This is a genomic window from Lacihabitans soyangensis (genome assembly GCF_024343775.1).
GTDB lineage: Bacteria > Bacteroidota > Bacteroidia > Cytophagales > Spirosomataceae > Leadbetterella > Leadbetterella soyangensis.
On sequence record NZ_RJUF01000193.1, the window covers coordinates 1 to 57,671 of the forward strand.

52 protein-coding genes and 1 pseudogene (1 of these 53 running past the window's edge) are annotated in these 57,671 nt (G+C 37.1%); 25 read left to right on the forward strand and 28 right to left on the reverse strand.

What is annotated here, in order from left to right; genetic code table 11:
- From EGI31_RS22890 to EGI31_RS22920, 7 genes and pseudogenes are all read left to right on the forward strand, one after another.
- A pseudogene (locus EGI31_RS22890) lies at positions 1-226 on the forward strand (transposase); the annotation flags it as partial.
- A gap of 35 nt (positions 227-261) precedes the next feature.
- Positions 262-1,095, forward strand: coding sequence for an IS3 family transposase (locus EGI31_RS22895; protein WP_255037445.1), 834 nt, complete (start codon positions 262-264; stop codon positions 1,093-1,095).
- Positions 1,096-1,154: 59 nt separating this feature from the next.
- The gene (locus tag EGI31_RS22900; RefSeq protein WP_255039576.1) at positions 1,155-1,340 is read left to right on the forward strand and encodes a DUF84 family protein; all 186 of its coding nucleotides are present in this window, start codon (positions 1,155-1,157) and stop codon (positions 1,338-1,340) included.
- Positions 1,340-2,329, forward strand: coding sequence for a methylmalonyl Co-A mutase-associated GTPase MeaB (gene meaB, locus EGI31_RS22905; RefSeq protein WP_255039515.1), 990 nt, complete (start codon positions 1,340-1,342; stop codon positions 2,327-2,329). The genes EGI31_RS22900 and meaB overlap by 1 nt, the downstream gene beginning before the upstream one ends.
- A gap of 84 nt (positions 2,330-2,413) precedes the next feature.
- Positions 2,414-4,789, forward strand: coding sequence for an efflux RND transporter permease subunit (locus tag EGI31_RS22910; RefSeq protein WP_255039516.1), 2,376 nt, complete (start codon positions 2,414-2,416; stop codon positions 4,787-4,789).
- Positions 4,782-5,384, forward strand: coding sequence for a MiaE family protein (locus EGI31_RS22915; RefSeq protein WP_255039517.1), 603 nt, complete (start codon positions 4,782-4,784; stop codon positions 5,382-5,384). Before EGI31_RS22910 ends, EGI31_RS22915 begins: the two co-directional genes overlap by 8 nt.
- Positions 5,385-5,574: 190 nt before the next feature.
- Entirely contained in the window at positions 5,575-6,612 is a 1,038-nt protein-coding gene (locus tag EGI31_RS22920) for a TolB-like translocation protein (protein ID WP_255039518.1), read from the forward strand.
- A gap of 82 nt (positions 6,613-6,694) precedes the next feature.
- Here EGI31_RS22920 and sov read toward each other — a convergent pair whose 3' ends face one another.
- The 5 genes from sov to EGI31_RS22945 all read right to left on the reverse strand — a co-directional run bounded on the left by sov (position 6,695) and on the right by EGI31_RS22945 (position 16,443).
- Positions 6,695-14,125 (reverse strand): T9SS outer membrane translocon Sov/SprA, encoded by a 7,431-nt coding sequence (gene sov, locus EGI31_RS22925; RefSeq protein WP_255039519.1) that lies wholly within the window; start codon positions 14,123-14,125, stop codon positions 6,695-6,697.
- A 91-nt stretch (positions 14,126-14,216) separates the two neighbouring features.
- Positions 14,217-14,810, reverse strand: a complete 594-nt coding sequence (gene ruvA / locus EGI31_RS22930; protein ID WP_255039520.1) for a Holliday junction branch migration protein RuvA — start codon at positions 14,808-14,810, stop codon at positions 14,217-14,219.
- 169 nt (positions 14,811-14,979) lie between these two features.
- Positions 14,980-15,288 carry a helix-turn-helix domain-containing protein gene (locus EGI31_RS22935; RefSeq protein WP_255039521.1) on the reverse strand — a complete coding sequence of 103 codons (309 nt, stop codon included), beginning with the start codon at positions 15,286-15,288 and terminating at the stop codon, positions 14,980-14,982.
- Positions 15,269-15,604 (reverse strand): type II toxin-antitoxin system RelE/ParE family toxin, encoded by a 336-nt coding sequence (locus EGI31_RS22940; protein ID WP_255039522.1) that lies wholly within the window; start codon positions 15,602-15,604, stop codon positions 15,269-15,271. Before EGI31_RS22940 ends, EGI31_RS22935 begins: the two co-directional genes overlap by 20 nt.
- Before the next feature lie 140 nt (positions 15,605-15,744).
- On the reverse strand, positions 15,745-16,443 hold the full coding sequence (locus EGI31_RS22945) for a thioredoxin domain-containing protein (protein WP_255039523.1): 699 nt from the start codon (positions 16,441-16,443) through the stop codon (positions 15,745-15,747).
- A 208-nt stretch (positions 16,444-16,651) separates the two neighbouring features.
- Here EGI31_RS22945 and eno point away from each other — a divergent pair, with 208 nt between their 5' ends.
- The 4 genes from eno (at position 16,652) to EGI31_RS22965 (ending at position 19,458) form a co-directional block, all read left to right on the forward strand.
- A complete protein-coding gene (gene eno / locus EGI31_RS22950) occupies positions 16,652-17,929 on the forward strand; it encodes a phosphopyruvate hydratase (protein WP_255039524.1) in 1,278 nt (425 codons plus the stop codon).
- A 166-nt stretch (positions 17,930-18,095) separates the two neighbouring features.
- The gene (locus EGI31_RS22955) at positions 18,096-18,419 is read left to right on the forward strand and encodes an FtsB family cell division protein (protein WP_255039525.1); all 324 of its coding nucleotides are present in this window, start codon (positions 18,096-18,098) and stop codon (positions 18,417-18,419) included.
- A 6-nt stretch (positions 18,420-18,425) separates the two neighbouring features.
- Positions 18,426-18,935 carry a low molecular weight protein-tyrosine-phosphatase gene (locus EGI31_RS22960; RefSeq protein WP_255039526.1) on the forward strand — a complete coding sequence of 170 codons (510 nt, stop codon included), beginning with the start codon at positions 18,426-18,428 and terminating at the stop codon, positions 18,933-18,935.
- Positions 18,907-19,458, forward strand: coding sequence for a HEAT-like fold family protein (locus EGI31_RS22965; RefSeq protein WP_255039527.1), 552 nt, complete (start codon positions 18,907-18,909; stop codon positions 19,456-19,458). The genes EGI31_RS22960 and EGI31_RS22965 overlap by 29 nt, the downstream gene beginning before the upstream one ends.
- Here EGI31_RS22965 and EGI31_RS22970 read toward each other — a convergent pair.
- The gene (locus tag EGI31_RS22970; protein WP_255039528.1) at positions 19,436-19,867 is read right to left on the reverse strand and encodes a MarR family winged helix-turn-helix transcriptional regulator; all 432 of its coding nucleotides are present in this window, start codon (positions 19,865-19,867) and stop codon (positions 19,436-19,438) included. The genes EGI31_RS22965 and EGI31_RS22970 overlap by 23 nt on opposite strands.
- 133 nt (positions 19,868-20,000) lie before the next feature.
- Between EGI31_RS22970 and EGI31_RS22975 the strand changes: the two genes are divergently transcribed.
- Complete coding sequence (locus EGI31_RS22975; protein ID WP_255039529.1) at positions 20,001-21,329, forward strand: neutral/alkaline non-lysosomal ceramidase N-terminal domain-containing protein; 1,329 nt, start codon at positions 20,001-20,003, stop codon at positions 21,327-21,329.
- Between the two features lie 340 nt (positions 21,330-21,669).
- Here the strand turns inward: EGI31_RS22975 and EGI31_RS22980 are convergent, their stop codons facing one another.
- From EGI31_RS22980 to hisS, 8 genes are all read right to left on the reverse strand, one after another.
- Positions 21,670-23,961, reverse strand: a complete 2,292-nt coding sequence (locus tag EGI31_RS22980) for an NADP-dependent malic enzyme (RefSeq protein WP_255039530.1) — start codon at positions 23,959-23,961, stop codon at positions 21,670-21,672.
- 209 nt (positions 23,962-24,170) lie between these two features.
- Entirely contained in the window at positions 24,171-25,223 is a 1,053-nt protein-coding gene (locus EGI31_RS22985) for an SMP-30/gluconolactonase/LRE family protein (RefSeq protein WP_255039531.1), read from the reverse strand.
- A 5-nt stretch (positions 25,224-25,228) separates the two neighbouring features.
- On the reverse strand, positions 25,229-26,470 hold the full coding sequence (gene dctA / locus EGI31_RS22990) for a C4-dicarboxylate transporter DctA (RefSeq protein ID WP_262925402.1): 1,242 nt from the start codon (positions 26,468-26,470) through the stop codon (positions 25,229-25,231).
- Between the two features lie 96 nt (positions 26,471-26,566).
- On the reverse strand, positions 26,567-27,538 hold the full coding sequence (locus EGI31_RS22995) for a sugar phosphate isomerase/epimerase family protein (RefSeq protein WP_255039532.1): 972 nt from the start codon (positions 27,536-27,538) through the stop codon (positions 26,567-26,569).
- Between the two features lie 242 nt (positions 27,539-27,780).
- Positions 27,781-28,698, reverse strand: a complete 918-nt coding sequence (locus EGI31_RS23000) for a YihY/virulence factor BrkB family protein (RefSeq protein ID WP_255039533.1) — start codon at positions 28,696-28,698, stop codon at positions 27,781-27,783.
- A gap of 2 nt (positions 28,699-28,700) precedes the next feature.
- On the reverse strand, positions 28,701-29,108 hold the full coding sequence (locus EGI31_RS23005) for an acyl-CoA thioesterase (protein ID WP_255039534.1): 408 nt from the start codon (positions 29,106-29,108) through the stop codon (positions 28,701-28,703).
- Positions 29,109-29,114: 6 nt separating this feature from the next.
- Complete coding sequence (mltG, locus tag EGI31_RS23010) at positions 29,115-30,152, reverse strand: endolytic transglycosylase MltG (RefSeq protein WP_255039535.1); 1,038 nt, start codon at positions 30,150-30,152, stop codon at positions 29,115-29,117.
- Positions 30,145-31,512 (reverse strand): histidine--tRNA ligase, encoded by a 1,368-nt coding sequence (hisS, locus tag EGI31_RS23015; protein ID WP_255039536.1) that lies wholly within the window; start codon positions 31,510-31,512, stop codon positions 30,145-30,147. The genes mltG and hisS overlap by 8 nt, the downstream gene beginning before the upstream one ends.
- A 209-nt stretch (positions 31,513-31,721) precedes the next feature.
- Here hisS and EGI31_RS23020 point away from each other — a divergent pair, with 209 nt between their 5' ends.
- Entirely contained in the window at positions 31,722-31,865 is a 144-nt protein-coding gene (locus EGI31_RS23020) for a hypothetical protein (RefSeq protein WP_255039537.1), read from the forward strand.
- A 9-nt stretch (positions 31,866-31,874) separates the two neighbouring features.
- Here the strand turns inward: EGI31_RS23020 and EGI31_RS23025 are convergent, their stop codons facing one another.
- Positions 31,875-32,234: a hypothetical protein gene (locus EGI31_RS23025; protein WP_255039538.1), complete on the reverse strand. Its 360-nt coding sequence runs from the start codon at positions 32,232-32,234 to the stop codon at positions 31,875-31,877.
- 129 nt (positions 32,235-32,363) lie between these two features.
- Here EGI31_RS23025 and EGI31_RS23030 point away from each other — a divergent pair, with 129 nt between their 5' ends.
- The 3 genes from EGI31_RS23030 to EGI31_RS23040 are packed head-to-tail and all read left to right on the forward strand — an operon-like array spanning position 32,364 to position 35,010.
- On the forward strand, positions 32,364-33,101 hold the full coding sequence (locus EGI31_RS23030; RefSeq protein ID WP_255039539.1) for an SDR family NAD(P)-dependent oxidoreductase: 738 nt from the start codon (positions 32,364-32,366) through the stop codon (positions 33,099-33,101).
- Positions 33,102-33,104: 3 nt separating this feature from the next.
- Positions 33,105-33,872, forward strand: a complete 768-nt coding sequence (locus EGI31_RS23035; protein WP_255039540.1) for a glucose 1-dehydrogenase — start codon at positions 33,105-33,107, stop codon at positions 33,870-33,872.
- A gap of 7 nt (positions 33,873-33,879) precedes the next feature.
- Positions 33,880-35,010 (forward strand): MalY/PatB family protein, encoded by a 1,131-nt coding sequence (locus EGI31_RS23040; RefSeq protein WP_255039541.1) that lies wholly within the window; start codon positions 33,880-33,882, stop codon positions 35,008-35,010.
- Here EGI31_RS23040 and EGI31_RS23045 read toward each other — a convergent pair.
- From EGI31_RS23045 to EGI31_RS23060, 4 genes are all read right to left on the reverse strand, one after another.
- Positions 35,000-35,911, reverse strand: a complete 912-nt coding sequence (locus tag EGI31_RS23045) for a glycosyltransferase family 2 protein (protein WP_255039542.1) — start codon at positions 35,909-35,911, stop codon at positions 35,000-35,002. The two genes, EGI31_RS23040 and EGI31_RS23045, sit on opposite strands and share 11 nt — an antisense overlap.
- A 1-nt stretch (position 35,912) precedes the next feature.
- Positions 35,913-37,001, reverse strand: a complete 1,089-nt coding sequence (locus EGI31_RS23050) for a DegT/DnrJ/EryC1/StrS family aminotransferase (RefSeq protein WP_255039543.1) — start codon at positions 36,999-37,001, stop codon at positions 35,913-35,915.
- 3 nt (positions 37,002-37,004) lie between these two features.
- Positions 37,005-37,418, reverse strand: a complete 414-nt coding sequence (locus EGI31_RS23055; protein WP_255039544.1) for a sugar 3,4-ketoisomerase — start codon at positions 37,416-37,418, stop codon at positions 37,005-37,007.
- 290 nt (positions 37,419-37,708) lie between these two features.
- The gene (locus tag EGI31_RS23060; RefSeq protein ID WP_255039545.1) at positions 37,709-39,181 is read right to left on the reverse strand and encodes a type III PLP-dependent enzyme domain-containing protein; all 1,473 of its coding nucleotides are present in this window, start codon (positions 39,179-39,181) and stop codon (positions 37,709-37,711) included.
- A gap of 152 nt (positions 39,182-39,333) precedes the next feature.
- On the opposite strand from EGI31_RS23060, the gene EGI31_RS23065 reads away from it, so the two are divergent.
- A complete protein-coding gene (locus EGI31_RS23065) occupies positions 39,334-40,719 on the forward strand; it encodes a UDP-N-acetylmuramate--L-alanine ligase (RefSeq protein WP_255039546.1) in 1,386 nt (461 codons plus the stop codon).
- 56 nt (positions 40,720-40,775) lie between these two features.
- Here the strand turns inward: EGI31_RS23065 and EGI31_RS23070 are convergent, their stop codons facing one another.
- From EGI31_RS23070 to EGI31_RS23080, 3 genes are all read right to left on the reverse strand, one after another.
- Positions 40,776-41,831, reverse strand: a complete 1,056-nt coding sequence (locus tag EGI31_RS23070) for a glycosyltransferase family 9 protein (protein ID WP_255039547.1) — start codon at positions 41,829-41,831, stop codon at positions 40,776-40,778.
- Positions 41,828-42,430 (reverse strand): DUF4254 domain-containing protein, encoded by a 603-nt coding sequence (locus tag EGI31_RS23075; protein WP_255039548.1) that lies wholly within the window; start codon positions 42,428-42,430, stop codon positions 41,828-41,830. Before EGI31_RS23075 ends, EGI31_RS23070 begins: the two co-directional genes overlap by 4 nt.
- Before the next feature lie 115 nt (positions 42,431-42,545).
- Positions 42,546-45,974, reverse strand: coding sequence for a ThuA domain-containing protein (locus tag EGI31_RS23080; RefSeq protein ID WP_255039549.1), 3,429 nt, complete (start codon positions 45,972-45,974; stop codon positions 42,546-42,548).
- A 381-nt stretch (positions 45,975-46,355) separates the two neighbouring features.
- On the opposite strand from EGI31_RS23080, the gene EGI31_RS23085 reads away from it, so the two are divergent.
- The gene (locus EGI31_RS23085; RefSeq protein ID WP_255039550.1) at positions 46,356-46,913 is read left to right on the forward strand and encodes a hypothetical protein; all 558 of its coding nucleotides are present in this window, start codon (positions 46,356-46,358) and stop codon (positions 46,911-46,913) included.
- Positions 46,914-47,093: 180 nt separating this feature from the next.
- On the opposite strand, the gene EGI31_RS23090 is transcribed toward EGI31_RS23085, so the two are convergent.
- Entirely contained in the window at positions 47,094-48,023 is a 930-nt protein-coding gene (locus EGI31_RS23090) for a homoserine kinase (RefSeq protein ID WP_255039551.1), read from the reverse strand.
- 13 nt (positions 48,024-48,036) lie between these two features.
- Positions 48,037-50,487, reverse strand: a complete 2,451-nt coding sequence (gene thrA, locus EGI31_RS23095) for a bifunctional aspartate kinase/homoserine dehydrogenase I (RefSeq protein WP_255039552.1) — start codon at positions 50,485-50,487, stop codon at positions 48,037-48,039.
- A gap of 186 nt (positions 50,488-50,673) precedes the next feature.
- Between thrA and EGI31_RS23100 the strand changes: the two genes are divergently transcribed.
- From EGI31_RS23100 to EGI31_RS23110, 3 genes are read left to right on the forward strand one after another with little or no spacing between them, the layout of a single operon-like run.
- Positions 50,674-50,976 carry an autorepressor SdpR family transcription factor gene (locus EGI31_RS23100; RefSeq protein WP_255039553.1) on the forward strand — a complete coding sequence of 101 codons (303 nt, stop codon included), beginning with the start codon at positions 50,674-50,676 and terminating at the stop codon, positions 50,974-50,976.
- Between the two features lie 6 nt (positions 50,977-50,982).
- Positions 50,983-52,059, forward strand: coding sequence for an aminotransferase class V-fold PLP-dependent enzyme (locus EGI31_RS23105; protein WP_255039554.1), 1,077 nt, complete (start codon positions 50,983-50,985; stop codon positions 52,057-52,059).
- A gap of 19 nt (positions 52,060-52,078) precedes the next feature.
- A complete protein-coding gene (locus EGI31_RS23110; protein ID WP_255039555.1) occupies positions 52,079-52,651 on the forward strand; it encodes a MarC family protein in 573 nt (190 codons plus the stop codon).
- 2 nt (positions 52,652-52,653) lie between these two features.
- Here EGI31_RS23110 and EGI31_RS23115 read toward each other — a convergent pair whose 3' ends face one another.
- The 4 genes from EGI31_RS23115 to EGI31_RS23130 all read right to left on the reverse strand — a co-directional run bounded on the left by EGI31_RS23115 (position 52,654) and on the right by EGI31_RS23130 (position 54,694).
- Complete coding sequence (locus EGI31_RS23115; protein WP_255039556.1) at positions 52,654-53,265, reverse strand: lysoplasmalogenase; 612 nt, start codon at positions 53,263-53,265, stop codon at positions 52,654-52,656.
- 2 nt (positions 53,266-53,267) lie between these two features.
- Complete coding sequence (locus EGI31_RS23120) at positions 53,268-53,801, reverse strand: 5' nucleotidase, NT5C type (RefSeq protein ID WP_255039557.1); 534 nt, start codon at positions 53,799-53,801, stop codon at positions 53,268-53,270.
- Positions 53,802-53,873: 72 nt separating this feature from the next.
- Positions 53,874-54,119, reverse strand: a complete 246-nt coding sequence (locus EGI31_RS23125) for a T9SS type A sorting domain-containing protein (protein WP_255039558.1) — start codon at positions 54,117-54,119, stop codon at positions 53,874-53,876.
- Positions 54,116-54,694, reverse strand: a complete 579-nt coding sequence (locus EGI31_RS23130) for a Maf family nucleotide pyrophosphatase (protein WP_255039559.1) — start codon at positions 54,692-54,694, stop codon at positions 54,116-54,118. The genes EGI31_RS23125 and EGI31_RS23130 overlap by 4 nt, the downstream gene beginning before the upstream one ends.
- An 88-nt stretch (positions 54,695-54,782) precedes the next feature.
- Between EGI31_RS23130 and EGI31_RS23135 the strand changes: the two genes are divergently transcribed.
- The 4 genes in view from EGI31_RS23135 to EGI31_RS23150 are tightly spaced (at most 57 nt apart) and all read left to right on the forward strand, a layout consistent with a single transcriptional unit that may run on beyond the window.
- On the forward strand, positions 54,783-55,235 hold the full coding sequence (locus tag EGI31_RS23135; RefSeq protein ID WP_255039560.1) for a MarR family winged helix-turn-helix transcriptional regulator: 453 nt from the start codon (positions 54,783-54,785) through the stop codon (positions 55,233-55,235).
- 57 nt (positions 55,236-55,292) lie between these two features.
- Positions 55,293-56,486: an alpha/beta hydrolase family protein gene (locus tag EGI31_RS23140; protein WP_255039561.1), complete on the forward strand. Its 1,194-nt coding sequence runs from the start codon at positions 55,293-55,295 to the stop codon at positions 56,484-56,486.
- 2 nt (positions 56,487-56,488) lie between these two features.
- Positions 56,489-56,803, forward strand: a complete 315-nt coding sequence (locus tag EGI31_RS23145) for a Dabb family protein (RefSeq protein ID WP_255039562.1) — start codon at positions 56,489-56,491, stop codon at positions 56,801-56,803.
- A 26-nt stretch (positions 56,804-56,829) separates the two neighbouring features.
- Positions 56,830-57,671: the 5' portion of a YncE family protein gene (locus EGI31_RS23150; RefSeq protein WP_255039563.1), read on the forward strand. The gene runs 424 nt beyond the window's last position; 842 of the gene's 1,266 nt are visible here — the first part of the coding sequence; the start codon lies at positions 56,830-56,832; its stop codon lies off the right edge, out of view.

Genomic DNA, 57,671 nt, shown 5'->3' on the forward strand with positions numbered 1-57,671 from the left:
TATGCCGAAAACACCTGAGCAAAGAATAATGGAGCTTGAGGCTAAGGTTAAGCTTTTAGAAAAACAAAGAGCTTATTATGAACATTTAGCCAATGTTTCAGATAAAAAAGCAATCATCTTTGATATGATGATAAATTTAGCTGAAAAAGAATATCAAATTGATATCCGAAAAAACTCCTCACCCGAACAATCGATCAATTTAGACAAGAAGAAAACCAAACCTTGAGTTTTGCCTGTCATTTGTTCGGGATTGATAGACAGGTGTATTACAGGAGTATAAAAAGAAAGGAGGTCAAGATTTTTAAAGCCGAAGTAGTTGTGGATATGATATTAGAAGTTAGAAAAACGATGCCAATGATTGGTGGCAAAAAGTTATACTATATCTTAAATAAAGAGCTACAAAGTCTTGATATTGGCAGAGATAAATTCTTTGCGATAATGAAAGCAAATCATCTTTTTATTCAGCCAAGACGCCGTTATCATGTAACTACAAACTCTAAACATCGGTTTAAAAAGCATGATAATCTAATCCTAAATATTGATATAAAAAGACCAAATCAGGTTTGGGTTTCGGATATCACTTACATTGGAAGAAGAGAGAAACCAAGGTATCTAAGCTTAGTGACCGATGCCTATTCGAAAAGAATAATGGGGTTTAATGTTGCTGATAATTTAAATGCTGAAAGTAGCGTAAAAGCTCTAAAAATGGCATTGAGAGAAAGAAAATCGAAGGGATTGCCATTAATACACCATTCCGATAGAGGTCTGCAATATTGTTCAAATATATATCAAGAGATATTATCAAAACACAAAGTTTTATGCAGTATGACACAAAACTCAGACCCATATGAAAATGCAGTAGCGGAAAGAATAAATGGTATTTTAAAACAAGAATTTAAAATTGACCAGTACGATTTAGAGCTAGAAGAAATAGGAAAATTGGTCAAAGAGTCTGTTCATACATATAACCATAAAAGACCTCATATTTCTAATTACTTACTAACACCTCATGAAATGCATCAACAGTCCGAAATAAAAATGAAAACATATAAATCAAAAAAAAACAGTAGTAACATTGATGCTACTACTGTCTAAAGATTGTATTTTTAACTTTTAAAAAACCTGTATCATTATTTCAGGACGTTACAAAGGTAATTGATTTGATAAATGAAGGTTACGAACTTGGCCATGCCGATGAGATAGTTTTTGGGCAAAATAACACCAAACAAAAAATGGGTACAACAGGCTTACTCACTAATAATGTGATAGATAGGACGCAATACTACACCCAAGCTGTGATTTTGGCTTTGATTCCTTTTCTTAAAACAGATTTGTATTGATGGCTAAAAACAGACTTACTACTGAAGAGTTTAAAAATGGTATTCTGGCTGGTGAAAAGTCAGTGTTGAGCCGTGCCATAACTTTGGTAGAAAGCAAGTCTGTAGTGGATAGGAAACAAGCCAATGAGTTGGTAAACAGTATATTGCCTTTTATAGGAAAGAGTTTTAGGCTAGGTATAACCGGAGCTCCTGGAGTGGGTAAAAGCACTTTTATTGATGGCTTCGGAGATTTTTTGCTTAAAAAGGGTAAAAAGGTGGCGGTTTTGGCCATAGATCCGAGTAGCAAAATAAGTGGTGGGAGTATATTGGGAGACAAAACCCGCATGGAAAAATTGGTGGGTCAGCCTAATGTGTTTATACGACCAAGTCCTGCTGGTTTAGAATTGGGCGGTGTGGCCCAAAGTACGTTGGAAAGTATATTGCTTTGTGAGGCAGCCAGTTATGATTTTGTAGTGGTGGAGACAGTGGGAGTGGGGCAGTCAGAAACGGCTGTTAAAGAGATGACCGACATGCTGTTGTTTTTGACCATTGCTGGTGCTGGAGACGACTTGCAGGGTATTAAGCGTGGGATTATGGAAATGATTGATTTGGTGGTAATTAATAAATCAGATCAAATTGAAAAAGAGATTTTAGGTAAGGTAAAAAGCAACTTTGCTCAAGCCTTGCATTTGTTTCCACCTCGTGCGGCCAAGCCTAATGTGGATATTTTATCTTGTTCTGCGTTAAATTCTACTGGTTTTGATGAAATATGGCAGTTTATTTTAGATTATCAAGCAAAGTTAAGTGCCAATGGCTTCTTTGAAGAAAATAGAAAGGCCCAAAAAATCAGTTGGATGAATCGCTCTTTGATTCATTTGGTAGAAAACCACATCCAGAACAATGACAATCTAAAAGCCAATGTTCAAAAATTTGAGACGATGGTTTCAGATAACCAATTGAGCCCACTTGATGCTGCTTTCCAGATCTTTCAATTGCTTAATTTGGTCTAAATACACTGGTTTATAGTCGTATTTTATTTCAATAGACAAACTAAAATCTGTATTTTTGCAGAATTATTTCAATACAAAGAATACATGTCGTTTTTAAATAAATTGTTTGCCGGTTTTTGGAAAAAAGTTGCTGCGTTGATTTTAAACCATCGTTTAAAGTTTTTGGGTTTTATTGGCTTGGTGACTGTATTTATGGGATATCAAATTTCGCGTTTGGAACTATCCTATGAATTGCCAAAAATACTCCCTCAAAACGACGAGAGCTTCAAGATTTACGAAGATTTTAAGAAACAATTTGGTGAGGATGGTAATGTGATGGTCATTGCTATTGAGTCTGACAAGATTTATGACTTAACTGTTTTTGGAGATTGGTATGATTTGACCCAGAAAATTAAAAGAATTGAGGGTATCAAAAACGTACTTTCTGTTGCAAGTTTGGCGGAAATTCAAAAAAATGAAGCAGCTAAGAAATTTGAATTTAAACCATTATTGACCTCAAAACCAAAGACACAAGGAGAAGTAGATTCCTTGAAGAGTAAGATTTCAAGCCTTCCTTTTTATGAAGGATTGGTTTATCAGGGCAACGCCCATATTATGGCTGTTACGTTTGATCAAACCAAACTCAACAGCAAAGATAGAATATCACTTAGTAAATTGGTGGAGTCTGAGGCAGAGTCATTCGGTGCGAAGAACAATATCAAGATGCATTTTTCGGGTATGCCGTTCATTCGTACAAACTTTATGTCGAAAGTACGAGAAGAATTGAGCCTATTTATGGGATTGGCCTTTTTGGTTACCACCATCATCCTTTATTTGTTTTTCAAGTCTTTACGAGTGGTTTTTTATTCCATTGCAGTCATTATTATCGCAGTTATTTGGGCGGTAGGTTTGATAGCCTTGTTTGATTATAAAATTTCTATCCTGACCGGGATGATTCCTCCATTGATTATAGTCATTGGTATTCCGAATTCCATTTTTTTAATCAATAAATACCAAGAAGAATACCTTCGCATTGGCAATAAACGAGAAGCATTATTTATTTCAATTGAAAAAATCGGTAAAACTACATTTATCGCGAATGTTACCACATTCATTGGTTTTTTTGTTTTTTATTTCACTGGTAGTCCTTTGTTACTGGAGTTTGGTTTGGTGGCCGCCATTGCAGTTATTTCTACATGGGCTATTTCATTGATATTGATTCCTACTATTTTCAGCTATGTGGCTGATCCTAAGCCAAAGCATGTGAGACATTTGGAGAATAAGAACATTTCTAATATTCTTAAAAAGATAGATTTCTTTGTTCATAATCGCCGTACGGTTACTTATTGGATTGTGGCAATTATAGTGGGTGCTTCTGTCTATGGAGCAACAAAAATCAAGGCCATAGGTTTTGTGGTGGATGACTTACCCGAGAAAGATCCTATTTATGCCGACTTAAAATTTGTAGAGAAAAATTTCAAGGGCATTGTGCCTTTTGAGGTTATGATTGATACCAAAGAGGACAATGGAGTTTTTAATCCAGTCATTTTAAACCAAATAAAGGTACTTCAAAGGGAGTTTTCGAAATATCCAGAATTTACTAAGCCATTGTCTATTGTAGAAGGCTTGAGGTTTGTTTACCAAGGTTATAGAGGTGGAGAATCCAAATATTTTGTGCTTCCTCCTGCAATGGAATTGCAGAAAATGGCTGAATATGTAAAGGGAACTGGTAAAGGTGAAAATATGCTCTCTGCATTTTTGGATGAGAAGAAACAGAAAACAAGAGTTAGCTTTCAAAGTGCTGACGTGGGTACCGTAAGAATGCGAGAAATGTTTACGGCTCTTCAAGCCAAAGCTGATACCATCTTTAATTTTGACAAAGAAACGAACCAATGGAAGCCGAAAGATCAACAGGTTGATGTTAAATTGACAGGCAACGGGGTGGTTTTTACAAAAGGTAACGACTATTTGTTGGGCAATTTGGGAGAAAGTACACTTTTGGCAATTATTTTGGTTTCGATGGTAATGGCCTCGCAGTTTTTGAATTTTAGAACGGTTTTGATTTCTACAATTCCGAGTATTATTCCGCTGGTCATTACTGCCGGCATTATGGGTTATTTTGGAATACCATTGAAGCCCTCGACTACTTTGATTTTTAGTATTGCATTTGGTATAGCCAGCGACGGCACCATATATTTCTTGACCAAATACAAAGAGGAGATTCTGAAAGGTAAGAGTATTTCTCAAGCCATATCAGAGACCATCAAATATACAGGTATTAGTATGTTTTACACAGCGATAATTCTGTTTTTTGGTTTTGGAATATTCGTTGCTTCTGGTTTTAAAGGAACTGTATTCTTAGGTTTGTTGGTTTCTATTACCTTGTTGATTGGTATGATTTCAAACCTAATTTTGTTACCATGTTTTTTGATGACTCTAGATAAAAAACAAAGCCTTAAACAAATCAAGAACCTTGGATAATCAACATTTAACTACACTTGGTTTAAAGCTTCCCTCAGACCCAAGATGGGTGAATATTGCCGAGATGAACATCGCGGACATACTCATAGATCATGCATTTTGCGAGCAAAAGGCCGCAACCAAGTGCATTACTTTGATTGTAAAATATCCCGATTGTGACTTTCTGGTGGATACACTTTCGCCCGTAGTGACAGAGGAATGGGGACATTTTCAGGCAGTGTTGAAGGAAATGAAAAAGCGGGATATTCAACTGACGCACAAAAGAAAAGATGAATACGTAACACAGTTAGACAAATGTAAGCGTGGCGATGGTACGCGATACGACCAATTGATGGAAGATTGTTTGGTTTTTGCTTTGATAGAAGCTCGTAGTGCTGAAAGGTTTAAACTATTGTCTGAGCATATCTCTGATCAAACTTTGAGCAAGTTTTACCATGAACTGATGATTGCCGAAGCACTTCATTATCGCAATTTTATCGAAATAGCGGAGCAATATAATCCCAAGGAAAAGGTGAGACGCCGTTGGGAGGAATTATTGGTTCAGGAAGCTGAAATTATGAAAAATCTAGAAGTTAGAGAAGACAGGTTTCATTAATTTCAGCCAAATTTTGTGTCCGCCAATGTTTGTGTCGGCCAAAGTTTGTGTCCTCACAAACTTTAAGCGGTTCAACTTCAGTAAAAGTTTGTGTCCGCCAAAGTTTGTGTCCGCATAAGTTTGTGTCCACATAAACCTTACCTTTGAATTATTAATTTTCAAACTAATAAATATACTTAATACTTTTAATATGAATCGTTTAGTTATAGTGCTATCCTTGATTTCTCTTAATCTGGCAGCACAAGGTGTAGATGAAAAACACCTTAAAAATGTTAGGCAGTTGACTTTTGGCGGAAACAATGCAGAGGCTTATTTCAGCAGAAATGACAAATACATTAGTTTTCAGTCGGACAACAAACAGTGGGGCCTTGAATGTGATCAGATATTTTATTTGGATGTAAACAAGGACACCAAAACCAAGAAACCTAATCTGATTAGTACAGGTTTTGGTAGAACTACTTGTAGCTTTTTTATGCCAAATGGCAAAGGTGTTATTTATGCCAGCACACACGAAGCAGGGGGCCATGCTTGTCCAATGCCTCCTGAAATGGGTAAAAAATATCTATGGGCCGTTTATGAGACTTTTGATATTTATGTTGCCGATTTGAAAGGAAAGGTGAAGAAGCAGTTGACTAATACGCCGGGTTATGATGCCGAAGCGACGGTTTCGCCTGATGGCAAAAGTATAGTATTTACCAGTACCAGAAACGGCGACTTGGACTTGTACATCATGGACATAGATGGTAAGAATGTAAGACAAGTTACACATGAGTTGGGTTATGATGGTGGTGCTTTCTTTTCGCCAGATAGCAAGAAATTGGTTTTTAGAGCATCCAGATTTAACAGTGAGGCCGAGAGAGAGGAGTACAAGGAAAACTTGAAAAAGAATTTAGTAGCCCCAACAAACATGGAGATTTTCACTTGTAATGTGGATGGCTCAGATTTGAAACAAGTTACCAATCTCGGAAAAGCAAACTGGGCTCCATACTTCACACCAAAGGGCGACAAGATAATTTTTGCATCTAATCACCATTCGCAAAGAGGTTACGATTTTCAGCTATATATGATCAATTCAGATGGTACAAACCTTCAGAAAATAACGACCGAGAGTAATTTCAATGCATTCCCAATGTTTTCATATGATGGAAAAAAGCTGATTTTTAGTTCAAATAGAGACAACGGAGGCACAAGAGATACCAATCTTTTTATTGCTGATTGGGTTGACTAAGATAGTTTAAAATTGTAAAAAAAAGCTCTTCAGGATTGTTACTGAAGAGCTTTTTTAGTTTTTTATGATCATAATGTTCTATTTAATCACTTAAATTAAACCTTGCATTCATTCCAAAAATGGAAGAATTACTTTCAGGTGTAATGGATGTAAATGGAGTATTAACAATTCTTTCCCAATACATACCCATGTTTATTTTCTTATTAATTTGGTATTGCAACTGAGGCCTAATTTGCAAGTTATAGCTACCATTAATAGGTACAGCATCACCATCCAATCTTCTTTGAAGAACTTTTTGGTCACGGCTTGTAAAATCCATTCGGAAGTTCAAATCATTCTTCAGAACTATAAGGTTTCCATCTCTTCCTCTGAATGGAAGTTTCACATTATTGCGTTTGAAACCAAGGCCAAACACGAAATCACGACTGTTGTACTCAGCCACCTGAGCATTTGAAAGATTCAAAGCCGCTTTCCGTTCTTTATTCCAATTAAATGAACCCGTGAAATTCTTCTTGGTGGTAAATTGTACACCAATAACAGGCGAAAATTTCTCTTCCATGGTGATGGTGCTCATGATAAAGGCCGGAGCAAACAATGGAGTGCCAGAGTTAAGCATTGGTATTCTTGTAAAAGTCTCCACCGTTTTATCTCCAAGTGGATAATCTCTTATCGCAAGATTCAACAGTTGAGAACCATACTCAAGAGAAGAGGTGAAGTTCCCAACACTGTATGTTGATCTATACTGGTGGCTTAAAGTAATTGAATTGAATACTTTTTTGAATCCGGGTAGTTTTTCTAGTCCTTGATAATCCAGTCTCCAGTTTGGCATTGGGAAGGATAGGAACGGATTAAAAGTCTTGCCACCTTTTTTGATAGATTTCTCAAAAATCTTATCTAATGACTGCCCTGAGTAAGCTGAGAAGAAGGAAGGAATTAATACATCCTGTGAATTTAAGTCATATTTTCCTTCTAAAACACCCTCACTGTTTGTATTTATGCTATTTAATCTATCTACTACTTTTTGGCGATTGGCCACCATATTGTCAAAAATATCATACTGGTACAAACTTGCCGAGTCATTACTCATTTTCGCAAAACCTGTCTTAAATGACCAGAATGACATGCTGAAGTTTCCATTTCTTACGGGATTTAGGGTATTAAATCCACCTCCAACAGTCTCTGGTCTATACATTTCTTGATAGCTATCGCCACGAGTTAATTCTCCCCTAATTTGCATGGTTAAACCTTTAAATGGTTCATGCCTTGTACCGAAGTTAAACTTAACTCCTCTCGTCTGTGTGAAAGGGTTGTTTTGTACAATACTCTTTGAAAGCCAATCTTTTTGAGCAGCTATTTTATGAATGTTTCTGTTTTGGCTGCCCATCACAAACTCTATTCCCGGAGCAAACTGGTTGCTATTGTCCAACCCAAAAAATTTCGGAGCAGGCAAGAATCCAGGCAAAAGTGTAGTTTCGAAAAGTGCAAAATCAAAATTAATTCCTCTTAATGTCATCAATAATCTGGTGATGCTTTTTGTCACACTTCCAGTTTGGAGTTTGACTTCTTCGTCGTCACCTGGGGCCCGCGTAAATCTCTGGCGAGGTGGGGTAGGTGTATTGGCTGCTTTTAGAAACCTTATTTTGTTATAAAGTTTTACTAAATCTACTTGACCGTTTACGGCTAACTCTCTCCCGTTTTCTAGCATATTTCCAAAGGCATCTCCGTTTTCGTCTTCAATTTTAAATGAGCCAGCGGTGTATCCAAAATTATTGTTGAACCTCGAGTCAGCTTTCATCCAGTCGAGCAAAAAGAACTTATCCAATGGCAAGCGATAGGTGGCTTGCATTTTTTGTGTGTAATTCTTGGCTCTTCCCAATGTTTTTAGCCCTTGGAAAAACTTAATTTCCTCATTACTTATGGAGTCTATATCATCTTGGATGGACGTCATCTGGGCATTGTAAGAGAATACAATGGACTTTGTCAGATTCCACTGTGCATCGTAATATCTGTTTCCAAGAAAATACTTTATGATGTTGGGCGATATGTCTGAAGTTTCAAGTTTTGCATTTCTGTATTGTGTCAAGAAATAACTTCTGTCGTAGTCGCTTCTGAATGCAATAAGATTAGGAATTGGCGACAAATTAAATTCTTTTAGGTTTTTAAGAATCGGTTTGTCAAAGTTTTTGGCCTTTTTAAATGGTTCCCAGGTAAACCCTTTTGGAGAATATTGGTAACTCAAAGCAGCTCTGTTTTGCGTCTGTAGATTCTTTTCCAGAAGCACACTACGACGTTCTATGCGGTTTTGTGCATAAGATACCGTGAAGTTTTCTATGTCATAAAAATGGTCTTTGCCACCCGTTTTGGTCTTGGTTTTTCTTACATTAGTGAAGTTAAAGCCTTTCGTTACAGCATCTTCTTCTACTATTTCTCTGCTCAAGTTTTCTTGGAAAATGCTCCTATTCAAAAGTGCATCCTCCAATCTAATATCAGGATCGAGTGGGTTAAATGTAGGTGTGATTATTTGGTGGTCGTAATTGGCAAAAAATGGAATGCTCAATCCCCATTTCATCGGGAAGAACTTGTCCAAAGCCAAATTCGAAGCTACTCCAAACCCTTTCGAAACTTCTCTTGAACGCATACTGATTCTATCTTGCACTCCACCAAAACCGTAGTTTTTAAAGTTTCCATTCAGCATCAATGTGCCCACATCAGCCAGTTTAATATCCGCTGAAAATATCCCTGCTTCGCCATTTTCTTGGTCAAACTCATAAGCACGTAGTTCATTACACCAAACAGTAAATTCCGTACCAATGAATTTATTGATGGTGTCATTGTTTTTGATACCAATCATCATTGTAAGTACATTACTAAAGTCTGGGTTACCTACTACGGTTATTTTATATTGTCTAGTTTTTGGCTTCTCTAAACCGTTGTCTCCAAAATCGCCTGAGGCGGTGCCATTAACTAAGGTATCTAAGGAGTATCGTTGATTCATTGAAAACCTATTTCGGTTTCGTTTCAATTTCAGGTTCCTCAATAAATCTAGTGGTACATCAAGTTCATTTTCTTCTGGCCATATAGCCGAAACATCAAAAGAGCCATTTACGGTCCTTTTTAGTTTTGGAATTTCTACTTCGTAATAGTTGCTTTTTAAATCGGTACCTATTCTTAAAAACAGTCCTGCAGAGTTATCTAAATTGTTCTTAGTTTGCATATGTACAAACATCTTTATGCGTTTGTACATGTTCAAATCCAGTTTGGTGTTTTTGAATACCGCTCTGGCTTCGCCACCTTTTAGGTCTTCTACTGACATACTCAATGACTGCTCGTTCATTTCAGTCAAAATTTGCGTCGTAAAGTCTCTGTCTCTGATGAATCCTGGAGGAACCACATAAGGCGTAGTACCCGGTTTAATATTACAGTCACCATCTATCGGACATCCATTTTCCTCAACATTGACAGAGGAAGTTTTAAAAACCGCCGTACTTGAACTGTCTTGGGGAACCTCAAAGGCACTGTTATCTGTAAGGCTGTTGGCATACACCCTATATTGGTTAGAAACCAACTGTAAAGAAGCAAATCTCAACACCACAGGTTGTGCCCATTCCGTAGTGACCATTCTCACAAATCTGATGGATTTAAATCCTTCTTTCCCAGTAGGAAAACTTCTAGTGGGTTTTCTGATAGGAATTCTGTGTAAGTACCAAGTGGCTCCGTTAGTGTTTACTTGATCTACAATGAATTTGTTTCTCTTAAGAACCCCAGAATTTGGAGTAGTTCCTTCAGTTTGGTACAAGTCTATTTCGTATTCAAAATAATCCTCTACTTGGTTAATGGTATTATCTTGGTTGATATCTTCCTTGTCTGCCAAATTAGTAGATGCTTGGTTAATATTAGAAGCACTATTTAGGTTGGTTACATTCTCAGTAATTGGTGGGGCATTATTTTCCATACCCAGATAGTTTTTAAAACGCTCCAAGAAAGTAGCATCTGTCGCATCCCAAATCGGGTCTAAGAAATAGTTAAAATCATCTTTTGATGGGTCTCTTTTTATGTTTTCAAGTGCTTGAGGGTCGATATTTTTGCCTTCAAGAGTGGTAAGAAAGCCTTTTATTCCTTCATTGTTGTTAATGCTGTTAGGGTTTTTGTATTCACGTTCCTCGGCGTTCGAAAGACCGTCTAAGCCAACGTCTTGTTTTAGTCTAATGCTTTCTGAATTGTCAAAGGCATCCGTAATAAACTGTGTTCTTGGAGCCAATCCCCAATCTGTATTCACTGGATTAGAGAGGCCTGTTGCAGATTCTTTTATGCCATTTTCGAAGTTAAATCTACTATCAGGAACTACGTCTTCTGATACATCACCAAGCTGAATTAATAACTTTCCTCCGGTGGTATTTCTAATTGATTCGTTTCGACTAGCCCTAACCACATCTGCAAATGGGTCTAGAAGCCAAAATTCCAAGTATTCTATGTTGGAATTGTCAAAGTCAGCATCGAAGGTGATTCCTCTCATTACTGAACCAAAACTCTTTTTAGGGTCTATTAACCTACCTTGAGAGTTAAGATTTGGGTTGTAATTGTACATTCCAGGCTCCGATGGGAAAAACGAAAGGTCGAAAATGGCCGAAGGTAATTGTTGAGCAAAAACTTGGCGACTTCTTCCCGGAAAAATATCTTGAATCTGAAATCCTCTTGTGTAAATATTTGAACTTGCTTCATTCTTTAATTCTTCAGGAATAATACTGTTTGAACCAAAACCTTGAGAAATATAAGCAGACATATCAACAGTGTAAGCTGATATTTTAGCTCTATTGTAATTGTAAGCATATTGATTTCTTGGGAACTCGGTCGTTTTTTCAAGAATCGCACCTGGTGTAGACCCCAGTCTCCATTTCGTTGGCTGACGACTTAAATCATTAATGTTTCTGGCAAACTCAAAGTCGTCTATCATAGAGTTGCCTTTTACTTTTTTATTGTTCACCCCTGGACGCAGCTGTGCAAACTCAGCATTCAGAATCACCGTTGATGGTTCTTTGGTTTGAATGCCCGGCAAAGCATCGAGCATTTTGGTCAAACCCATGAAGTCTTTTTTGAGGTTCAAGTCTAAACCCCAAATGGTGTTATTCACGGGCTCGTTGCCAATGGCCGTTCTGGTTATAAATCCTGGAGTGTTTTCTTTTAACGAAAGTACGGTACCGCCGATTCTCAAATAGCGACTGACCGTGTAGTCGAACCGCATACCGAATAAACGGCGAATTTGTGCCTGAAAAATATCTGGTTTTTCGTAGTCTATTCTTATTTGTCTGCCAGAGCTAAGAATACTCTGGTTGGTAATCATTATGGTGCCTTGTTGGGTGTCAACGGTGTAATCTACACCTTGTTTTAATTCGTTTCCACCAGCGTAAACTCTCACAGAGGCACCAGAGGCTCCAAGAGGAAGGGAAATTTCGGAACCGCCAGATTGTACACTTCCAGATATGAAAAATTTATTTTTGAGACTTACCTGCTGGGCATCCATCAAAGTCTTTTTGTACAACTCATCAAAAACGTATTTTTTCTGCAGGTCAGGTTCGCCTTCAAAAAGCTTATTGATGTGGCTACCAAATGGCTCCAAAACAGGGAAAATTATCCGACCGTATTTTTCGTTAATGGTGACGCCCTCTACATAGTCAAAGTTACCGTCTTTTTTCGGGTCGTTGTTAAAGTTTAGCTTGTCCAACTTCAATGCCTCAATCAGTGGGACATTTGCAAAGTTCTTGCCCTCTTTCAAATTGGGCGTATCCATACCCGTCTGGTCGTCTTTGTATACAATCCTTAGCTGAAATCCTTCCTTTTTTATTTGCCCTTGGGCCAATGAATAAACGTTTTTCATCATCAGGTTCCACATCGGGTTGTTCAGCCTGTTTCTTATTGTCGACGACTTTAGCATTTTTAGGATGATTACTTCGTCTTCCTTTCGGCTCACATAATCCTCGGTTAGTTCGCCCACTTTGTAGGCTCGGCCTTGATAGGTATATTCATAAGCTACAGCTAATATTTCGTCGTTCCTGAGTGGGGTTAATAATGAAATGTAACCTAACTCGGGTTGAATCTCAAATTCTCGGTCTGTCAGCTTTTTGGCCCCACGCAACAGCTCAAAATCCTCCCCATTTTTTAGACCCATACCGGTCAAGATGTTTCCACTGTTATCAATTCTTCTAAATGACTCATTGTTTACAATACCCGTAAACAAATTGTTTGATTTATTATCGGCGGCAGAAATGTTATTGTTTGGAACAACGATATCCGTTCTGTAAGGATTTTTCTCAGCCAAATCGCTCAAACCTACCAAGTTTCGCATGGAACTCACGTTGTTGGTTCGGTTGGTTACGTAGACTTCCAATCTGGTTATTCTCACACCCGAAGTAACCATAGGGAGGTTTTTGAGAGATTTCTCAAACTGATCTCTGAAAAAATGTGATAGAAAAAAGTGACGGTTTTCGTCATAATTATCGCACCTAAGTTCAAAACCTCGGCTTTGGCTACCACCATTGATCATTATGGATTCTGTCCGCGAGTTTTGTTGTGCGAATACAGTAGTAAGGTCAAGTCTGCCGAATTTCATTCCAAGTTTAACACCCATCAAATTCTGAACCCCTGGTATCAACTGGCTTCTGTTGGGCATAGAAATATTTCCTAACTCTACTTTTTGAAGAATATCTTCTGGCTCGTTTTTGAAGTTGAGTTTAAATTTATTTTCAAAACCAAAAGATGACTTGGTATCAAAGTTTCCGAGAATGTTCATTTTCTCTTTGGCTTGACCAGTTTTTCTCATGATATTTCTCAAGTCCTGAATTCTTGGAGTACCATTGTTGCCCTGTGGATTTGGACTTTCAAAATCTTCGGCATTTGGGTTATTGTTCTGTCCACCTCCAAAAAGGTTATTAAAATTAATGGCTATTTGCTGATCAAAGTCAAAAAAAGGCTGGCGTCTTAAGGCTAAGGCCTGCATTGGGTTATTTACAAACTTGGTTCCAGCTCTTAAATCTACACTTACATATCCGTTAGGTTTAAATTCCGGCACTTTATCACCAAATATCCTGTCCATAATTGGGTTTTTCTCCAAAAGCGGATTTATCCTTTTGCCAGAAAACGAGGTATTGCCATCTTGTGCTTTTTCAATATCCCTGATGATGCTCTGCCGAAGCATGGCATTCTGAATGCTAGAGTATTCATTGAAAGACAACGACTGAGGCATTTTGACGTCTAAATTATTGCTCAGCCTCTCATTTACCGTAAAACTATTGTTATCAGAGTTAAATAAAACTTTGGTTTTAAGACTATCGGGATTTACAGAAAGCAACGGAGAGATGCGGTAATTGAATCGGTTAAGATAAGTGTCTTTCCAAATGTTGAGGTAATTGGTAGTTTTCTTGTTGTTGAGTGAATCCGTTACAGGAAACTGTGCTTCTGCCGTGAAAGCGAAGCCAAAAATTGTTAGGAGTACGAGTTTATAAGGTATTTTTAGGTGCATAAAAAGGAATGCAATTCAGAGTATTATAGCAGTAAACGTCTAAAATCCTGCCAATATTCTAAATTTGGAGTTTTTTTATTAAACGTATGAGTTATCTCAGCGACAGTTTTATCAATTCTTCTAGCGATATGTCACCTCCTGATCTTTTAAGGATGGTATCCACGCTTTTTTCAGCCGCAGCCTTCGGAATACCCAACGTTACCAATGCAGAAAGTGCCTCTGAGCGAAGCGTATGATTAGCTGAGGCAAACATCGTAGGGTTTATTCCTTCCGCAATAATATCTTTTTTGAGTTTGTCTTTTAGTTCAATAACCGCTCTTTGAGCTGTCTTGGCTCCAATACCTTTGATGTTTTGAATGGTTTTTACATCTTCCGATATAATGGCTTGTTTGATTTCGATTGAATTCATGCTCGACAAAAATACCAAAGCAATGCTTGGACCGATGCCTGAAACACTAATGAGGTTTTCGAAGAGTTCTTTCTCGTCTTTTGTGAAAAAACCAAAAAGCTGATGCGAATCCTCTCTAATGATTTGAACTGTATGCAACAAGCAATTTTCGGTGGTGTTTTGAAGGGCCGAGTAGGTTTGAAGTGAAATTTTAACCCAATACCCTATGCCAGCAACCTCGAGTATTACATGGGTAGGTTCTTTCTCGACCAATTTGCCTTTAAGATAAGCGATCATATTTAGTTATTAGGGACATATTAAACCCAAAAATACCTAAATTTTGGGTAAATAGGGAATGAGAAACGCAAAATTTCCTTTTTGCCTGAACTCTAAACGAGATGTATTTCCGACTTTGGTTTTAGTTAATCCAATTAACGATTTTAGTGGAAGGTTGGTAAAATGTAATTTACAATTCTAAAGATAGTTTCAAATGACCTCCAAGTCCTTGTTGAATAATTTTCATGAGTGTAGAAAGCCTAATATCTGAAGAATTGTTTTCAATTCTGGAAATATAAGATTTGTTGGTTCCACACTTTTCTGCTAGTTGTTCCTGAGTCATTCCGAGTTTGGTTCGAGCTTGTTCTAAAAGTACACCAAGTTTGAAAGATTCAAATTCTTGTTCCCAAGATTCCCTAAGTGGTTCTCCTATTTTTCCGTATTTTTCGTCTAACAATTCATCTAAAGATGTTAGATTCTTATTTTCTTTCATTTTCATATTCTTCTTTAATTTTTAAAGCTTTTTCCAATTCATTCTTTGGCGTCTTTGCGGGTTTTTTCTGAAAGGCATTTCCTAATACAACTAAATTTCCCCTATCAAAAAATGAGAAAATTCTGAAAATATTTGTACCAACTTCTACTCTTATTTCATAGAGGCCTTTGGTCCCAGCTAAATATTTAAAGTATTTTTCAGGCACTTTATCGGTTGTTTCTATTAATCTCAAAGTCCATTCAATTTTCTTTTGAATTGATTCATTTTGAAGTCGATAGAAATCCAAAAAGTAGTTTTTGTATGCTACAACCTTTCTATTCATGTAACAAAGTTAACTATTTAGACAACAATTTCAAACTTTTATTGGTTCTGCTGGTTATTACCGATAATACTTAAAGAAATATATGCCGGATGATTTTCAGTGAAATTTGAATTTATGACTAGACTACCAAAACCAATTCCTCAATATATCTTTGATTTTATTTCTGCCTCGGTTATTAGGCCGGTATGTCTCCAAACTTGTTTTCCATTTTTGTAGAGAATCATTGTCGGAATCTCCGAAACTTCTAGTGTTTCGGTCATGCTTGTATTCTTGTCAGCATCTATTTTTAAGAGACTGAGTTGGCTGTTTTCTTCATCGATTTTATAAAGAATCGGAGCCATTTTCTTACATGGACCACACCAGTCGGCGTAAAAATCTACCAAAATCCATTTGTTATCTCGTACCCGAGAATTGTAGTTTTCTTTTGAAATAAAACCCAGTGGCTCAAATGTTTTCTTCGAAGAAGTGTAAGGCTTGGAGTTTGATATCCATTTTTCGAAGCCTCCTTTCAAGGTTATTATATTTTCATATCCCAGTTCAATCAAATAATTGGCAGCATCTTCACTCATTTTGCCTGATTGACAGTAAAGTACAAGAGGTGTTTTTTTGGGATAAATACTTTTAAAATAATCTTCAAAATCTGAACGCAAAAAGTCTATATTGACGGATTTTTTTATGTGGCCGGCTTCAAATTCTCCTTTGGTTCTAAGGTCTATTAAATGGAGCGGATTGGAGGAGCGTATAGTTTTTTCAAAATCATTCGGAAACTGAATTCGATGCTTTTCTTGGCAAAAACTAGAAAAGCTAATAAGCAAGGAAAACAAGATAATCTTTCGCATAAAAATAGGAATAGTGATATGCCTTAAACGCCTGCAAATATTGTACTAATATACATTTCGAATATAAAATTATTGCAAAATTTGATTTTTAAATTATGGCAATACGCCAAATAATCCGTTAATTTGCAGTGTTTTTTATTGTATTTCATGCGGTAATTTTGATTTGCCCTATGAAAAAGCCAAAAATTTTACATTTAATTTTAAGAAAATGAGTCAAATCGTTAAAATTCATGCCAGACAAATCTTGGATTCAAGAGGCAACCCTACTGTAGAGGTAGATGTATTAACAGAAAATGGTTATTTAGGTCGTGCAGCGGTACCTTCTGGTGCTTCTACAGGCGTTCACGAGGCAGTTGAGCTTCGCGACGACGACGATAAAGTATATGTTGGAAAGGGTGTTTTGAAGGCAGTTAAGAATGTTAACGAGGAGATTGCAGCTGAGCTTTTAGGTGTGAATGTTTTCGAGCAAAACTACATAGATAAAATAATGATAGAATTGGACGGAACTGCCAACAAAGGCAATTTAGGAGCCAATGCTATCTTGGGTGTTTCGTTAGCAGTTGCCAAAGCAGCTTGTCAAGAGGCCGGTTTGCCATTGTACAGATACTTGGGAGGCGTAAATGCCAACACTTTGCCTGTACCGATGATGAACATCTTAAATGGAGGTTCACATGCTGACAATTCGATTGATTTCCAGGAATTTATGGTTATGCCTGCGGGTGCTGCCACTTTCTCCGATTCATTGAGAATGGGTACTGAAATTTTCCATAATCTTAAAAAAGTACTAAAGTCTAAAGGTTATTCTACAAACGTAGGTGACGAAGGTGGATTTGCTCCAAATATTGGTTCAAACGAAGAGGCTATAGAAATCGTTTTGACTTCTATCGAGAAAGCAGGATTTAAGCCGGGTGAGGATGTATTCATTGCTATGGATGCAGCTGCTTCTGAGTTTTATGATGCCAAAACAGGCCTTTATACATTCAAGAAATCAAGCGGTAAGTCATTAAACTCTATGGAAATGGCCGCTTACTGGAACGAGTGGGCTGACAAATATCCAATCAAATCTATTGAAGACGGTATGGCAGAGGACGATTGGGCTGGATGGGCTGAATTGACTCGCTTAGCTGGTAAGAAAATCCAGTTGGTAGGTGACGATTTGTTCGTAACCAACGTAAAAAGACTTCAAGAGGGTATCGATCAAAATATTGCGAATGCTATTTTGGTTAAAGTTAACCAAATCGGTTCATTGACGGAGACTATTGATGCCGTTAACTTGGCTCATAGAAACAAATACAAGAGCATTATGTCTCACCGTTCGGGCGAAACTGAAGATTCAACCATTGCTGACTTGGCAGTAGCCTTGAACTGTGGTCAAATCAAAACTGGTTCGGCTTCTCGTTCTGACAGAATGGCTAAATATAACCAATTGCTTAGAATCGAGGAAGAATTGGGCGACTTGGCTTATTTCCCAGGATTGAAATTCTAAATTATTCTTAGGTTGGGTTCTTGTTTCTACCTTGTTGGAAAGAAATTTGGAATCACTAAGGTAAATAAACTTAATAGCAAGCGTTGGAGAATTTACACTCCAACGCTTTTTTGTTTCTGGGTACTTATTTATATTTGAATGTTTTTAACAAATATGCCTTCCTAAAATGAAAAAATTATCATCTCCATTTTTTGTAAAATATCGATTTTACATCATTTCCAGTCTAGTTCTGGCCGTTTGGTTAATTTTCTTCGATCGCTCCAACTTGATAAAGCAATTTGAGATGATCGTGGAATTGAATCATTTAGAATCAGAGAAGGAGTTTTTTGAGAATGAATTGAAAAATATTAAACAAGAGGAAAGGGAAGTGTTGGGTAGTTATGCTTCACTAGAAAAATACGCCAGAGAGAAATATTTAATGAAAAAAGAAGGTGAAACCGTATTTGTCTTGGTAGATGAAAACGATAAGCCACTTATCGAAAAAGAATAAAACCACATGCGAAAAGTACTTTTTGTTTGTTTAGGAAATATCTGTAGAAGTCCAATAGGGGAGGCTACATTTAACAAAATTGCTCAAGAAAAAGGCCTTTCAGATGTCCTATGGGCTGATTCGGCAGGAGTAATGGGCTGGCATGTGGGCAAAAAAGCAGACCCAAGGACCATAAAAAATGCTGCCAAGCACGATATAGAGATTACCCATTTGGGACGAAAGCTTTCCAAGGAAGATTTAGATGCTTTTGAACACATTGTAGTCATGGACGAGCAAAATTTCGAAGATGTACATAAGTTTTATTACGATACAAAAAAAACACCGCCATCTGCTGAAAAATTGTTTCTCATTAGGGATTTCGACCCGACGGTTCGTGGTGTTCACGATGTGAAGGACCCTTACTACGAGGGAGAAGAGGTTTTTGAGGAAGTTTTTCAAACACTTTGGCGGAGTAATGAGGCTTTTATAAATCACCTGGTAGAAAAACATGACCTCCAGCCAAAAGCGTCTGATTGAAAGTTTAGGTAGTCGGATTTCAAAAGCGAAAGCCATTGAGTTGTCCTCTGAAGTAGCTGGTGACACAACTTTTTCAGCAGAAGTAATTGATTTACTCAAAACCGGAAATTCCAAAGAAGTTTATAATATACTTTGGGCATTGAGAAGTCTTCAGCCGTCTGAATTACAGAGATTTAAAAGCTTACCACAGATTATTTTAGAATTATTTAGGAAGTTTCCCTTTGAAGAAGGCATTCTAAGAGATGGAGTCGGTTTACTTCAAATTTTGGATATTTCCGAGGATTTCCAAGGCGAGGTGTTTGATTTGTGTTTTGGTTTTTTGCAAGACAATTCTAAACCTATTGCGGTAAAAGCCTTCTCTATGACAGTTTGTTATAATTTAGCCAAAAAACACCCAGAGCTTTTGAAAGAATTGGAAATTCAGATTAAAGATTTGTTGTTGATTCAGGGCCACATATTTCCTGCAATTTTTTCAAGAGGAAATGCGATTCTTCAAAGAATCAATCGACATTTGCGTAGATAGTGTCCATTATTCGTACCAAATCGTCGTAGTCTTTATCACTCAAATTTTCCCATGATTTTTTACGTCCTTTGGCTATAATGGCAAAGGCTTTTTTGTGCAATTCCTTTCCTTGTAGTGTGAGTTCCAATGTGAATTTTCTCCTATCCGTATCCGACATCTTTCTGATTATCAACTCTTTTTTTACCAAAATATCCAAGATTCTCGTAATAGTAGGGGCATCTTTGCAGGTAAGGGTTCCTAATTCGTTTTGACTAATGCCCGAGTTCGGTACTATATGATCCAAAACCACCCATTGATCAACAGTGAGATCGATGTTGGCATCTGTGAGATTTTTTTGCATAAATGACCTGATGCGTTTGATGGTCGAATCTATCTTAAAAAAATACGCTCTCTTGTCCGAATGAGTCATTGGTTCTAAGGGTTTGTGCGAAGATACTGACAAATCGTTCAAATATTGTTAAGGCAACTATTATTTTCCTAACCGCAAGAGTCAGGTTGGGTCAGAACCCTATTATTGTATATCTTTGACAAAAAAAAGATTAATGAGAAAATTCCTCAAGATTTTTAGTTATTTCATCTTGATATTGGCCGTTCTAGGTTTTGCGAGCATCGAAAAAATTGATAGAACAGATATAAAACAAACAGAGCATTTTAAGCAATGGAAGGAACTGCTTCGATCTATCAAATTAAAGGAAACCACTGGGGATTTTTCGGTTGGTTGGGCAAAAGTTAACATCACTCCTCTGGTTCCTGGGCCAATGGCCGGTTATGGTTCTCGCAAGGGAAAGGAATTTGAGGCTGTGCATGATTCGGTTTTTGTGCGAGTTTTGGCTTTGAAAAATAGCCAAGATACTGTTTACCTTCTCTCCGCTGACATGCTGATCATACCACCCAATGTTGTTGAGAAGTTGAAACCTCTTCTTCGGCAGCAGCGAATTTCTCTTAGAAACGTTCATTTTTCAGCCACGCATACACACAATAGCTTTGGTGGATGGGGGAATAGCCTTACGGGTAGACTTTTTGCAGGTTCTTACGACCCAAATGTTGAAGTTGAATTGGCCCAAAAATTTGCTTTGGCAGTCAGGAAATCTACTCAAAATCTTGTTTCAGGTAGCGTGTCCTACAATGAAAGTGTTGATAAGGAAGATATTAGGAATAGACTGGGAGTAGTGGATGGCAAAATTGATTCGGAGATTCGTAGTTTGTTTTTTGAAAGAATAGACGGCTCAAAAGCAAGTTTGATTACCTATGGTGCACATTCTACAGTTTTGAATTCTAAAACTTTTCAAATATCACGGGATTACCCTGGAATTTTACTAGATTCTTTGGAAAGTTCAAAATTGAATTTTGGGATATATCTAGCAGGTGCTGTGGGAAGTATGGGTCCAATAGAAAAGGGAGTAGATGATTTTGACGAAGTAAAAAATCAGGCAAAGGGAGTTCTCAAGCATTTGGATTTCACGCAAAAGAGAGAACTTCAAAATACATTGGTGAGTGAATATATACAATTGCCCATGAATCACCCAAGTGCAAGGATATCAAAGGATTATGCCTTGCGTCCTTGGGTATTTAAATATCTTTTCGGAGATTATCCAACCTATGTAAAAATCACCAAAATCGGGAAAACGTTGATTTTAGGTATGCCCTGCGACTTTTCTGGTGAGTTAATGATTGAACTAGACGCTTATGCCAAGGCCCAAGATATAGATTTGATAATCACCAGTTTTAATGGAAGTTACATTGGCTATATAACCGATGACAGATTGTATGACAGAGGTCTTTACGAAAGCAGCACCATGTCGTGGTACGGATATCAAAACGGGGCCTATTTTTCAGAAATTGTAAAAGATTTGGTGGATAAAGTGAAGTAATCTCTATTATGACATGAAGGTAATTAAGGTTTTAAGGACATGAAGGCCATCTGACTAAAATCTTAATGTTCTTCTTTTCTTAAAAGCTTCATTTAAGAAAAAATGCAACTATTTTATAATCTCCGATAGACCTGATTTACATCGACCTTAGCTTTACTTTTGACGAAAAAATTTCTAACCAAATACAATTAATGATACCACCATACCGCTTTTTACTCATTTAATCCATGAACATCTGTGTCCAATCCGTCCAATCCGCGTTCCATTTTAAAAACAATGACTAAAAAAAACGACAGCCTCTCATAAAGAAACTGTCGTTTAGTTTATAAATTTAAAAGTATTACTTCTTCACCGCATCTACCACCGAAATAGCCGTTTGGTTTACTATTTCTCTTACAGTTGCACCTAATTGTAGCACTTGTACAGGTTTCTTTAGACCCATTAATAGTGGACCGATTTTCTCAATTCCTGCTACTTCTTTTAGTAAGTTATAGGCAATGTTGGCCGAAGAAAGGTTCGGGAATATCAGTGTATTGGCAGGACCATCTGCAAGGTCTGAGAATGGATGGTTTTCTTTTAATAGCTCTGTATCAAAAGCCAGGTGGGCTTGCATTTCGCCATCTACTATCATGCCTGGGTGTTTTTGCTTCAGTATCTCCACCGCCTTTCGCAATTTGATAGGAGCGGGGCCTTCAGGAACCGAGCCAAAGTTAGAATAGGTAACCAAAGCAATTCTTGGCTTTATATTGAATTTCTCCACTTCCCGAGCGGCCAATTCGGTAATTTCTACTAACTCTTCAATGGTTGGGTCGAAATTGATGGTGGCATCTGCAAGGAACAAAGGGCCTTTTTTGGTCATGAGAATATACATACTCGATATTTTCTTCACGCCTTTTTCTGGACCGATAATTTGCAAAGCCGGACGAATGGTATCAGGATAGTTTCTCGTCAAGCCACCCACCATGGTATCTGCCAAGCCGGTTTCTACCATCAGCGATGCATAATAGCTCCTGCGAGTTACAAAATTCATGGCATCAGGTTTTGTCAATCCTTTTCTTTTTCGTTTATCAAAGAACAAATCTGCAAATTCTGCCAATCTGGCTTTCTCAGTTTCGTTTTTACTTTCTTTAGGGTCAATGATATCGATATCTTCAGGCAGCGAAATGCTGTTTTCCTCCAAGATTGTTTCAATAAGCTTTCGGTTGCCCAAAAGTATAGGATAGGCTATTTTTTCCTGTATAACCTGTTGTATGGCTTTTAAAACAGTCAGGTTCTCAGCATCGGCATATACTACTCTCTTAGGGTTTTTCTTGGCCTTGGTCATGATGGCCTTAATTAGCGTATTGTCCAGCCCAAGTCTTTTTGCAAGTTGATTTTCGTATGCATCCCAATCAGTTATTGCGAACTTCGCTACACCCGTTTCCATAGCGGCCCTGGCTACTGCTGGAGCAACAGAGGTTAGCAAACGAGGATCCACCGGTTTAGGAATGATATAATTTCTTCCAAAACTTAAATTAGCTTCACTATAGGCCATGTTCACGATATCTGGAACTGGCTTTTTGGCCAATTCTGCCAAAGCTCTAACTGCTGCCAACTTCATTTCTTCGTTTATTTCACTTGCTCTTACGTCTAAGGCTCCCCTAAAAATGTACGGGAAACCCAAAACGTTGTTCACTTGGTTAGGATAATCCGAGCGACCTGTGGCTACGATGATGTCCTCACGAGCATCCATGGCGTCGTCATAAGATATTTCTGGGGTTGGATTTGCAAGTGCAAACACAATACAATCTTTGGCCATGGTTTTCACCATTTCTTTCGATAAAATGTTTCCTTTCGAAAGTCCTACAAATACATCAGCACCGTTTATGGCCTGGATTAATGTTGTATCTATCGGCATATTGTTATTGGCAAATTCAATCTTTTTGCCGTCCAAATTGGTTCTGTCGGGATGTATAAGTCCTTTAGAATCAAACATGAAAATATTCTCTTTTTTAGCTCCCAAAGCGTTGTACAGTCTGGTACAAGAAATAGCAGAAGCTCCTGCTCCGTTAATGATTATTTTTACTTTGGTGATGTCTTTATTTACTAGTTCCAAGGCATTGAGCAATGAAGCAGAAGAAATTATGGCCGTTCCGTGTTGGTCGTCGTGCATTACCGGAATGTTCAACTCCTTTTTGAGCCTTTCTTCGATTTCGAAACACTCTGGAGCCGAAATATCCTCGAGGTTTACTCCTCCAAAGGTAGGTTCCATGATTTTGACTGTACGTACAAACTCGTCCACGTCTTTGGTGTTGAGTTCTATATCAAATACATCAATATCAGCATAAATTTTAAACAACAAACCCTTACCCTCCATCACTGGTTTTCCGGCCAAAGCACCTATATCGCCGAGTCCTAAGACCGCTGTTCCATTGCTTATTACGGCCACTAAATTGCCCTTAGCGGTGTATTTATATGCATCCTCTGGATTAGCTTGAATGGCCAAACATGGTTCGGCGACACCCGGAGAGTAAGCCAAAGATAAGTCCCTTTGATTAGCATATTCTTTTGTTGGTATAACCTCTATTTTTCCAGGTCTGCCTTTGGCGTGATATTCAAGAGCTTCTTCGTTAAGCGTTTTGTCGTTGTTCATAATAAAAATAAATCAGTTTTTCGGGTGCTAAACTAAGCATCAAATGGTAAAATGTATCTATCAAAACACTAAAATTATAATATAAAAAAAACAATTGAGCAGAATAATATTTGGTTTAGGTGGTATATTATTATGGTAACTTGGTAAACTATTTAAAAATTCATAAGATAACTTTTGACTTCATATAATTAGCCAAATTATATTCTTGTTTATTTTTTTTCTAATAGTATAACTTTCGATTCAAAAACGCTTCCTAACAAGAGATTCTGTTTCATATTTTTAAAGTAAAACGGAGCTCCTACACTCAATCCTGATAGGGCACTTCCGTCGTTCAGATATAAGACTTTTTGATTTTGTAAATTGTTGTGGTCGAGTTCAATAACCGCAGATGGCGATTTGTTTTCGGCATTTTTTCGGTGGGCCATAAATGCAAAAAGTTTGGGATGACAGCCTATTACTAAGTCACCATTCTTTGTCATTTCAATGTTGTCTGGTGGATAAAGCGTACTTACAAAGTTTATCTCTTTAAGATAGTTGGTTTGCGTTTGTGGAGCAAAAACATAGACTCCTTTTTCGAGTGTTGATGCTACATAAATACTTTTGCCATCCCCAGACAAGGCTATGCCGTTGGGATAAGTCAATTTCTCGCTCACTATTTTTGATAACTTACCGTCATAAAATACCACATTTCCTGAAGGTATTCTTAGAAAGTCAGATGCCAGCATTTGCCATTTCGAACGTGTGCCATGGTCATTCGTTACGAAAAATTGGTTTTCGGACACGGCAAGTATGTCGTTTGGTGAGACAAAATCTGTACTGGAATATTTGCTCAAATAATTCAAGGTATCACCCAATATTTCGAATTTCAAAATATCATTTTTGGTGTCCTTATGCGATATTACAAACAAGAATTTTTTACCTTCAATACTCAAAACTGAAATGCCATGAGGCCTAAATTCAATCAATTTGAATTTTTTGGTAAGATTAACGAGTCGTTTCGAAGAATCAGTAAGGTTTAAAGAAAATATCGCACCAGTACTTTTTGGATTGCGTCTGTCTTGAGCACTTAAGTAGGCAATATTGGTTTCGGAGTCAACCGTAATGTCCTCCACACCAGGGTAAGAGGTAATTGTAGTTTCTTGATAATCAGAAATTGAAGAAATACTTGTAAACACTCCAGCCTTAATTAATGTCTGAGCTATGAAGTAGGTTATTCCGACAATGATTATAAGCGAAAGTAAAAATTTCTGTGAGCGTTTCATGGGTATTAACTAAAATTGTCTTTTAAAATATCTTCTGTTTCTTCTACGTGGTTTAGTGCATAATTTAGTTTTTTCATGTCTAACTCGTTTTCATTCCTTGAGATCCAGATGGTAGCCACTCCATTTCCTATAAAATTGGTGATGGCCCTGGCTTCTGACATAAATCTATCCACGCCGAGTAAAAGTGCTAATCCTTCAATCGGAATTACTTCTACTGCCGAAAGTGTTGAGGCCAAAACCACAAAACCGCTGCCTGTAACGCCCGCGGCACCTTTGGAGGTAATCATCAGAATACCGATTATGGTAAGTATTTGCTCAAAGGTTAAATTAACACCGAATACTTGAGCTAAAAATATGGTAGCCATCGACAAATAAATGGTGGTTCCGTCAAGATTAAAGGAGTATCCAGCGGGTACTACCAAACCCACTACCGATTTTGAGCAGCCCATTCTTTCGAGTTTTTCCATTAATGAGGGTAGGGCAGCCTCAGAGGACGATGTTCCCAAGACTATTAAAAGTTCCTCACGAATGTATTTAAGGAACTTCCAAATGCTTATTTTATAATATTTTAAGATGAGATAAAGTACGAAAAATACGAAAATGGCCATTGTAGCATATACCGAAAGCATCAGTTTACCCAACGGAAATAGTGTTTTTATGCCGTACTTGCCAATTGTAAACGCCATCCCGCCAAATGCTCCCAATGGAGCAAAGAACATTACCCAATGCAATGCCTTGAATACATATTTCGAAACCTTGTTCAGAAAAGTGGTAATGACCACTTTTTGCTTTAGTTTGCTCAAAACAACACCAAATATGATAGAGAAAATCAAAACTTGAATCGTCAGATTGTCTTTCAGGAACTTCAACCAGCTAAATTCAGCCGATTTTGTAGTGTATTCTGATAAATCTGCACCTTCAAGATTTCCTGTGGTTACACCAGCACCAGGTTGAATTATATTGGCCACTATTATACCCACCAAAAGGGCAAAAGTAGTAACCACTTCGAAGTAAATTAAGGCTTTTAATCCAACTTTACCAACTTTCTTGAGGTCGCCCATCCCGCTGATACCCAGCGAAATAGTTAAGAATATGATGGGGTTAATAAAGAGTTTGACAATATCGATAAATTTAGTTCCGAGCCATTTGAATTCAACGGCCTTTTCAGGAGAAAAATGACCCAATAAGGCTCCAGCAGTAATAGCTGTTAGTACCCAAAAGGTAAGATTAGTAAATATTTTTTTCATTATTGGGTTTATTAGAGGATACTGGTAGGCAAAATAGTTGCCACGAACTTATTTTTTCTTATTTCTTGCAAACCCGTGGCATCTATTCAGTAATTATTATGCAAACTCCAATTTTTTCATGTATTCTGCATCAATTTTTATGTCTTGAAGCGGGCTGGATTTATCGAATCTTTCCTGCTCAACAATATAATATTCAACACCTTGTTCTTTGGCCGTTTTAAGTACTTTGCTGAAATCTATTCTTCCGTTTCCAAGAGTTGTAGAGGCACCTAGGGGCCAGAATGGATCTTCTTTTTTCTCAGTAGCCTCTATTTCTTTCAATCTATCCTCTTTGTAAAGGTCTTTTACATGGACCAATTTAAATCGGTTAGCATAATCTTTTAACCATTTTTCTGGGTCCTGCCCCGCTTTTACCACCCAATAAAGGTCCAATTCAAAGCTTACCAAGTCGGCATCTGTACCTTTCAGCATTATTTCTTCAGGAATACTTCCATCATCGGTCGGTAAAAACTCAATGTGATGATTGTGATAACCCATTTTTATACCAGCTGCTTTGGTTATTTCGCCTTGTCTATTTAAGCCTTCGGTTATTTTGTTCCATTCATCTGCAGTTTTTATTTCTCCTGGGAAAGGATTCAAAACGTAACTCAATCCTACGGAAGCACAATCATCCACCAATTTTTTGAACTCATCTTCAGTTTCTTTTTTTGTTGTAAAATCTGGGTTGATGTGGCTGCTGACCATTTGTAAGCCTAAGTCGCTTAAATACGTTTTGAAATCGGCTGGTTTCATACCCCAGAAAATTCCCTTTTCACCGGTGAAGCTTTCTATTTGGGTATAACCAGCATCAGCAACGGCCTTTAGTGTAGCTTTAGCGTCTTTGGCCATGTCTTCTTTGACGGTCCATAACTGTAGGCCAAACTTCTCAATAGAAGAAGCCATGCCTGCAATTTTAGTGGTAGTTTGGTCAGTTTTTCCCTTACAACCAGCCAAAGCTTGGAGTAAAAATGGTGCCGAAACGGCCGCAATTCCGTAATTTTTTATAAAATCTCTTCTTGAATTTTTCATTTTTAGGTTGGTTTAGAAAAATAAAGTCCAATTTAAAGCTTAAAGCTAAGATTCTAAAAACAAATGTTTAAAATCGATGTTTTCAATATGAATAACATGAAAATTCACGGTTTTGTACCCATCAGATAAGATTAGTGGAAAAAACATCTGACTGGCACAAATGTTGGAAATAAAATACTACACAACAAAAGATTTTTTTTATGGGTTAAGGTTTATTTGTAAACACCGTCGGCACCTGATTGCTACGGTGTTTTTTGTTTTGACCTATTCGAAGCACTTAAAAAGCTGATGTTTAACTCAAAGCCCAAAATTAATATGAGAGCAATAAGATAAATCCAAACCATGATGGCTATTAGCGTGCCTATGGAGCCATACAGTCTGTTGTAAGAGTTGAAGTTTTCGAGATAGAAAGAAAATAAGTTAGTAGCTAAAATACTCAGAAATGAGGCGAACAGAGCTCCGAAATTGAAGAATTTGAGCTTTTTGTGAATGGCAGGAGCAAAAAAGTAAATACAAGAAATTCCGAAAAAGAATATGACGAAAATAGATGCATAACCTAAGATATTTAAGCCCCAAACGTTAATAGTCTGGTCAATAAATACTTTTTCGGTGAAATAATTCAAGGTGATTTTGCCAATAATTAATACTACGATAGCTGCTATTAAAATGAAAATCAGGAGACTGGTAAGTAAGAATGCTATCCATTTGGCTTTCAGAAAACTACGTTTTTCTCTCTGTTTGAGGGCCATATTGAAGGCCGTCATGAGAGATGACATGCCATTAGTAGCTGCAAAAATGGCAAAAACAAAACCAAAGGATAAGATATCAGGTCTTGGACGGCTAATGATTTCTTGAATGGTGTGGCTTACGTTATCATACAGACCACTAGGCATCAGGTTTTTCAAGAAATCCATTATCAAAACCTCGAGGTTCTGAATAGGAATGTAAGGAATAAGTGTAAACAAAAATATGGTGCCCGGAAATACTGCAAGCATAAAACTGAATGAAACCGCTGCAGCCCTTTGATCTAAGTCAAAGTTTATGATTTTTTTATACAGAACAACTAAAAAAAGATAAAGCGAGACTGTTGTATTGAAAATGTAAACATTTTTCAGTTTTTCTGAAATTCGCTTTATTATATTTTCAATCTGCTTATTCATAACTATTTAAAAAAGGGACTTAGTTTTTCTATGATTACCGCCGGACAGGTTGTGATTTTTTGAGTATCTGCTTTTATGAAAACCAAAGTTGTAAGTCCTTTGTGGATAGTTTTCTGACACTCGTTCAGTATTTCGGTTTCAAAAACAATTCTAACTTTAGGCATTTCCTTCAATATGCATCTAATAGTCAAGAGTTCATCGTATTTTGCTGGTTCTAAGTATTTTGATGTATTTTCATAAACCGGCATCCAAATTCCCCCCTCCTCCAAGTCTTTGTACCTCACCCCCAAATTTCGCAAAGCCTCAACACGTCCTATTTCAAAAAGCTTGGCATAGTTACCATAATACATGTAGCCCATTTGGTCAACATCGGCATATCTAACTCTATAGTTTGACTCAAAACTGTACATAATTACTTATTTAATACCACGAGCATCCAGAGCCGCTTGGTAAATATCGGCATTCTTTAGGTGTTCGGTGTATGTGGCCGCAAAATTATGATAACCAGAGAAATCCTCTTTCGCACAGAAATAGGTATAATTGTGCTTTTCGTAACCTAGAACAGCGTCCAAGGCCACACGCTCAGGTAAAGCAATTGGACCAGGTGGCAAACCAGTATTTCTGTAAGTATTATATGGCGAACTTATGCTTAGGTGCTTGGTTAGTATTCTTTTAAGGGAAAAGTCTCCTACTGCAAACTTCACTGTTGGATCTGCCTGTAGTGGCATATTTGTAGCGATGCGGTTCACATAAACACCTGCTACACGGGGCATTTCGTCAGGTTTGTTGGTTTCGCTCTGCACAATGGAGGCCATTACCCCCACTTGTATGGGCGTCATGTTGATGGCTTGTGCTTGCGAAAGCCGTTTTTCATTCCAAAATTTCTTGTATTCAGTGTTCATTCTTTTCAAGAAATCATCTACACTGCTGTCCCAATAGATAAAATAAGTGTCTGGTAAAAACATGCACATGATGGTTTCACTCGTAAAACCGTACTTGGCACATTCTTCTTCATTTTTAATTTTTTCAAGAAGCAAATTGGAGTCAAAATCTAGTTTTGTGCCAATCTTTTTAATCAGATCGTCTTTGGTTCTAACATTATTAAAGGTCAACTTCACAGGGTCTTGGTTTCCACTTCTTATTTTGGATATAATCTCCTTATTGGCTGAATTTGGCTTTATTTCATATCGACCTGGTCTAAGACTTTCTCTCAATCCCATTCTTTTGGTCATAAATCCGAAAGCTACCTCGTCGTTTATGATTTTATGTTTATGGAGCGTATCCATTAGGCTTTCATAAGTCGAATTTTTCGGGACATAAAGTACAAACTTCTCTTTTCCGTCGACATTGAGGTTTGGACTGTACGCCACCTGCCAAAAATAAAATGCCAAAGTAGCCGCAATGGTTGATACTGCCACCAAAAGGTAGGCCAATACTTTTTTGTTTTTAAACATCTAGATATTCTGTTAATTGATTCAGGGTGAGGGTGTTTTGCTCACCAGTTTTCATGTTTTTTATTAAATATATTCCTTTTTCAATTTCTTCGGAGCCCAGAATTACCACAAATGGTATGTTCTTCTTATCGGCGTATTCAAACTGCTTCTTGATTTTGGAATTCTCTGGGTAGATTTCAGAATTGATGCCTTTTTGTCTCAGAATTGCCACTGTTTCTAAGCTTCTAGCTAACGTATCTTCACCGAAATTGGTAACCATAACTCGGGTAGATGAAAGCTGAAGAGCTTCAGGGAATATTCCGAGCTCCTCCATCACGTCATAAATTCTATCTACTCCCAACGAAATACCCACACCTGAAAGCCCAGGCATACCAAAAGTACCAGTCAGGTTGTCGTATCTACCGCCTCCTGATATACTTCCTATGCTTACATTGAGTGCTTTTACCTCAAAAATGGCTCCAGTGTAATAGCTTAGGCCACGAGCTAGAGAAGGATCAAATGCTATTTTTGGACTATTCAACTGCATTTTGTCCACCAAAATCCAAATTTCTTCTAGTTCATCGACACCTAAAAGGCCAATTTCTGAATCTTTTAGCCAGTTTTTCAGAGTTGCGAACATTTCAATTTGGGTGGTCGGCAGATTAAAAAGTGTTTGAAGTTTTTCAATGTTTTCATCACTAAAACCTCTTTGGAGCAATTCCTCCTCAACCTTTTCTTTACCTATCTTATCTAGTTTATCAATGGCCACACATAGGTCAACTTCTTTGCCTTTGGCACCGATGGTTTCGGTAATACCACTCAGTATTTTTCGGTTATTTATTTTGATTACAAATTCTGTGATGCCTAAGTTTTCAAAAATCTCATGCAACATGGTCACTATTTCAGCTTCACAAATGAGAGATTCGGTACCCACCACGTCAGCATCGCATTGGTAAAATTCTCTATATCGGCCTTTTTGCGGTCGGTCTGCTCTCCAAACGGGCTGAATTTGAAAACGCTTGAATGGCATAGCCAATTGGTGACGATTCATCACTACATACCTCGCAAAAGGAACTGTAAGATCATATTTCAGGCCTTTTTCTGATATTTTCCTTAAAATTTCTTTGGATCCACTTTCTAATTCAGCTGGGCCTAGGTCGTTAGCAAAATCACCAGAGTTTAGGATTTTGAACAACAGCTGATCTCCTTCCTCTCCGTATTTTCCCATCAGCACTGAAAGGTTTTCTATGGCTGGTGTTTCTAATGGAAGGAAGCCGTATTTCTGATAAACTTTTTTGATTTGGTCAAAAATGAAGGTTCTTTTAACCATTATTTCCGGGCCGAAGTCTCTTGTTCCTCTGGCTAAGCTCGGTTTAGACATAGTGTATTTTTGACTGTTAATTTTTTTGCAAAAATAAAGATTAAGCACGAAAATACCTTCTCTAATCCGGAATTATCCTGAAAATGGTACGAATGGTTATATAAATGTTTTGAGAATTTATTTTCCGAGAAAGTATTTATTTAAATGATTAATTTCTTACCTTTGCACCTCGTTTGTAGCAATAAAGAATCATTAAACATATTTCAGCAATGGGAGTTACTCAGTTAAAAAGAAAAAGTCGTAAAAATAGAGCTATATCTAACAATAAAGTTGCAGCTGTTAAAAGACTTACGCTTAGACCTGACATCAAGAAAGTTGATATCGAAGTTCTAAAAGCAGAATCATCAAAATAAGAAAAGCCCTCAATTTTGAGGGCTTTTTTGTATATTTAACTTGTCTGTTCCTTTATTTACAAATCGCTTCTTTTTCAAATCCTTTTGTTTTTGTTTCCAAATCTTTCTTGATTTTATCTCTGTGGCATACATTATAGAATTGCCGTAAAATATTAGACCCAGATAAAACACTGCCAAGCTAAGAAATATCATAAATCCCCAAGTGGCCTTATCAAAACCTATCTGCAATCGATTCCACGAAAATACGAAGAAACTTAAGCCCAAGCCAAGAATCACAAAACTCAACGCTGTAGTCAATAACCATTTGGTTCTCAGCGACATCTTCTTTATAAGTTTCTCACCAGGTGCTTTTTTCTCTTTAACAATCATATCTTTGATTTTAAAATGATTCATATTAGTTATACAAAAATATAGCTTTTTGTTTAAAATTGCCCTAAAAACCAATATTTCGAGAATATATATTGCTAAATTGCCCCTATAAAATCAACAAATAATATAATGAGTAAACAAAGGGTTGTAATTTCTGGGGTAAACTCAGGTATAGGTTATGCTACGGCATTGATCTTTGCGAAAGAAGGGTATATGGTTTTTGGAATTGATTTAGCAGAAGAAGCAAATGCTTCCTTGGTCTTAAAAATCAAGACCTTGGGTTCAGATTTGTATTATTCCAAATGCGACGTTTCAAATCCTCAACAAGTGGAACAGTTCTTTGGAAGTTTAAATACAGAAATAGATGTACTTGTGAACAATGCTGGTATCTTAGGACCAAGACTAAAAACTGATGAATATCCCATTGATGCCTTTGAGAAAATTTTAGATATCAACGTGAACGGAGTTTTTTACATGACCAAATATGGTTTGCCATATCTCAAAAAAGACTGCGGAAGTGCCATTGTCAATGTGGCTTCTGTGGCAGGTCTGGTGGGAATGACTAATCATATTGCCTATTCCGCTAGCAAACATGCTGTGGTTGGTATGACCAAAACTTGGGCATTAGAGTATGCAAAAAAAGGCATAAGGGTCAATGCGGTTTGTCCCGGTTTCACAGATACATCGATGGTTGAAAACGCCAATTTAGATAAAGAGTACATAGCAGGCCTAAAATTCGGAACGCCTATGAAAAGATTCGGGGAGGCAGAGGAAATAGCAGCTGGTATTTACTATTTAGCCTCAGCCAATTCAAGTTTCGTAACTGGCCAATGTTTAACATTAGATGGTGGTTTAACTGCTCAATAGACTATGAAGAAAGATATATTTTCGCTAGAAGGAAAGGTGGCCATTGTTACTGGGGCAAGTAAAGGAATAGGGGAGGCTATAGCTCGCGTTTTTGCACAATATGGTGCGAAGGTTGTGATCAGCAGTAGAAAACAAGCTGATTTAGATGTTTTGGCAGAGGAAATAAGAAATGAGTCTGGAACCGAAGTTTTTCCATTTGCTGCTCATGCGGGAGATGTTAATCAGCTTAAGGAATTATTAGCTAGAACTATAGAGACTTTTGGTAAAGTAGATATTTTGGTCAATAACGCAGCCACAAACCCTGTTTTTGGGCCTTCGTTGGACTGCAGTGGCGAAGCTTTTGATAAGATCATGCAGGTGAATGTAAAGTCGCCGTTTGAGTTTTCCAAACTGGTTTATCCTTTTTTAAAACAGAATGGCGGTGGAAGTATAGTCAATATTAGCAGTATTGCGGGTAGCACGCCCGATCCAGGATTGGGCATGTACAGCGTCAGTAAGGCGGCTCTGAATATGCTTACCAAGGTGTTGGCAAAAGAATGGGGCACGGATGGAATACGAGTAAACGCTTTGAGTCCAGGTCTTATAAAAACAAAGTTTAGTCAAGCACTTTGGGAAAATCCTAAGATGCTCGAGCATTTTACAAAGCGGCTTCCAATAGCTCGAATGGGCTCAGTTGACGAGATAGCTGCTTTGGTTTTGTATTTGGCCTCTGATGCCTCAGCCTACACAACAGGAGTGAATTTTCAAGTAGATGGTGGAACAACAATTTAGATCGATAATGGATTTTGATAAAATTATAGACAGAAAGAACACAAACAGTTATAAATGGGATAAGTATCCCGAAAACGTTTTACCCCTTTGGGTAGCTGATATGGATTTTGAGGTCGCGGAGCCAATAAAAACGGCCTTGAGTAAAATAGTTGACCATGGGGTTATTGGCTACAGTCGCACACCTGACGAACTGGTGGAAGTAGTTGTAAAAAGGCTGAAAGACAGGCATAATTGGGGAATTCAGAAAGAATGGATAGTTTGGTTGCCAGGTTTAGTGCCAGGTTTACATTCAGCAGCTAGATGCATTTCTGATGATTATTTTTCTGTAATGACCTCATCACCGGTTTACAGGCCTTTTCTTGAAGCCGCTGAAATAGGTAATCGACGTTTACAAGACATTCCTTTCATTTGGGAAAACGAAAGGTGGGAGATGGATTTTGAAGAAATGAAGAAATCTGTAAATCCGAGTACTAAATTATATATGCTGTGCAATCCACACAATCCAAATGGCAGGGTTTTTTCCAAAGAGGAATTAGAAGAATTGGCAAGTTTTTGTGTCGAGAACGATTTAGTATTATGTTCAGATGAAATTCATTGCGATTTAATATTGGACGAAACTAAACAGCATATTTCTATTGGCTCGCTCAATAAGGAAATAGAGGCAAGAAGTATAACGCTTTTGGCCCCTAGCAAGACTTTTAACATTGCAGGTTTGGGTTGTTCTTTGGCTATAATTCCAGACAAGACTCTAAGAGATAAATTTGAAAAGACTAAATACGGTATGATGCCCATGCTCTCGGCATTTGCGATGGAGTCTGCTTTGGCAGCCTATAAAGATTCAGAGCCTTGGCGAATTGAGCTTTTGAGTTATTTAAGAGGAAATCACAACTACTTGCTACAAGAAATTAATGCCATAGAAGGTTTGAAGATGGAGCCTTTGGAATCTACCTATTTGGCTTGGATAAATTTTGAAGAAACTGGAATTGTCAATTTCGTTGCACATCTGGAGAAACACGGAGTTGGGGTACAGGACGCCTCAATTTTCGGTGGTAAGGGATATTTTAGACTAAATTTTGCAACCCAACGAGCTAATTTAGAGGAAGCTATCAAGAGAATCAAAAAGTCTCTCAATCAATAGGAGTTTTGCTTTGGTGTATCGATTCAATGATATAAGCTGGTTTACCACTTAAAATGAGGAAAGTGTTACCTATGTACTCGCCAACCAAAGCGACAGAGCATAACAATACGCCGCACATAAATATTACTATTGGAGACCCCCATTCTGGTATAATTGAAAAGGCATAAAGAAGCATATAAAACAATGCAAAAATGATAGACAGAAAACCTGCAAAAAAAGTTAATCTCAAAGGGAGTAGTGAATAACCAAAAATAATTGAAAGCGATAATGAAATGAGTTTTTTCAGAGAGTAATTCGATTCACCATGGTTTCTGCTTTTATGTTCAACTTTTTGTTTACCTACGTTATGTGTCACTTGAAATATTAAACCATCTATGTATGGATGAGGGCTTCGGCTTTTAATTATTTCAGAAATAATGTCTTTGTGAATAATTTTAAAGCTACTCAAATAGAGGTCTTTGGGCTTTTTTAATAGAAAAGTAGTTAGGTAATTTATGGCTTTACTACCTAGATTTCTAAACCAGTGGTGTTTTTTAGAATCATAATAACTGTAAACTACATCAAGATTTTCGGCTTCGGCTTTCTTATATAGTTTCAATATTTCAGAGGGCGGGTTTTGAAAGTCATCGTCGATTATAACACCATATTTCCCTTCCACAAAACTTAGTCCACAAATAACCGCATTAAATTCGCCGAAATTTTTTCTTAAGTTTATAAACTTTACATTTTTATTAGTTTGAGAAAGTCCTCTACAAATTTGAGCAGAATTGTCTTTAGAGCCGTCGTTTACCAAGATAATTTGAAAAGTATTGTTTACTAGCTCATTTTCAATGCTTTCTACAAGTTTTTCAATGGATTTTGAACCATTATATACAGGTATAACAACCGAAAACTCTATCATTTTAGTACGAATTTAGAGTAAATATTATAAAATCAACCTCTTCAACGCTTAAACTGGAATTCATCGGTAAACTTAATACAGTTCTATGAATTTCCTCTGTGATTGGTAAATCTAAATTGTTGAATTCTGGTAAAGCTTTTTGTTTGTGCGGCGGAATAGGGTAATGAATATCATAACCAATTTGGGCAGTTTTTAGATAATTCATTAGTTCGATTCTATTGTCAGTTCGAACAACGAACAAATGCCAAGCGTCTTCATGAATTCTATCAGAAGGAGGCATGATTAACTTTTCGTTTTTGATTTCGGTCAAATATCGTTCGGCTATTTGTCTTCTCTTCAATATTTCAGCATCGAGATAATTTAATTTTAGGTCTAGAAAACTTGCTTGTAGTTCGCTTAGGCGACTATTCAAACCGAGTGAATCAAACTGATATTTAATTTCGGAACCATAATTTCTATTTTTTCTGATTGAACTTGCTAAAAGTTCGTTATCCGTAACAACAGCCCCAGCATCAGACAATGCTCCGAGGTTTTTTGTTGGGTAAAAGCTGTAAGCGGTGGCATCAGCCCCATTACAATTTTTAATGTTTTCATATACTGCACCATGACTTTGGGCCGCATCTACAACAAGTTTAAGAGAATACGCATTACAAAGTTTGGATATATTGTCAAAATCGCACATTCGACCATACAGATTAACTGCCAAAACGGCCACTGTGTTTTGTGTAATGGCCGATTCTATATTTTTGATATTGATAAGATAATCACCAAGATTGGGTTCGACCAAAACTGGTACCAACCCCGCTTTTTTGATCGCTAAAATACTAGCAAAGTAAGTATTTGCAGGAACTATTACTTCTGCTTTTCTTTTAAATTTAAAGCTATCTAAAATTAAAATCAGGGCATCTAATCCATTAGCTACTCCCACGCAGTATTTTGATTGACAGTAATTTGCGAAGTTTTGTTCGAAACTTTCTAGTTTTTTGCCAAGCATATATTGGCCCGAAGATAAGAAGGCAGATAGTGCAAGTTTATATAAATCCTCAAATTGCTGATTGGTAGATTTTAGAGATAAAAAAGGAATCTCCATGAATTACTGAAATTGGTAGCCAACATAGTTAGTGAAGATACTCTCAGGATTGTAAGCTTGATCTATATAGTCGCTTGGGTCATAGTTTTGATTGGCAAGAACCAGTAGAATACTGTCCTCTGAAAAATCGTACATTTGGTGCCAATCGGTTGGTTTCAACAGCAAGCATTTTCCTGGGCTATCCAACTGAAAGACGTGGTCAGAGTCGTAGTTATCCTGAACATATACTTTACAAGAGCCATTGAGGCATATAAGACCTTGCCAAGTTTGGCGATGACGATGACCACCACGAATTTTGTTTTCGGGAACTCCATAGATGAAATAAACTCTTTCTATGTGACCAGGCATAAGGTGCTCAAAGACGGAAAGAATGCCATCTTGATTTTCTATTGATTTTAATTTGATGATGTTGGCCAATTGTATATCGGTGTTAGGTAAGCCAAAAATATACAAAAAAAAGTAACCTCAATATAATTTAATAGAATTTTAATCTGATTTTAACAGAATATGGCCAAAAAGATTAAAGCATTACTAAGCTTTTACCTCAGTTTTTGGTAGATTTTTATTTACTTTTCCGTATGCAGGGCATGGTGTTTTCCTGCAAGAACTGAACATTATTAGTCCCAAAAGGGAAAGGAGAGCCAATTTTGATTTCATTCAATAATTTTTTAGAGGTCTAACGATTTTGTTTGTCTTTTATTTTAATCCTATTTCTCTTTTTGAAAATTAATATTTTCATCCTGCACTATTAGAGGTTCGGCCTTTTTGCGTTCACTTCTATAACCCAAAATTTTCATCATGGACTCCGCACCTTGTTCTTTTGCAAAAAGTTCAGTGGTTAAGTTTCCATTTTCGTCCAAATCTATAAGAACGTGTTTCGGGGCAGGAATCAAACAGTGTTGTATTCCTCCATAACCACCTAGAGACTCTTGATAGGCACCAGTGTGGAAGAAACCAATATATTGCTCTTCGTCTGGATTATTGTCGTCCAACATTGGCATATACAAATCCTCCGAGTGCGACTCAGTGTTATAGTAATCGGCTGAATCGCAGGTTAATCCACCAAGGTTAACTTTGGTGTAGGGAGCATCCCAATTATTAATTGGAAGCATGATGTATTTCTGTCCAATGCCCCAAGAATCAGGTAGTTGCGTTATGAACGAGCCGTCAATCATGTACCAAAGCTCTCTATCATTTTGCTGTTTTTGGTCTATTATCTTATACAAAATAGCTCCACTTTCACCTACAGTGTAACTTCCAAATTCAGTGAAAATATTTGGTACGGGTACATTGTTTTTGTGACAAATCCACTGAACGTTTTCGATGATTTCGTCTACCATGGCCTGATAGTCAAAATTATAAACGATGGAAGTTTGTATGGGCATTCCACCACCAATATCTATTGAGTCAAGCTCTGGGCATAATTTCTTTAACTCACAATATTTAAACATGAATCGTGTAAGCTCTGACCAATAATAGGCAGTGTCTTTGATGCCAGAATTGATAAAGAAATGAAGCATTTTGAGCTTAAAATGAGGATTCGGTTTGATTTTGTCATTATACAAATCATCCACATCTTTATATCTGACACCAAGTCTTGATGTATAAAATGAGAAAGTAGGCTCCTCGTCTGTTGCTATTCTTATACCTATATTTACGTTTTCGGCTGTTACGTTATTTATGTAATAATCTATTTCGCCTAAGTTATCAAGTACAGGGATGCAATTCACAAAACCGTCATTTAACATACCTGAGATATATTCTAGGTAGTTTGGTCGCTTATGTCCGTTACAAATTATAAATGTTTCCTTGGAGATTTTTCCTTCGTCAAAAAGTGTTTTCACCAAAGGCATATCAAACGCAGATGAAGTCTCAAGATGTATATTATGTTTGAGAGCGGTCTCTATGATAAATTTAAAATGAGAGGACTTCGTACAATAACAATAAGTGTAACTCCCTTTGTAATTATACTTTTTCATCGCGTTTTTAAACAGAACTTTGGAATGTTCTATGTGTTCGCCGATTTTGGGTAAATAAGAAAGCCTCAGTGGAGTACCGTATTTTTTGATAACGTCCATCAATGGAACATTATTAAACTGGAGATTATTTCTAGCATCAACGCCAAATTCACGTGTTGGAAACTCGAACGTTTGCTGAATTAAATCTATGTATCTCTTCATTTATTGTACTGGCGAAAATTGTTGAAGTTTTGAACTAGGAAAAAAATATGGTGCAAAATTGCCATAATTTTTAGAACTTTGCAAATAAGGTTGTCTTATCAAGACCATATTCTAATGTTTATCGACATTTGCTGGGTTTTTTAATATAAAACATGATTAATTCTACTAAAAAGGTACATTTTATTGCCGTTGGTGGTGCTGTGATGCACAATTTGGCATTAGCTCTACACCAAAAAGGATACCAAGTTTCAGGTTCGGATGACGAAATATACGAACCTGCTAAATCAAGACTGGAAAAAGTGGGTATTTTACCCAAAGAGTTTGGTTGGTTTCCTGATAAAATCAATGCTGAGTTAGATGCAATTATACTAGGAATGCACGCCAGAAAGGATAATCCCGAATTATTGCGAGCATTAGAATTGGGACTAAAAGTATATTCATTCCCCGAATATGTTTATGAGCAATCTGTTCAAAAACAAAGAGTAGTTATAGCGGGAAGTCATGGCAAAACTTCAATAACCAGTATAATACTTCATGTTTTGGCCTACCATAAAAAGAATTTTGATTACTTGGTGGGAGCACAGATCGAGGGCTTTGATTTGATGGTGAAATTGACCGAGGATGCACTGATTATTGTTATAGAAGGTGACGAGTATTTGTCATCGGCTATAGAAATGAAATCGAAGTTTTTGTTTTATCATCCTCATATTGTGTTGATTAGTGGCATAGCTTGGGATCATTTTAATGTTTTTCCTACATTCGATAAATATGTAAATGCTTTTGAAGAGCTAGCAGATGGAATTGACAAAGGCGGTGTGCTTTTGTTCGATGAAACGGATGAAATCTTAAAAGTGCTTGGAGAAAAAGATAGGGCTGGTGTCGAGAAAATGCCTTACAAAAAGCACCCTTACGAGGTGAAAAATGGGAAGGTATTCTTGGAGACGCCAAACGGAGAACTCCAGATTGAGCTTTTTGGAGAACACAACATGAAAAACTTGCAAGGTGCAAAGTTGATTCTGGATAAATTAGGCATTACTGAAGAGATGTTCTATGAGGCTATCCAAACTTTCAAAGGGGCAGCAAAGCGACTGGAAACGCTCGGAAGTAATTCTAATACACACATTTACAGAGATTTTGCACATGCTCCTTCTAAGGTTGGTGCAACTACAAATGCTACCAAAGAATTGTATCCCAATAGAAAATTAGTGGCCTGTTATGAGCTACATACTTTTTCCAGCTTGAACAAAGAGTTTTTGCCGCATTATGACCAAAAATTGGCTGATGCAGATTTGGCTATAGTTTTCTTCTCACCGCATACCTTGGAAATGAAAAAAATGCCAGCTTTGGATAAGGAAGAAATCAAAGCCTATTTTGGAAGAGAAGACTTGTTGGTTTTTACCGAAGCTAAAGAATTAGAAGGTTTTTTAAAGTCACAAAATTGGGGTCAATCTAACTTACTCCTGATGTCCTCTGGCACTTTTGGAGGTATGGACTTCGTCAAATTTGCTGAGGAAATATTAAGTTTACCTGTTAGCTAGATCTTTGTTAAATTGGAAACTTTAGCTTTCCAAAAAAGCAATTGAATTTGGATTCCTTAAGATAAATTCGTCAGAATAGTTTTTGTTTTCTCATAGACTAATTCAGGGCTTATCCAATTCAGGCAAGCGTAGTCTTTTCTGTAACAGGGTTTATTTCCATAGACCGAACATGGGCGGCAGGAGAGTTCCTCTTTGCTAATTTCAATAGTATTTGTCTCAGGCTGAAACAAAGCCCCAAACCCAGCAAAGGAATGGGTGCTGCCCCAAATGGAAAGGACAGGGATATTCGACAAAGCCGCGAAGTGCATATTGGAACTATCTCCGCATATCATTAAGTCTAGCCGATTTATGAGGGCGAGTTCTTCTTTCAATGAAAAAACTCCTACTAGGTTTTCTATTTGAGGTAGCTCATTTTTAAGCGATTCGAGTATTTCTTTTTCTTGTTTTCCGCCTCCAAACAACACTATTTGGCATTCTGGAAATTCTTTGGATAAAAGTACTATCAGTGAACTGTAATTTTCAATTGGCCAAATTTTTCCTTTATGTTGAGCAAATGGGGCAATTCCGACGAGTCTTCGACCTTTAAATTTTACCAGCCAATTTTCAATTTTCTTTTCTGTTTCTGAAGGAAATTTAAAGAATTCAGGTAAGTTTTCAATTTTTGAATTTTTAGGGACTAATTTGGCTTCTTTGAAAACGGTATAATATCTTTCAGTAACATGGCTGAGCTGTTTAAATTCTTGATTTTTGACAAGTTTTTTCTTCTCATTTCTGCCTTTGTCGAACCCAAATATCTTGGCCCTTGTAAACAAAAAGAAAAATTTCAAAACCTGAGTTCTGATATTCTGGTGTAAGTCGAAGACAAAATCAGGGGAGAGATTATTTAGTTCCTGAAAAAGTTTGAATAGCCCAAAGAAGCCTTTATGTTTTTTGTCAAAATCGGCGATGAAAACATCAATATTGGGATTGCAGTCAAAAAAAACCTTAAATTTCTCTCGAGTCACAATGGTAATTTTTAAGTCGGGATTTCGTATTATGGCATTTAAAACTACGGGCAGCAATAAAGCCACATCGCCCATCGCCGAAAACCTAAAAATTATTATCTTCTTCATTTTTGAGAATAAAACACTGGGTTCAAGTTAGGGTCATTGTACATTTTCATTTGTTTGTACAGTTTCATATACTTTAGGCCAGCTTTCAAATCTTCCATTAGTTCGTCGTAACATTGTTCCAAGTCCTGCTCCTGAATCTCCAGTATCATCAATTTATGCCTCACAGAATTTAAATGAGTTTCATCGGCATCATTTCTTTCTAGCTGCTCTTTAAAATGATAGATTTTGAGCTGTAAAATCGACATTCTATCCAATAGCCAAGCGGGAGTTTCTGAATTCATTCTTGCATTTTCTTTGACGGAGACATTTTTAAAGTTTTCAGATAGTAACTCATCTAATTGTTCAACAGTGTCTGTTCGGTGTTGATTTGAAGCGTCTATTCGACGTTTGATGGCTACCAAAAATGACGGCTCGTTTTTCGGGTCACGAATAATATCCTCAAGATGCCATTGGACGGTATCAATCCAGTTTTTTAGGTATAACATTTGACCGAATTGATCTTCAGTGTATTTTCGTGGCATTGCGGCATCCACATGATCGGTTATATGATAATCTAATATCGATTCCCTGAAGATGTCGTTGATTTCTTTTGCTCGCATTTTTGTTTTTTTCGAAAGGCAAATATACCATTTTCATTTTTTAGAATCGATTTCCAAGTTATCAAAAAAGCCCAAACAAGACTATTTGGGCTTTAGTTATCCTAATCAAAGAGAGTTATTCAAACTTTATTGATTTGAATTTTATGATTTTGTCGTTTGGTTTTGATTTTTTAACTGCCACAAAATACAAGTCACAAATTTCGGGTAAGTCAATGTCTGTTTTTACCCAATTCATTTTATCCCAACTGCCAGTTGGTGAATAGTTCACCTTTGCCACTATTGGGCCAGCTGCTGAATTTTTTCTAATCTGTATTTCTCCATCAAATTCCTTTGATGCATACTCAAAACTGATATTTTTGATATTTTTCAGGTCAATTTTCTTGAAAACCAAGTATGATTTTGACGCACCTTCTCGCAACTGACCCCAGTCAAAAACGAATCCCGGGGGCATATCTGCATCCATTGCTCTCAAAACATGATGTCTCAAAGGGAAAGTTTTGGTACTTTTCTGAGTGCTCGTTCCTTTGCCGTTCCCATCAGTATATTCGGCTAAAATGTTGTAATGGCCACGAGGCTTATCTTCTAAATGTTTATCCAAAGGTAATTTGCCAGTCGCTGGAATCGCTTTGAATTCTTTTTTCGGGTCTGATAATGCAAAAATATAATGAACAATTTCCTTAGCGTCTGCCGTATTCAACTGCGGATGGGCACTCATGACGTGTGTTTGCCCCCAATTTCCGCCACCTCCTTCTATGATTTTCTTTGCCAACATATCCACGCTTCCTGCCTTGCCATTATACTTTTGAGCTATTTGTGTAAGCGATGGACCGACCGATTTTAGATTTTTGGTATGACAGGCCTTACAATCACTGCCTTCATAGAGTGTTTTGCCAATGGAGCCTGATTCAACGGTCGTCAATGCTGAATTTTGGGTCACAACTACAGGTCGGTAGGGTTGGGGGATGTAATTGAGCTTCGTTGATATTTTTTCCTTTTTTAAAGCCTTGTTATTACTATCTTTAAATTTTAGCTCATATTCAAAAGGCTTATCTTCAAAGAAAAAGGTGGTATTGTAATTAGAAACCAATTCAATTTCAGGCTTTTGACTTCCAACAATTATTTTCAGTTTCTCCTCCGAAATATTCCCAGATTTATCTTTAGCCACCCCCGATAAAATATAAGTTCCATTCACCGAAAGTGTAGATTCAAACTTTCCGCCTTTCCCGACTTCCTTTCCATTCAAAAACCAGGAGATTTCTGGTCGGTCGTCAAAATCTGGATCGGTAGCTCTTGCAAATGCAGTAAATGTGAGCGGTGCCATCCCAGCAATTTCTTTGTATTTAGGAAAAGACCTGTTTTCAGAAGTTAAAAATGATTGGGCATTTATTTTCTTAATTTCTTCATTATTAGCAAAATAGGCATCGATTTTCGGAGATCGATTGCCAGAGTTGTATTCTATTTTTACAAGCCTAGCATCCTCATTGTCAGCTCCATAGACTGATCCATACTCTAACATGTACATAATGCCGTCTACCGAAAAAGCCAAGTCTATTGGTCTTCTAAAGTCTCCAATATTGGGCATGAATTTTTCATTTCTTAGATAATTTTCATTTTCATCAAAACGTAACGCTAATACCCAGTTTCGCATCCAATCAAAAACAAACAAAGAACCATCATAATGTGCTGGAATGGCTTTTAGAGAAGCTTTCGATTTATTATATGTATAAAATTCGCCCGCCATTGCACTTCTACCACCAAGGCCAAGCTCAGGGAATTCATCAGAAATTCCGTAAGGATACCAAATGATAGGTGGTGTGGCTTTCGGTAAATTTTTAAGGCCGGTGTTATTTGGTGAGTTGTTTATTGGGTTGTTTGGGTCAAAATTTGGGCCAGCCGTCGAATCAGCAAAATTCCATTCAGAATAGGCGTAATTATTCCCTACGAAATAGGGCCAACCATAAAATCCGGGTTTCTTGGCCTGATTAAATTCGTCATAACCTCTTGGTCCTCTTTTAATGTCCACGCCGGCATCAGGGCCAATTTCTCCCCAATAAATAGTGGAAGTTTTTGGGTTTATCGCTATTCTGTAAGGGTTTCTGCAGCCCATCGCAAATATTTCGGCTAGCGTTTTCTCAGTACCTTTGCTGAACATATTCCCCTCGGGAATGGTATAGGTGCCGTCTTTTTCAGGATGAATTTTTAAGATTTTACCTTTATAGTCATTGGTGTTGGCCGCAGACCTTTGTGCATCCATTGGATAGTATTTTTCACCACTTCGTTCGTCAAGTGGAGCGTAACCATCAGACGGAAAAGGAGTTGTGCCGTCTCCTGTCGAAAGAATCAGGTTTTTATCTTTATCAAATGCCAAAGAACCGCCATGGTGTGCTCCACTGTTGATTTGAACAGGTACCTTCAGAAGTATTTTCTCTGAATTTAGGTCAATTACATTGTTTTTTGATATCGTAAACCTGGAGAGGTTGAATATAATTGGTTCACCCTCAATTGGTGGGGAGTAATACAGGTAAATCCAGCAATTGTTTTCAAAGTCAGGATCAAGTGTAATTCCAATCAGGCCCGTACCGCCTTTCATGGTTAATGGAAATCTATGGATTAGTTTTCTTTTATTGGTTTTGGTATCAAATACGGTTAGGTTTCCGGCCAATTCCGTAAAAAACACTCTTCCATCAGGTGCTACGGCTAATTCCATTGGGTTATTGAGGTCGTTCACCAATACAGTTTTTTCGAATCTATTTTCCTCAGGAAGTTCTTTAGAGTAAGATTTCGAATAATCCAATTTTACGTTTTCACCCATGGCATAATTTATTCCTCCTAACAAATGTTGGAGGAAGTTGGGCTCAGAATAACTCTCATCGGTATGGCCACCACCCGAGTAAAAAGCACGGCCGCCGTCATATTCGTGATACCATGAAATAGGGTGATTATTTCCGTTTGTTCCTCCTTCATACGATGACTCGTCGAGGTAAGCGAGGGGTTTTATGTAATGGTAGATTTTTTTATAGTTATACCATTCATCAGTTCTATTCCAAGTTTCGGGAAGGTGTTTCGTAGAAATATGCGTTCGGTCTGTTACCTCTACATTGGCATTTCTGATGTTGGAATTACTCGGATGGCTTTCGAAGTAAGCACCAAGCAACTCGTTGTACCAAGGCCATTCATATTCTGTATCGGCTGCAGAGTGAATACCCACAAAGCCACCACCAGCTTGGATGTATCGCTCCATTGCAGCCTGTTGGGCATTATTCAAAACATCACCTGTGGTATTGTTGAATATTATGGCTTGATAGTTTCTTAAGTTCTGATCCTCGAAAAAACCAGAGTTGGTCGTACTATCTACCGAAAAGCCATTTTCGGCACCTAACTTTTGAATGGCCTTAAGACTAAACGGAATACAGGAATGCTTGAAGCCCTTGGTTTTAGAAAAAACGAGGACATTTTTGGAGGAAACTTGCCCAACTGTTGAATGGTAAACACAAGCAATTAGGGCAATACAAAGTATTACTTTTGAGAATAATTTTTTTTTCATTTTAAGGTTTGAATAAACTTTTGATAAAAATATGAAAATTATCTATGATAACGAATTTATGAATAAGCTTTGAGTAACAATAAGGCAATTTTGGAGGGTAAATTAATCTTAAATAATTTAAACATCATGAAGACAACTGAGACGGAGGAGTTGCTAAAAGTTATTATAATTTACTCATTAAAGATGGTATTAGTTTACTGTGAGGTTTGATTTTTAAAATCGGACACTTCTTTAACTTTAAAATAGGGTTTACCGAATAATAAGTTTTTGTAATAATGAGTGTTCTTTTAGAAGATTTGATTTAAATTTAGTTTGAAATAGACACAGCAAACAAAAAGATTCTGGAATGACAACCTACACAATGTTAGAACATATTCAAGTTTGGCTAAAACTAAATTAATTGCTAATTACGAAATGAAGCCCTTAAGAATCCAAACCTCTAACTTCTTTTTAATTACAATATTATTATTAATGTTTTCTTTTCTTACTTCATGTGAGGAACACGGCCTTCTCAGAGAATCTAAATGGGTAGGAGTCGTAAGTAACGATACAGATTATATAATATTTGTCAAGGCGTATTCAAAAGCTGTAAAGTTAGATTCGTTTTACATAAACCCTAAAAAAAAGCTAAATAGGGAATTCACTGAGCGTGAACTTGGATTTACAGAAGGTATATTTTATTTTCCTGAAGGTTCTTTGAATGAAAAAAATAGGTTAATTGACTCGGTAGTGATTGTTTTCGAAGGGCATAAGAAAATTGTACATTATTGTGGTGGTAAGCATTTAGGGAATTGTGAGAGTATCCCGAATAATTTGGTAAACCTATGGGAAAAGAGAAATCAAATTGTAGATAAAGATGGTAATTTACTATTTGGTTACCTATACAAGTATAATATTTCTTTCACTGAGGAGGATTATAATTCTGCAGTTCCTTTTTAAATAGACAATTTCGAGATATTTGGGATGAAGATTGTGTTTTTATTGACTTAAAGCCCCCTAGTTGGAGGCTTTAAGTTTTTAAATTACTTTAGTAAACTTGGAAGTATTTCTTGCTCAATTGTTTTAATCTTGTTCTTTCTAAAGTAATTTAAATTACCGAAATAAACCATGTACCCTAAATCACCCAATAATTTTCGGTCCAACATTGTTTATCGCCGAAACGTAAGAATTTGTATGAATTCCTACTTTTTCAAATTGTTGTTTCATGGCTTTTTCAACTTTTTCTGCCGTTTCTTTTCCTTCCGAAAAAGCAAAAATTGAAGGTCCCGCACCTGAAATGCTACAACCCAATGCCCCTGCGTCAGTTGCTGCCATTTTGACTTCGAAAAATTGCGGAATCAATATGGATCTGATAGGTTCTATGATGAAATCAACCATCGAACGGCCTATTAAAGAGTAATCGGAGCTCATTAATCCTGCTATCATTCCACCTACATTTCCCATTTGAGATATAGCCTTTTTCATCGAAACCTCGTTTTTTAATATATGACGGGCATCTTTTGTATTTACCTCAATATCGGGGTGTACAATGGTCACGAAAAGATTTTCTGGTGTTGGAATTTGAAAGAAATCTAAAGGAGCATAAGACCTGATGACCACAAAGCCACCCAAAAGTGCAGGGGCGACATTGTCGGCATGAGCTGAACCGCAGGCAATTCTTTCACCTTCCATGGCAAAAGGCAATAATTCTTTGGTTTCAAGCGGCGAATTTAAAAGTTTATTTACCGCAAATACCCCAGCCACTGAAGAGGCTGAACTACTGCCAAGCCCACTTCCGAGCGGCATTTTTTTGTTGAGAACGATATCAAATCCCTGTTTGGAATCTATTTGCGAAAGATATTTAATGATTGGAACGGAAACCGTATTTTTAGTAGGATCTAATGTTAATTTGCCATCATCGCCCGTTATTTTTTCAATAATAATCTTATCGTCATTTCTTTTCCTCACAATTACTTCATCCCCTGGATTATCAACTGCAAGGCCAAAAATATCAAAACCACAGGCCACGTTGGCTACTGTCGCTGGTGCAAATACATTTATAGAATCCAATTTATTAGAGGGTTTAGGCTAAAAAACTACTTAAACTGATGATGTCGGCAAATACACCCATGGCCGTTACTTCCGCTCCAGCTCCTGGTCCTTTAACGACCAAAGGATTGTTAAAATACCTTTCTGTGGTAAACGAGACAATGTTTTCGGAACCCGCCAAATTATAAAACGGATGTGATCTTCCAACCGAGGTTAAGCCAAGTTTGGCTTTTCCGTTTTCTAAGCTTGCTATGAATCTTAATACTTCTCCTTTGGCAAGTGCTTCGCTCAGAAGGCTTTCGTATTTGCTATTTTCTTTTTCAAGAACGGCGTAAAAGTCATCCACAGAATTGGCAGACATAGCGTCCTGACTCAAAAGTGGAATGTTTTCGACTTCGTTGAATTCTAATTTTATGCCACTTTCTCTGGCCAAAATTAATATTTTTCTGGCAACATCTGTTCCACTGAGGTCATCTCGAGGATCCGGCTCCGTAAATCCTTTTTCTTTCGCCTCCTTTACTACATCTACAAATTTCAATCCAGCTGCGAAAGTATTAAAGATAAATGACAACGTTCCGCTCAATACGGCCTCGATTTTATGAATTCTATCGCCACTATTTATTAATCCTTGTAGTGTATTAATCAGAGGCAAACCAGCCCCTACGTTGGTTTCATAAAGGAATTTTACATTGCGTTTTTTTGCAATATTTCTTAGAGCTATGTACTCTTCATAAGTTCCCGAATTGGCTACTTTGTTGGGCGTTACAATGGATATGTTGCTGTCCAAAAGTGGATAATAGTATTGAACAATATCTTTGTCAGCAGAACAATCTACAAAAATACTGTTGGCCAAGTTTAGGGTCTGAATATCAGTGATAAATTCACTTAGGTTTATTTTTTCACCTGCAGTTTCGAGGTTTTCCTTCCAGTTTTCTAAGGCTATGCCATTAGAATCCAAAAGCATCTTTTTTGTATTGGCCAGACCTGTCAACTTGATATTCAAGTTTTTTTCTTTTTTCAAATACCCAGATTGCTGAGCTATTTGTTTCAAAAGTGTTTTCCCAATCTGTCCACTTGGACCAACTAGATATAGATTAAGAGTAAATCCATCAATTTCGAAGAAGGTCTCATGGATAGCATTCAGTGCTTTAGAAATATCTTTTTTCTTGATAACCACCGAAATGTTTAACTCTGATGAACCTTGAGCCGTGGCGATTACATTGATACCATTTTTACCGAGAACAGAGAAAAGTTTTCCAGAAGTACCAGAGCTGGACTTCATGCCCTCTCCAACTACGGCTATAATGGACAGATTATTCTGAATGCTAATGTTTTCGATATCTCCATTCAATATTTCAGTTTTAAAGCCAGTTTCCAGTATTTCTCTGACGTTTTCAGCTGATTTCGGATCTACCGCAAAACAAATTGAATGTTCGGATGAAGCTTGTGAAATAAGAATGACAGAGATTTTATGATCGGCTAAAAGGCCGAATAGTTTGGCAGAAACACCAGCCACTCCAATCATACCGTTTCCTTGGAGGTTTACCAAAGAGATTTCGTCAATGGAAGAGATACCAGTGATAGAATATCCTTTTTGGTTTATTTCTTTCGAAATGGTAGTTCCTGCGTGTGTGCTTTCAAAAGTATTTAGAACTTTAATCGGAATATTTTTCAAGAAAGCGGGCACCAGGCTAGGCGGATAAATCACTTTTGCACCAAAGTGCGAAAGCTCCATGGCTTCCGAATATGAAATATCGGGAATGGTAAACGCATTTTTAACCTTTCTCGGGTCTGCTGTCATCATTCCGTTTACGTCTGTCCAAATCTCAATTACCTCAGATCCCAAAGCCGCTCCAATTATAGAGGCTGTATAGTCTGAACCGCCTCTTCCTAAAGTGGTTGTAATATTATCTTTGTTAGATCCTATGAAGCCCGTAATGCAATAAACTTGGTTGTTTTCGGCTAAAGCGGCGTTGATTAAAGCATTGGTTTCTTCAAAATCAACTTCTGCAAAACCGTAATTACTGTTGGTTTTAATGATATCTCTGGCATCAATGTATTTGGCTTTGATGCCTTGTTCATTTAAAATAAATGTGATGATTTGAGAAGAAAGTCGCTCTCCGAAGCTAAGCAAAAGGTCCATGGTTCTTACACTCAATTCCTTGATGTAAGTTATTCCTTTAAGAAGGTCCTCAATTTCGTTGAAGTTACCTTTTATTTTGGCAATGATAGAACTTTGAGATTTAACATCAACCAAGGCACGTATGGCAGCGAAGTGTCTTTCTTCAATACTTTGAAGAACTTCTAAATACTTTGTGTCCCCTTTTGAGGCAAGTGTACCAATTTCTATTAGTTTGTTCGTTACACCACCCATTGCAGAGTAAACTACCGCTACTGGCTGTTTATTTTCAGAGATTATACGGATTACTTGATTTATACTATCTACCGTGCCTACAGAGGTGCCGCCAAATTTGAGGACTTTCATATCAAAGATTTTTATCAGAAAAAAGGGCCAAATGCCACATACGTTATATCCGACAAATATACCAATTATTATGCCCTAACCGAAATATCCATTTGGAATTCTGCCAAAAAAGCTAAAAAAAACGAAATTTTGTTTGTTTTCTAAAGCTTTAATTAGTTATTTGTACAATTAAATACTTAAATTATTATGAATAACATTTTCAGAGCTTTGAACGATGCTTCTCGAAGGGAAATTTTGGAAATACTTCGCTTGGCTGATGCCACCGCTGGCGAAATTTCAGATAGATTTAATATGTCCAAGCCTAGTATTTCACATCATTTGGACCTGTTGAGACAGGCTGACTTGGTGAGTTCAAAGAAAAAAGGACAGTTTGTGATATACTCTATCAACTTAACCGTACTTGAAGATGTTATAAATTGGTTTCAAATGTTTAAGCCAGAGGCTATTGCCGAAAAACCAAGAATTAGGATTCCATTAAGTCAGTATTGATTGTTCATGATTAATTTTTATCCAGGTCCTTCTAAGGTATATGATAGATTAAAAGACTTTGCTCGAGAAGCCTTTGAATCTGGTATTTTGGAACAAAATCATAGAAGTCAAGCTTTTATGGATTTGTTGCGAGAAACATTTAGCTCATTAAAAAAGCATCTAAATATACCGGAGGACTACAAAGTTTACTTTACTTCTTCTGCCACGGAATGTTGGGAAATATGTGCTCAATCTCTTATCAGGGGTAAAGTTCAGTTTTTGTATAACGGGGCATTCGGAAAAAAATGGTTTAAATACACCGTTACCAATCCTCAGATAAATTCAACTACCAATTATGAACTTCCGACCATTCGAGGAACTCGTTTTTTCATAAACCAGAATGTGGATGAAGTTGAAATTGACAGTGAAAATGATGTAGTTTGTTGGGTTTCAAGCGAAACATCTAATGGTACTCATACTTCGTTTGACTCCATAAAAAAACTGAAGGAAAAATCTCCAAATGCACTTTTGATTGTGGATGCTACATCTTCTCTGGGAGGAGAGAATTATCAAATTGGCGATGCAGATGTTTGGTTTTCGTCTAGTCAGAAGTGCTTCGGAATGCCTTCTGGATTGGGAATAATGATCGTTTCTCCGAGGGCATTGGAAAGAGGATTAGAGATAAATGAGCGAAATCATTACAATAGTCTGGTTTTTATTGAGGAAAATTTCCAGAAGTTCCAAACGCATTATACGCCAAACATATTGGGTATTTATTTATTCAAAAGACTTTTGGAAACCTTACCGAACATAAATCTCGTTTCCGAAAGATTATATCAAAGGTCCGAACGTATTTACGATTTTTTTGAAAATAACAAGCATTTTGATTTGCTCGTGGAAAACCCCAAAACTAGATCTAAAACGGTGATTGCAATTGTTCCTCAAGACATATCTAAAGCCGTTTCGTTTTTCAAAAACAATAATATTATTTTAGGTAAAGGATACGGTGAGTGGAAAAACAATACACTCAGAATAGCCAACTTTCCTGCCATTCCAGATGAAGATTTTGATGAGCTTTTTAGGCTTCTAGAGAATTATGTTTAATTTCGAAAAAAAATAAACCATGAAGTTCAATTTTAAAGAAATCCTTTCTGTTTCTCTTATACTTTTTTCTATCATTGATATTCTGGGATCCATTCCAATCATATTGAATCTGAGGAAAAAACTTGGACATATTCATGCGGAGAGAATTACCATAATCTCTGGAAGTTTGATGTTTGGGTACTTATTTTTAGGTACTAAAATCCTTCAATTATTTGGTGTAGATGTTAAGTCATTTGCAATGGCGGGAGCATTGATATTATTGATTATAGGTTTCGAAATGATTCTTGGAAGAGAGATTTTTAAACACAATACCACTAATCAGGGGAAGGGAAGTTCGATTGTTCCGTTGGCTTTTCCGATAATCGCGGGTGCCGGAACTATGACCTCCCTTATTTCATTAAAGGCTGCTTATCAGGATGTTAATATCGTTGTTGGTATATTAGTAAATCTCGTTTTGATTTTTATTGTCTTAAAATCTTCAGCTTGGTTGGAGAAAAAAATGGAACCTGGTACAGTGGAAGTTTTACAAAAGGTTTTTGGACTTATTCTATTGGCCATCGCCATTAAATTAATTAAAGCCAATATTGTCTAATACTACTTTTTTGACCAACCCAAAACAATCAAAAACTGGGCTATCCCATACGTACTCATAACCCAAAAAGAGCTTGCCGGCAACGGAGAATAGAATTTGTTAAAGGCTATTAGTGAATCCGATACGATAAAAAGGATTGAGCCGAGTAATACCAAATTATATGAGTGAATATTGGTTTTTCTTCCCGCAGCAAAGATTCCCATTAGCGTGATAACGAAACAGTAAACACTTACTGGAATCAGCAGATTTTGACCAATTCCGGCTTTTATGAATAAAATATAGCCGAAAGTGGCTGCCGCAAACGGGAGTGATTTGAGTAAACTAAAATTGAATTGAGTTTTAAAAAGCAAAATGTAAAAAACGTGAGCCACTAGAAAAGACCCCAAGCCAAGCATAAAGTAAAGTTCGCTGCCAAACATTAAAAACACATCTCCTAAAAGGCTAAAAAATAAAGCAATGAATAGGTTTCTTTCTTTGATATTTAGCTGAAATGCCATGAATATCAAAAGTGGCATGAGCAGTGGTTTGGTAAATTTTACCAAGTTGTTTTGGTGCGTTGTGCTGAAGTATATTTCAACAGCTAGTACAATAAAGAATATCACTCTCAGGAACATAATCAAACTAAGTTAAGTAAGTGCTTATGTATTTCTTGCCAGTTGTAAACACGATGGTAACCTGTCAAGAGTTTGTTGTGCATGGCATCGAAAAGAAGTGCTTCGCCGTCAAAAGTCTTGAGGTTTTTTTCATGATCGTCTATCATTACATCGCCTTTTACTATAGATTTATCGCCACAGAGCATAAAGTTTTTCCAAGAAATAAATGGAAAATGTTCCGCCATCCAGTCATATTTTTCTTTTAGCGAATTGGGGAATTCAGTCGCTGCCGAAACGACATATACTTTGTGTTTTTCTGATAATTCTTTTACTACTTCTTGAGCATCAGGCATAACGGTTAGGTTTCTGAAGAATCCGGGCTCAAAGAGTTGTGGCCTGTAGGGTTTATGTCCATTGGAATTTATGAATTCGTAGAAGTTTCTGTTATCGAAGAAACTCTTGTCAACATTAGTGCCGTTTAATTCATTGAATATTTCTAAAATTCGAGCACTTGCGTCCGCAAGCACGTCGTCCATATCGATAATTATTGTTTTCATATTTTTTTATTTCAAAGCTACTAGAGTAGTATTTGTAAATACCTTCTAATCCTTAGCGAATTTTTTACATTTTTAAGGGTGATAGCCTTTAACTATTTTTTTTGATCTTATCAAACTGCCTTGATTTACCAGCACAAAGTAAATTCCATCTTCGAGACCAGTAAGGTCGAAATCATGCAGGCTTTTATCGTGCGTGGCTTCTTGTAAAATTTTTCCTGCCAGATTTTGAAGTTCAAAATGAGTTTCTTTGTCGTCTGGCACCCGAACATAAACTTTGTCGTCTTGTTCGTTAAGAAATATCGTAATGTCGTCTTTCATTCTAAAATAATATATGGCTTTAACGCCTTGTAAATAAGGTGAATAGGTAAGCCCATGACGGTGTAGAATGAGCCCTCTATCTTTGGAATACCAATCATTCCTATGAAATCCTGGACGCCATAAGCTCCGGCTTTGTCCATTGGATGGTGGTTTTTTATGTAGAACCATATTTCAGCCTCGGTAAGTTCCTCGAAGTGAACTTGGGTAATGTCTATGAAACTTTTGTAATCATTGCCGTTTTTGATGCAAACACCAGTGACTACTTTGTGGGTTTTGTCACTCAAACTCGCAAGCATCTCAAAAGCCTCGCCTTCATTTTCGGGCTTATTTATGATTTTATTGTCGAGTACTACCACAGTGTCGGCGGTTAGAATTAGGTAGTCTTCGTCAAAATCTTCAAAACACTCTGCTTTCTTTTGTGCAAGGATTTCGGGTACTTTTTCGTAGAACATCTTTAGGTCGAATTCTTCCGAAGTTGGTCTTACAATCACTTCAAAATCAAACCCTGAGGCTAGGAGTATTTCTTTTCTTCTCGGCGAATTTGATGCTAATATTAGCTTTTTAGTAAGTTTCATCTATTAAATTTTCGAGGCTCGGAAAAATATTTTACATTTGTAATATATGTAAATACATATTTCGGATGTACACTTAATTTGCAAAAGTATGAGTTTAGAGCAGGAAATAAAACAAACCCGACCATTTAAAAGCAATTATGAAAAAGCGTTGGTCAATATCATGTTTACCAACAACTGGATACATTTCAAGCAGAATAAATACCTTAAGCCGTTCGATATCAGTATTCAACAGTATAATGTTTTGAGAATATTGAATGGTCAGAAAGATCAACCCATAACGATAAATGAGATCATTGACAGAATGCTCGACAAAATGTCAAATGCCTCCCGTCTGGTAGATAAACTTTATGCCAAAGGATACGTCAGCAGAGAACAAAAAGTAGGCAATAGAAGAGCATGTGATGTAACCATTACCCCAAAAGGTATTTCGTTCTTGGAAGATGTTACCAAATCGATAAAAGGAATTGAGAAAGATATGAATTCCTTAAGCGAAGTGGAATTTGATGAATTGAATCGTCTTTTGGATAAAATTAGAAAATAACACGCAATCATAGGCTAGGCAGACCGTTGTAAAAGAAATTAAAATTATTTGAAGATCATGAGAGGAAAGAGTGTATTGAGTTTGAAATGGTTATTTTTTGTTTTGGTTTTCTTCGTTTCCTGCGAAGAAGACGATGTTTTGGAGTTTGATAATTATTTGGTTTCGTCTACCGAGGTAAAAAAGTTTACGAAAGCTGAGTTTTTAACCACACTTTCTTCCACATTCGGTGCTCAGAGTGCTCAAGTATCCTTTCTTGTTAGGTCTGGAATAAGTTTACACAAAATATCATATTTAACCAAAACCCCAGAAGGAAATCAAATAACGGCGTCAGGTGCTATTATTGTCCCTACTGACCTCACGGAGGCCTTAGCTCTAGGTAGTGTTCAACACGGAACTATTTCTGACAATAGTCAAGCTCCTTCGTATTTCAATACCCAGTCAGAGGCTGCACTTGGACAGTTTTTTGCTTCAACTGGTTTGATTATTGCCATGCCGGATTATCTGGGTTATGGTGATTCCCAAAATTATCCTCATCCTTACGAACATAAAACTGGATTGGCCCAACCTAATGTTGATTTTCTACTTGCAGTGAAAGAATTTATCAAAAAAGAAGGTATAAAATGGAACAATAACCTCCTTTTGGCAGGTTACTCTGAAGGTGGCTACGCAACTTTGGCTACTCAAAAATTGATTGAAGAGAAATATAGTTCACAATTCAATTTGAAGGCATCTAGCTGTGGAGCAGGGGCTTACGATAAAACCAAAACTTTAGAGTCATTTATAAATTCTAAAACAAGTGGAGAATCTACCAATAATCGTTCTTATATTTGGGTTTTGTTGACTTATGACAGGCTTTATGGTTTTAACAGGCCAGTAACTGACTATTTTGTTGAGCCTTATGCATCTGACATCAAAATCAATAAACAAAACGTAACCATAGCCAAGAGTTTTGACGAAATTTTGAATCCGACATTTGTTGCGGGACTTAAAAATAAAACTGAAGCAAAATGGCTTGAGGCTATAAAAGACAATGACATAACAGAATGGAAGTCAAAGATTCCAACAAGGTTATATCATGGCGATGCCGACACTTTTGTGCCGTTTTTTAATTCTGAGTCGGCACAGAAAGGCATGACGGCAAAAGGATCAAGTCAGGTTACTTTGGAGCGAATAGGAGGTGGAACCCACGGTTCGTCCATTCAGTTTTTTCTATTGGGAACATTAGATTTATTTAACACTTATAAAAATTAAAGATGGGAAACTTAAAAACAGGATTTGTTCATACGGTATTTTTTTGGTTGAAAGAAAAGGAAAACGAAGCACATAGAAAGCAACTTCACGAAGGTTTGATTGAATTGGCTAAAATTGCAGAAATCGGAGATGCCTATATAGGTCAGGCCGCACCTACCAATCGCGAGGTGATTGACAATACTTATGATTTTAGTATAACTTTTGTTTTTGACACCGCCGCTAACCAAGATATTTATCAAGATCATCCTGACCATCATGCATTTATCGCGAAATGTTCGATGCTTTGGGACAAAGTAAAAGTGTATGATGCCTGTTAATATTGCCTAGTTTTAATTTTACAGATTTGAAGAATTTTTTATTTCTATTTTTTTCGTGTTGCAGCGTTTCGGCTCAAACCCTCACTTTTGACGCCAAAGGCCTTATTTATCTTCAAGACTCTGACTTTGGTACGTTTAGTTATGCTACAAAAAAAATAGACAAAGTTGGTTTGGATAAAATGGGGGCTTTTATGTTTCCATTACAATATGAAGACTCCTACAATAACTCCGAACAAATCGTTTCAAACTCAGTAATAGACAACTTTAAGTCTATTGCAATCAAATCTGACAATAGGCTTTGTTATGTCCTAGAAACGAAAGGGGCACTTAAGAAAGATGAAAAATCGGCCTCTTTTGCAGGTTTGCCTGATGGCGGTTACGTGAGTGTGGTAGATATTTCAAACCTCCGAAACTTGAAGCCAGACTACAGATTTCCAGTGGCATTAAATCCCAAGGCAATAGCTCTTAACAAAACCAATGAGTATTTAGCCGTTGCTTCGGAAGGGTACAATCAGGAATTGCAGATTTTTGAATTGAATGAATTCGGGAAGCCTATTCGTGTGATAGCCAAGCCTTCTCAGCTCGCCAATGGCCCTATTTCTGATGTCATTTGGCACCCTAAAGAAGACTTTCTGGCTTACATAAAACAAGATACCAGAGAAATTGGCTTGGTTAAGATTATAAAGGATGGACCAACTCAGAAAATAATAAGATTAGAACTTACGGGTTCTACAATCAAGCTCGATGGTATGCCAAAATCCGGAACATTTACCAAAGATGGTAAGTTTTTTTTGGCACTAGATACCAACAACCCGATGGGACTGGAAACTAACAATGGGCAGGTGTTTGTGATAAAATTTAATTTGGA

Excerpts from the sequence above, each read along its gene's own strand:
- meaB (WP_255039515.1), top strand. The coding sequence starts at position 1,340 with ATGGCTAAAAACAGACTTACTACTGAAGAGTTTAAAAATGGTATTCTG.
- EGI31_RS22910 (WP_255039516.1), top strand. The coding sequence starts at position 2,414 with ATGTCGTTTTTAAATAAATTGTTTGCCGGTTTTTGGAAAAAAGTTGCT.
- EGI31_RS22920 (WP_255039518.1), top strand. The coding sequence starts at position 5,575 with ATGAATCGTTTAGTTATAGTGCTATCCTTGATTTCTCTTAATCTGGCA.
- sov (WP_255039519.1), bottom strand. The coding sequence starts at position 14,125 with ATGCACCTAAAAATACCTTATAAACTCGTACTCCTAACAATTTTTGGC.
- ruvA (WP_255039520.1), bottom strand. The coding sequence starts at position 14,810 with ATGATCGCTTATCTTAAAGGCAAATTGGTCGAGAAAGAACCTACCCAT.
- EGI31_RS22935 (WP_255039521.1), bottom strand. The coding sequence starts at position 15,288 with ATGAAAATGAAAGAAAATAAGAATCTAACATCTTTAGATGAATTGTTA.
- EGI31_RS22940 (WP_255039522.1), bottom strand. The coding sequence starts at position 15,604 with ATGAATAGAAAGGTTGTAGCATACAAAAACTACTTTTTGGATTTCTAT.
- EGI31_RS22945 (WP_255039523.1), bottom strand. The coding sequence starts at position 16,443 with ATGCGAAAGATTATCTTGTTTTCCTTGCTTATTAGCTTTTCTAGTTTT.
- eno (WP_255039524.1), top strand. The coding sequence starts at position 16,652 with ATGAGTCAAATCGTTAAAATTCATGCCAGACAAATCTTGGATTCAAGA.
- EGI31_RS22955 (WP_255039525.1), top strand. The coding sequence starts at position 18,096 with ATGAAAAAATTATCATCTCCATTTTTTGTAAAATATCGATTTTACATC.
- EGI31_RS22960 (WP_255039526.1), top strand. The coding sequence starts at position 18,426 with ATGCGAAAAGTACTTTTTGTTTGTTTAGGAAATATCTGTAGAAGTCCA.
- EGI31_RS22965 (WP_255039527.1), top strand. The coding sequence starts at position 18,907 with ATGACCTCCAGCCAAAAGCGTCTGATTGAAAGTTTAGGTAGTCGGATT.
- EGI31_RS22970 (WP_255039528.1), bottom strand. The coding sequence starts at position 19,867 with ATGACTCATTCGGACAAGAGAGCGTATTTTTTTAAGATAGATTCGACC.
- EGI31_RS22975 (WP_255039529.1), top strand. The coding sequence starts at position 20,001 with ATGAGAAAATTCCTCAAGATTTTTAGTTATTTCATCTTGATATTGGCC.
- EGI31_RS22980 (WP_255039530.1), bottom strand. The coding sequence starts at position 23,961 with ATGAACAACGACAAAACGCTTAACGAAGAAGCTCTTGAATATCACGCC.
- EGI31_RS22985 (WP_255039531.1), bottom strand. The coding sequence starts at position 25,223 with ATGAAACGCTCACAGAAATTTTTACTTTCGCTTATAATCATTGTCGGA.
- dctA (WP_262925402.1), bottom strand. The coding sequence starts at position 26,470 with ATGAAAAAAATATTTACTAATCTTACCTTTTGGGTACTAACAGCTATT.
- EGI31_RS22995 (WP_255039532.1), bottom strand. The coding sequence starts at position 27,538 with ATGAAAAATTCAAGAAGAGATTTTATAAAAAATTACGGAATTGCGGCC.
- EGI31_RS23000 (WP_255039533.1), bottom strand. The coding sequence starts at position 28,698 with ATGAATAAGCAGATTGAAAATATAATAAAGCGAATTTCAGAAAAACTG.
- EGI31_RS23005 (WP_255039534.1), bottom strand. The coding sequence starts at position 29,108 with ATGTACAGTTTTGAGTCAAACTATAGAGTTAGATATGCCGATGTTGAC.
- mltG (WP_255039535.1), bottom strand. The coding sequence starts at position 30,152 with ATGTTTAAAAACAAAAAAGTATTGGCCTACCTTTTGGTGGCAGTATCA.
- hisS (WP_255039536.1), bottom strand. The coding sequence starts at position 31,512 with ATGTCTAAACCGAGCTTAGCCAGAGGAACAAGAGACTTCGGCCCGGAA.
- EGI31_RS23020 (WP_255039537.1), top strand. The coding sequence starts at position 31,722 with ATGGGAGTTACTCAGTTAAAAAGAAAAAGTCGTAAAAATAGAGCTATA.
- EGI31_RS23025 (WP_255039538.1), bottom strand. The coding sequence starts at position 32,234 with ATGATTGTTAAAGAGAAAAAAGCACCTGGTGAGAAACTTATAAAGAAG.
- EGI31_RS23030 (WP_255039539.1), top strand. The coding sequence starts at position 32,364 with ATGAGTAAACAAAGGGTTGTAATTTCTGGGGTAAACTCAGGTATAGGT.
- EGI31_RS23035 (WP_255039540.1), top strand. The coding sequence starts at position 33,105 with ATGAAGAAAGATATATTTTCGCTAGAAGGAAAGGTGGCCATTGTTACT.
- EGI31_RS23040 (WP_255039541.1), top strand. The coding sequence starts at position 33,880 with ATGGATTTTGATAAAATTATAGACAGAAAGAACACAAACAGTTATAAA.
- EGI31_RS23045 (WP_255039542.1), bottom strand. The coding sequence starts at position 35,911 with ATGATAGAGTTTTCGGTTGTTATACCTGTATATAATGGTTCAAAATCC.
- EGI31_RS23050 (WP_255039543.1), bottom strand. The coding sequence starts at position 37,001 with ATGGAGATTCCTTTTTTATCTCTAAAATCTACCAATCAGCAATTTGAG.
- EGI31_RS23060 (WP_255039545.1), bottom strand. The coding sequence starts at position 39,181 with ATGAAGAGATACATAGATTTAATTCAGCAAACGTTCGAGTTTCCAACA.
- EGI31_RS23065 (WP_255039546.1), top strand. The coding sequence starts at position 39,334 with ATGATTAATTCTACTAAAAAGGTACATTTTATTGCCGTTGGTGGTGCT.
- EGI31_RS23070 (WP_255039547.1), bottom strand. The coding sequence starts at position 41,831 with ATGAAGAAGATAATAATTTTTAGGTTTTCGGCGATGGGCGATGTGGCT.
- EGI31_RS23075 (WP_255039548.1), bottom strand. The coding sequence starts at position 42,430 with ATGCGAGCAAAAGAAATCAACGACATCTTCAGGGAATCGATATTAGAT.
- EGI31_RS23080 (WP_255039549.1), bottom strand. The coding sequence starts at position 45,974 with ATGAAAAAAAAATTATTCTCAAAAGTAATACTTTGTATTGCCCTAATT.
- thrA (WP_255039552.1), bottom strand. The coding sequence starts at position 50,487 with ATGAAAGTCCTCAAATTTGGCGGCACCTCTGTAGGCACGGTAGATAGT.
- EGI31_RS23100 (WP_255039553.1), top strand. The coding sequence starts at position 50,674 with ATGAATAACATTTTCAGAGCTTTGAACGATGCTTCTCGAAGGGAAATT.
- EGI31_RS23105 (WP_255039554.1), top strand. The coding sequence starts at position 50,983 with ATGATTAATTTTTATCCAGGTCCTTCTAAGGTATATGATAGATTAAAA.
- EGI31_RS23110 (WP_255039555.1), top strand. The coding sequence starts at position 52,079 with ATGAAGTTCAATTTTAAAGAAATCCTTTCTGTTTCTCTTATACTTTTT.
- EGI31_RS23115 (WP_255039556.1), bottom strand. The coding sequence starts at position 53,265 with ATGTTCCTGAGAGTGATATTCTTTATTGTACTAGCTGTTGAAATATAC.
- EGI31_RS23120 (WP_255039557.1), bottom strand. The coding sequence starts at position 53,801 with ATGAAAACAATAATTATCGATATGGACGACGTGCTTGCGGACGCAAGT.
- EGI31_RS23125 (WP_255039558.1), bottom strand. The coding sequence starts at position 54,119 with ATGAAAGACGACATTACGATATTTCTTAACGAACAAGACGACAAAGTT.
- EGI31_RS23130 (WP_255039559.1), bottom strand. The coding sequence starts at position 54,694 with ATGAAACTTACTAAAAAGCTAATATTAGCATCAAATTCGCCGAGAAGA.
- EGI31_RS23135 (WP_255039560.1), top strand. The coding sequence starts at position 54,783 with ATGAGTTTAGAGCAGGAAATAAAACAAACCCGACCATTTAAAAGCAAT.
- EGI31_RS23140 (WP_255039561.1), top strand. The coding sequence starts at position 55,293 with ATGAGAGGAAAGAGTGTATTGAGTTTGAAATGGTTATTTTTTGTTTTG.
- EGI31_RS23145 (WP_255039562.1), top strand. The coding sequence starts at position 56,489 with ATGGGAAACTTAAAAACAGGATTTGTTCATACGGTATTTTTTTGGTTG.